General features: G+C 64.3%; 41 protein-coding genes (2 of these 41 only partly in view). 30 read left to right on the forward strand and 11 right to left on the reverse strand.

Going from position 1 to position 57,671, the window contains the following annotated elements:
* The 3 genes from IZU87_RS02005 to IZU87_RS02015 all read right to left on the reverse strand — a co-directional run.
* Positions 1-480 carry the beginning of a solute:sodium symporter family transporter gene (locus IZU87_RS02005; RefSeq protein ID WP_213113517.1) on the reverse strand. 1,113 nt of this gene lie to the left of the window's left edge, so the window shows 480 of its 1,593 coding nt (coding positions 1-480); it begins with the start codon at positions 478-480; its stop codon lies beyond the left edge, outside the window.
* Positions 481-995: 515 nt separating this feature from the next.
* On the reverse strand, positions 996-2,591 hold the full coding sequence (locus IZU87_RS02010; protein ID WP_213113518.1) for a solute:sodium symporter family transporter: 1,596 nt from the start codon (positions 2,589-2,591) through the stop codon (positions 996-998).
* Positions 2,592-2,993: 402 nt separating this feature from the next.
* The gene (locus IZU87_RS02015; protein WP_249330383.1) at positions 2,994-4,706 is read right to left on the reverse strand and encodes an alkaline phosphatase D family protein; all 1,713 of its coding nucleotides are present in this window, start codon (positions 4,704-4,706) and stop codon (positions 2,994-2,996) included.
* 277 nt (positions 4,707-4,983) lie between these two features.
* On the opposite strand from IZU87_RS02015, the gene IZU87_RS02020 reads away from it, so the two are divergent.
* The 4 genes from IZU87_RS02020 (at position 4,984) to IZU87_RS02035 (ending at position 10,487) form a co-directional block, all read left to right on the forward strand.
* Positions 4,984-5,601, forward strand: coding sequence for a DUF924 family protein (locus IZU87_RS02020; RefSeq protein WP_249330384.1), 618 nt, complete (start codon positions 4,984-4,986; stop codon positions 5,599-5,601).
* Positions 5,602-5,699: 98 nt separating this feature from the next.
* Positions 5,700-5,945: a GlsB/YeaQ/YmgE family stress response membrane protein gene (locus IZU87_RS02025; RefSeq protein WP_043333988.1), complete on the forward strand. Its 246-nt coding sequence runs from the start codon at positions 5,700-5,702 to the stop codon at positions 5,943-5,945.
* 318 nt (positions 5,946-6,263) lie between these two features.
* Positions 6,264-8,510 carry a catalase HPII gene (katE, locus tag IZU87_RS02030; RefSeq protein ID WP_213113519.1) on the forward strand — a complete coding sequence of 749 codons (2,247 nt, stop codon included), beginning with the start codon at positions 6,264-6,266 and terminating at the stop codon, positions 8,508-8,510.
* A gap of 450 nt (positions 8,511-8,960) precedes the next feature.
* Complete coding sequence (locus tag IZU87_RS02035; protein ID WP_153635106.1) at positions 8,961-10,487, forward strand: catalase; 1,527 nt, start codon at positions 8,961-8,963, stop codon at positions 10,485-10,487.
* A 163-nt stretch (positions 10,488-10,650) separates the two neighbouring features.
* Here IZU87_RS02035 and IZU87_RS02040 read toward each other — a convergent pair whose 3' ends face one another.
* Positions 10,651-12,771 carry a S9 family peptidase gene (locus IZU87_RS02040; protein ID WP_249330385.1) on the reverse strand — a complete coding sequence of 707 codons (2,121 nt, stop codon included), beginning with the start codon at positions 12,769-12,771 and terminating at the stop codon, positions 10,651-10,653.
* A 267-nt stretch (positions 12,772-13,038) separates the two neighbouring features.
* Here IZU87_RS02040 and IZU87_RS02045 point away from each other — a divergent pair, with 267 nt between their 5' ends.
* From IZU87_RS02045 to IZU87_RS02055, 3 genes are read left to right on the forward strand one after another with little or no spacing between them, the layout of a single operon-like run.
* Entirely contained in the window at positions 13,039-13,563 is a 525-nt protein-coding gene (locus IZU87_RS02045) for a hypothetical protein (RefSeq protein WP_213113521.1), read from the forward strand.
* Between the two features lie 60 nt (positions 13,564-13,623).
* Complete coding sequence (locus IZU87_RS02050) at positions 13,624-15,771, forward strand: VWA domain-containing protein (RefSeq protein ID WP_213113522.1); 2,148 nt, start codon at positions 13,624-13,626, stop codon at positions 15,769-15,771.
* Complete coding sequence (locus IZU87_RS02055) at positions 15,764-16,651, forward strand: class II glutamine amidotransferase (RefSeq protein ID WP_213113523.1); 888 nt, start codon at positions 15,764-15,766, stop codon at positions 16,649-16,651. Before IZU87_RS02050 ends, IZU87_RS02055 begins: the two co-directional genes overlap by 8 nt.
* 110 nt (positions 16,652-16,761) lie before the next feature.
* Here IZU87_RS02055 and cysK read toward each other — a convergent pair whose 3' ends face one another.
* Positions 16,762-17,727: a cysteine synthase A gene (cysK, locus tag IZU87_RS02060; protein ID WP_213113524.1), complete on the reverse strand. Its 966-nt coding sequence runs from the start codon at positions 17,725-17,727 to the stop codon at positions 16,762-16,764.
* A 520-nt stretch (positions 17,728-18,247) separates the two neighbouring features.
* On the opposite strand from cysK, the gene IZU87_RS02065 reads away from it, so the two are divergent.
* The 6 genes from IZU87_RS02065 to IZU87_RS02090 all read left to right on the forward strand — a co-directional run bounded on the left by IZU87_RS02065 (position 18,248) and on the right by IZU87_RS02090 (position 28,669).
* Positions 18,248-20,008, forward strand: a complete 1,761-nt coding sequence (locus tag IZU87_RS02065; protein WP_213113525.1) for an AMP-binding protein — start codon at positions 18,248-18,250, stop codon at positions 20,006-20,008.
* A 232-nt stretch (positions 20,009-20,240) separates the two neighbouring features.
* Entirely contained in the window at positions 20,241-24,407 is a 4,167-nt protein-coding gene (gene hrpA, locus IZU87_RS02070; RefSeq protein WP_213113526.1) for an ATP-dependent RNA helicase HrpA, read from the forward strand.
* A gap of 366 nt (positions 24,408-24,773) precedes the next feature.
* Entirely contained in the window at positions 24,774-25,958 is a 1,185-nt protein-coding gene (locus IZU87_RS02075; RefSeq protein WP_213113552.1) for a beta-ketoacyl-ACP synthase III, read from the forward strand.
* A gap of 135 nt (positions 25,959-26,093) precedes the next feature.
* Positions 26,094-26,855 carry an MlaA family lipoprotein gene (locus IZU87_RS02080; protein ID WP_107335497.1) on the forward strand — a complete coding sequence of 254 codons (762 nt, stop codon included), beginning with the start codon at positions 26,094-26,096 and terminating at the stop codon, positions 26,853-26,855.
* A gap of 115 nt (positions 26,856-26,970) precedes the next feature.
* Positions 26,971-28,122, forward strand: coding sequence for a PP2C family protein-serine/threonine phosphatase (locus tag IZU87_RS02085; RefSeq protein WP_043333982.1), 1,152 nt, complete (start codon positions 26,971-26,973; stop codon positions 28,120-28,122).
* Positions 28,115-28,669: an STAS domain-containing protein gene (locus IZU87_RS02090; protein ID WP_043333981.1), complete on the forward strand. Its 555-nt coding sequence runs from the start codon at positions 28,115-28,117 to the stop codon at positions 28,667-28,669. Before IZU87_RS02085 ends, IZU87_RS02090 begins: the two co-directional genes overlap by 8 nt.
* A gap of 195 nt (positions 28,670-28,864) precedes the next feature.
* Here IZU87_RS02090 and tal read toward each other — a convergent pair whose 3' ends face one another.
* A complete protein-coding gene (gene tal / locus IZU87_RS02095) occupies positions 28,865-29,803 on the reverse strand; it encodes a transaldolase (RefSeq protein ID WP_043333980.1) in 939 nt (312 codons plus the stop codon).
* A gap of 324 nt (positions 29,804-30,127) precedes the next feature.
* Between tal and IZU87_RS02100 the strand changes: the two genes are divergently transcribed.
* The 5 genes from IZU87_RS02100 (at position 30,128) to pstB (ending at position 35,964) form a co-directional block, all read left to right on the forward strand.
* Positions 30,128-31,345 (forward strand): Bcr/CflA family multidrug efflux MFS transporter, encoded by a 1,218-nt coding sequence (locus IZU87_RS02100; RefSeq protein WP_054555389.1) that lies wholly within the window; start codon positions 30,128-30,130, stop codon positions 31,343-31,345.
* A gap of 112 nt (positions 31,346-31,457) precedes the next feature.
* A complete protein-coding gene (locus tag IZU87_RS02105) occupies positions 31,458-32,474 on the forward strand; it encodes a substrate-binding domain-containing protein (RefSeq protein ID WP_043333978.1) in 1,017 nt (338 codons plus the stop codon).
* Positions 32,475-32,602: 128 nt separating this feature from the next.
* Positions 32,603-33,859, forward strand: coding sequence for a phosphate ABC transporter permease subunit PstC (gene pstC, locus IZU87_RS02110; protein ID WP_043333977.1), 1,257 nt, complete (start codon positions 32,603-32,605; stop codon positions 33,857-33,859).
* Between the two features lie 14 nt (positions 33,860-33,873).
* The gene (gene pstA, locus IZU87_RS02115; RefSeq protein ID WP_043333976.1) at positions 33,874-35,040 is read left to right on the forward strand and encodes a phosphate ABC transporter permease PstA; all 1,167 of its coding nucleotides are present in this window, start codon (positions 33,874-33,876) and stop codon (positions 35,038-35,040) included.
* Between the two features lie 81 nt (positions 35,041-35,121).
* On the forward strand, positions 35,122-35,964 hold the full coding sequence (pstB, locus tag IZU87_RS02120; protein ID WP_153635115.1) for a phosphate ABC transporter ATP-binding protein PstB: 843 nt from the start codon (positions 35,122-35,124) through the stop codon (positions 35,962-35,964).
* Positions 35,965-36,109: 145 nt separating this feature from the next.
* Here pstB and IZU87_RS02125 read toward each other — a convergent pair whose 3' ends face one another.
* A complete protein-coding gene (locus IZU87_RS02125; RefSeq protein ID WP_249330386.1) occupies positions 36,110-37,330 on the reverse strand; it encodes an acetyl-CoA C-acyltransferase in 1,221 nt (406 codons plus the stop codon).
* A 117-nt stretch (positions 37,331-37,447) separates the two neighbouring features.
* Between IZU87_RS02125 and IZU87_RS02130 the strand changes: the two genes are divergently transcribed.
* The 5 genes from IZU87_RS02130 (at position 37,448) to IZU87_RS02150 (ending at position 44,819) form a co-directional block, all read left to right on the forward strand.
* Entirely contained in the window at positions 37,448-38,065 is a 618-nt protein-coding gene (locus IZU87_RS02130; RefSeq protein ID WP_213113527.1) for a TetR/AcrR family transcriptional regulator, read from the forward strand.
* A gap of 259 nt (positions 38,066-38,324) precedes the next feature.
* Entirely contained in the window at positions 38,325-39,989 is a 1,665-nt protein-coding gene (locus IZU87_RS02135) for an AMP-binding protein (RefSeq protein WP_213113528.1), read from the forward strand.
* A gap of 127 nt (positions 39,990-40,116) precedes the next feature.
* Entirely contained in the window at positions 40,117-40,881 is a 765-nt protein-coding gene (locus IZU87_RS02140) for an SDR family NAD(P)-dependent oxidoreductase (protein ID WP_213113529.1), read from the forward strand.
* Between the two features lie 472 nt (positions 40,882-41,353).
* A complete protein-coding gene (locus IZU87_RS02145; RefSeq protein WP_213113530.1) occupies positions 41,354-43,165 on the forward strand; it encodes an acyl-CoA dehydrogenase C-terminal domain-containing protein in 1,812 nt (603 codons plus the stop codon).
* Positions 43,166-43,520: 355 nt separating this feature from the next.
* Entirely contained in the window at positions 43,521-44,819 is a 1,299-nt protein-coding gene (locus IZU87_RS02150) for an AI-2E family transporter (protein WP_249330387.1), read from the forward strand.
* 134 nt (positions 44,820-44,953) lie between these two features.
* Here IZU87_RS02150 and trxA read toward each other — a convergent pair whose 3' ends face one another.
* Positions 44,954-45,277 (reverse strand): thioredoxin, encoded by a 324-nt coding sequence (gene trxA / locus IZU87_RS02155; protein WP_043333971.1) that lies wholly within the window; start codon positions 45,275-45,277, stop codon positions 44,954-44,956.
* 250 nt (positions 45,278-45,527) lie between these two features.
* On the reverse strand, positions 45,528-46,304 hold the full coding sequence (locus IZU87_RS02160) for a sulfite exporter TauE/SafE family protein (RefSeq protein ID WP_043333970.1): 777 nt from the start codon (positions 46,302-46,304) through the stop codon (positions 45,528-45,530).
* Between the two features lie 176 nt (positions 46,305-46,480).
* Between IZU87_RS02160 and cysB the strand changes: the two genes are divergently transcribed.
* Positions 46,481-47,452, forward strand: a complete 972-nt coding sequence (gene cysB / locus IZU87_RS02165) for an HTH-type transcriptional regulator CysB (protein WP_043333969.1) — start codon at positions 46,481-46,483, stop codon at positions 47,450-47,452.
* Between the two features lie 121 nt (positions 47,453-47,573).
* Here cysB and IZU87_RS02170 read toward each other — a convergent pair whose 3' ends face one another.
* Positions 47,574-48,200 (reverse strand): phosphoadenosine phosphosulfate reductase domain-containing protein, encoded by a 627-nt coding sequence (locus IZU87_RS02170; RefSeq protein ID WP_213113531.1) that lies wholly within the window; start codon positions 48,198-48,200, stop codon positions 47,574-47,576.
* Between the two features lie 215 nt (positions 48,201-48,415).
* Positions 48,416-49,867 (reverse strand): aminodeoxychorismate synthase component I, encoded by a 1,452-nt coding sequence (gene pabB / locus IZU87_RS02175; RefSeq protein ID WP_213113532.1) that lies wholly within the window; start codon positions 49,865-49,867, stop codon positions 48,416-48,418.
* Positions 49,868-50,110: 243 nt separating this feature from the next.
* Here pabB and IZU87_RS02180 point away from each other — a divergent pair, with 243 nt between their 5' ends.
* The 6 genes from IZU87_RS02180 to prpF all read left to right on the forward strand — a co-directional run.
* Positions 50,111-50,983: an alpha/beta fold hydrolase gene (locus IZU87_RS02180; protein WP_213113533.1), complete on the forward strand. Its 873-nt coding sequence runs from the start codon at positions 50,111-50,113 to the stop codon at positions 50,981-50,983.
* Between the two features lie 370 nt (positions 50,984-51,353).
* Positions 51,354-52,133 carry a GntR family transcriptional regulator gene (locus IZU87_RS02185; protein WP_107335487.1) on the forward strand — a complete coding sequence of 260 codons (780 nt, stop codon included), beginning with the start codon at positions 51,354-51,356 and terminating at the stop codon, positions 52,131-52,133.
* Positions 52,134-52,206: 73 nt separating this feature from the next.
* On the forward strand, positions 52,207-53,118 hold the full coding sequence (prpB, locus tag IZU87_RS02190) for a methylisocitrate lyase (RefSeq protein ID WP_213113534.1): 912 nt from the start codon (positions 52,207-52,209) through the stop codon (positions 53,116-53,118).
* Between the two features lie 182 nt (positions 53,119-53,300).
* On the forward strand, positions 53,301-54,443 hold the full coding sequence (prpC, locus tag IZU87_RS02195; RefSeq protein WP_213113535.1) for a bifunctional 2-methylcitrate synthase/citrate synthase: 1,143 nt from the start codon (positions 53,301-53,303) through the stop codon (positions 54,441-54,443).
* 67 nt (positions 54,444-54,510) lie between these two features.
* On the forward strand, positions 54,511-57,213 hold the full coding sequence (acnD, locus tag IZU87_RS02200; protein ID WP_213113555.1) for a Fe/S-dependent 2-methylisocitrate dehydratase AcnD: 2,703 nt from the start codon (positions 54,511-54,513) through the stop codon (positions 57,211-57,213).
* Positions 57,210-57,671 carry the 5' end (the start) of a 2-methylaconitate cis-trans isomerase PrpF gene (prpF, locus tag IZU87_RS02205; protein WP_213113536.1) on the forward strand. 807 nt of this gene lie beyond the right edge of the window, so only the first 462 of its 1,269 coding nucleotides appear in the window; its start codon is at positions 57,210-57,212; its stop codon lies beyond the right edge, outside the window. The genes acnD and prpF overlap by 4 nt, the downstream gene beginning before the upstream one ends.

A 57,671-nucleotide genomic window follows, 5' to 3' on the forward strand; every position in this document is an offset into this window, starting at 1 on the left:
GGGCGAACTGATGCCGGTCAGCGAGGGCAGATCCAGCATGCCCTGCAGGCCGATGGCACCGGAGTAGAGGATGATCGGCAGCAGGATCACCGCGTAGGCGAACAGGAAGATCAGGTTGGTGATCAGCTCGGTGCTGCGGCCATAGCGCAGGGCCAGCAGCTCGGGCAGGGTGGTGATGCCACTCTTGAGGAAGCGTGGCAGGAAGAACATCGCCATCACCACCATGGCCAGTACCGCCATGACCTCCCAGGCCATCACCGACAGGCCATCGGTGAAGGCGGCGCCATTCAGGCCGACCATCTGTTCGGTGGACAGGTTGGTCATCAACAGGGACCCCGCGATCAGCGGGAAGGTCAGGCTGCGTCCGGCGAGGAAATAACCGGTGGAATGCGAAGTGTCATCGCGGTGTGTCCACCACCAGGTCAAGGCAGCGACCAGGCTGGTAAAGAACACGAAAGAAACAAGTGTCAGGGCATGCATGGGGGAGGATTCCTTTAGGCGTGCGGCGGCGAATCATGAGGCAGTGGGCAGGTGACCCGGGTGGCGATTCGACGCCGATCCAGCCGTGGCGATGCAATGCACACAGCAAGCTGTGTCATCGTCCATGAAGAGACTCACCGGTAACATACACGGCAAGACTGGCGATAGTGTAGGTATCTCCCGATTTCTCGCTATCCGCCATTTGTAGAACATACGTTGGTTTTGAGGTGCAGCTGGCGTCGATTGAGCGTTGAGAATGAACAGGCGGTCATTGCTTCTCAGTCTCTGGTATCAGGCCTTGATCGCAGTGTCGTAAAAAGACGCTTGTCGCGGCTTTCGCCGCGCATTGCGGGTCATCCTTCATGCCCAATCAGAGACGCCAGCGCCCCGCCATCGGTGAAGATGACGGGGCGCTGGCGTGCTCATGTCTTGCACTCATGTCATACGCTCATGTCGTGAGGTCATGGCGATGACAATGACAAGTGGCGTGCAGTCGCGCTGGGCGAGTGGGGCGATCAGCCGGCGAAGGCCAGATAGATCGCCATCACCAGCACCAGCAGAATGATGCTGGCGATACGCGTGCCGGCCCAGGGCGTCATGTCGATGGCACCGACGTCCTGCTGGATCCAGGGTTCGGCGCGCGGTGACAGCTTGCCGATCACCAGCATCATGGCGATCAACAGCACCAGCACGATGGCGATGAAGTGGAAGTTGTGCACCCGATCGACCAGCTCGGAAAGCGTCGGCACGAAGTAGAACAGGCCGATGACCGCGCAGCCGAGCACCAGCGCCAGGTTGGCGGCGATGGCCGGCACGCGCTTGGACATCAGTCCCACCACGATCACCGCCAGCAGCGGGATGTAGTAGATGGAGTTCACCTTCTGCACGTAGACGAACAGGCTTTCCTGGGTCGCCAGCAGCGGCGCGATGGCCATCGCGGCGGCGGCCATGATCCAGCCGGCCCACTTGGAGGCCTTGACCACTTCTTCATCGCTGGCCTGTGGCTTGAGGCGCGCCTTGTAGACATCGAGGCTGAACAGGGTGGCGGTGGAGTTGAGCGCCGAGTTGAAGGACGACAGGATCGCGCCGACCATCGCCGCGGCGAAGAAGCCGGTCAGCGGCGCAGGCAGCACATCGAAGACCAGCCGGCCATAGGCGGCGTCGGCCTTGATGCCGTCACCGGCGTAGAGCTGGAAGGCGATGATGCCCGGCAGCACCAGATACAGCGGGCCCAGCAGCTTGAGGGCACCGGTCAGCAGCACGCCCTTCTGGCCCTCGGCGAGGGTCTTGGCGGCGAAGGTGCGCTGGATGATCTGCTGGTTGGTACACCAGTAGAACATGTTGAGCAGCAGCACCCCGGTGAACAGGGTCGAGACCGGCACTGACTGGCCATCACCGCCCAGCGAATTGAGCTTCTCCGGGTGGGTCTCCTTGAGCGTCTCCCAGCCGGCGAGAATGCCATTGCCGTCGCCGACACGGTCCAGCCCGAAGTAGACGATGATCATGCCGCCGATCAGCAGGCCGATGCCGTTCAGGGTGTCGGAGATGGCGATGGAGCGCAGGCCACCGAAGAGGGCATAGATGGCACCGGCGATGCCGACGGCGATCACGGTGCCGGTCAGCAGCACCATCTGCGAGTCGATGCCGGTCAGGGCGCGCAGGTCGAGCACGCCCATCAGGCCGAGTGCGCCGGAGTAGAGAATGCTGGGCAGCAGAATGATGGCGTAGGCCAGCATGAAGATCAGGTTGGCCAGCAGCTGGGTGGTGCGATCGAAACGCAGTGCCAGCAGTTCCGGCAGGGTGGTGATGCCGCTCTTGAGGAAGCGTGGCAGGAAGAACATGGCCATCGCGACCAGCGAGACCACGGCCACCACTTCCCAGGCCATCACGGAGAGGCCATCGGTGAAGGCGGCGCCGTTGAGGCCCACCATCTGCTCGGTGGACAGATTGGTCATCAGCAGAGAGCCTGCGATGATCGGGAAGGTCAGACTGCGCCCGGCGAGGAAATAGCCGGTGGAATGTTGATGGTCGTCACGACGGGTCAGCCACCAGGTGATCACGGCGACCAGCCCCGTGAAGAACACGAAGGAGCTCAGGGTGAGGGCGTTCATGGCATTATCCTTGTTGAACAACAGGGCTCGGAGGCCTGCTTGCTCAGCTGCCCATCGTCTGCAGACCATGCCTCACCGTTGGCGCGCGGTACCACGAGACACGCTGTCAGCGACCGACATCTAGCGTGCCGATCAGTGTCAAAGAAATGCCGGACCCTCACCATTGACAATTTGTCTGACATTTTTCTGCAATTGTCTGATTCGTGCAGACATAGCCCAGTAGTGGCTGTCGACCTGTCGCCATGACCAGAACGCCCCGCCTCTTGCGTGTCGATCGACAGCAGGAGGCGGGGCGTTGTCGTTGTCAGAAGCTGGTATCGGAAGTCGGTGTCAGAAGTCGATAGTCAGTAGCGAATGCCATATGCCGACATCAGAAGCGAGTGCCAGAAACCGACACCGCTGTCAGACGCTGGCGGCGGGGGTCAGCACCTGCTGGTAGAGCGAGGCGCCGTGGATGTCCTTCAGCGTCACGGTCAGCGCTTCGCTCTCGGGATCGAGATCCACCTGGCCGAAGAACTGGAAGCCCTCGCTGGGCGACATGTTGGCCCGCCCCTCAGGCGGTGCCTTCACGAATTCGAGTCTCGGCCCGAAGGTGTTGTCCAGCTCGCCGGGACCGAAGGTGCCGGCGTGGATCGGGCCGCTGACGAATTCCCAGAACGGCGTGAAGTCTTTGAAGACGGCGCGCTCGGGCGAGTAGTGGTGCGCGGCGGTGTAGTGCACATCGGCGGTCAGCCAGACCAGATTCTGGATGTCGTGATCGCGCACGAACTTGAGCAGTTCGGCAATCTCCTGCTCGCGCCCCAGTGCCTCGCCATCGCCGTTGGCGCCGTTCTCGAAATTGTCGCCGTCACGCACCAGCAGCCCGATGGGCATGTCGGAGGCGATGACCTTCCAGGTGGCCGTGCTGGCCTTGAGCGACTGCTTGAGCCATGCCAGCTGATCGCGACCCAGGAAGTCGGTCTGTGGACCACGCCCCGTCTGGCGGTTGGCGGAATTGGCACCGCGGAAGCTGCGCATGTCGAGCATGAACATCTCGAGCCCCGGCCCGAAGCTGAAGTTGCGGTGGATGCGCTCCGGCGCGGCTGGGCCGGTGCGCAGCGGCATGTTCTCGAGAAAGGCGCGACGCGCATTGGCGGACAGCACGTCGAGATTCTTCTCGGTGTAGCGATCATCCTCGAGAATCTCGCCCGGGTACCAGTTGTTGGTGGTCTCGTGGTCGTCCCACTGGGCGAACATCGGCACTTCGGCATTGAAGCGGCGCAGGTTCTCGTCCATCAGGTTGTAGGCGTACTGGCCACGATACTCGTCCAGCGTTTCTGCCACCTTGGACTTGGCGGGCGTGACGATATTGCGCCACAGGCTGCCATCGTGCTGGGTGACGCTCTCCTCGAGCGGGCCATCGGCGTAGATGGTATCGCCGGAGTGCAGGAAGAAGTCCGGCTTGACCTGGCGCATGGTCTCGTAGAGGCGCAGGCCACCGAAGTCCGGGTTGATGCCCCAGCCCTGGCCGACGGTGTCACCGGACCACACGAAACGCAGCGCACGCGGTGCCTGGGCGCTCGGCGGCAACACCAGGCGACCGGCGGTGGCCTCGCTGATGGCGCGGTGGTCATCCAGCGCCGCGTAGCGCACCCGGCAGAAGACTTCGCCGCTGGCGTTGGCGCGAGTGCCGATGCGGGTCAGGTCGAGCTTGCTGGTCAGGCCGTCCGCCGGCAGAGCCACCGGGCCGCGCATCTGGAAGGCGCCGCGCATCTCGGGATTGTCGGCCAGTTCGATCAGCATGCGTGCCGGCTTGTCGCTCTGGCTCCACAGCATGGCGCGGCTGGCGGTCACGTCGCCGCTCATCACGCCGGAGGGCATGCGCGGGCGGCGTCCTTCGGCCATCACGATGGCGGGAGCGCCGAGCAGGCCCGTGGTCGCCAGCAGTCCGACCCCGGCACCTTGCAGGCCGCGCCCCAGCAGCTGGCGGCGGTCCATCCGTGACGGGGCGCCGTCGGAGGTGACTGGCGCAGCGCCTGGCGAGGCGGGGGAGGTGGGGGAGGTGGGGGTGGTTTGAGCGGCGTGGGACTTGCGAGAGGAACGCAAAGGCAGCAGATCAGACAGACGGCGGGACATGACGGGCTTCCTTGTAACGGTCTGGCGTCAGGTTGAGATAGAGAGTGGCAACTAAGTGGCAACACAAGTGACATCAGTGCACCAGCCAGCGCGGGACATGCCGCAAAGGCTGACAGCGCTGACGGGAGAGGCTACTTTCCACGTTCAAGATGAAGATCCGGTGTCAGAACCATGATCGCCCCGCGCCGCTCAGGCCCGGCACTCGCAGTGCAAGGTAGTGCGCTCAGCCAGGCCTGTCGCGCGGCTTCCTTCCCGACTCCACCCAAGGACACCTTCGATGCCCCCCTCCATGCCCCCCTCAAGCCCCTCGGAATCCCCGCAATCTGACGCCGCCAGGCTGATCGCGGACAGCCATCCCCAGGCACGGCAGGTGCTCGATTACTGGTTCACTCAGCTCACGCCCAAGGACTGGTTTCGCAAGAGCGATGCCCTCGATGGCCAGCTGCGTGAGCGATTCGCCGCGCGGCTTGAGCAGGCGCTCGCCTGTGAGCTGTGGGAGTGGCGAGCGAGCGTCGGTGGGCGGCTGGCGGAAATCCTGCTGCTGGACCAGTTCGCGCGCAATATCCATCGCGATACTCCGCGCGCCTTCAGTGGCGACAACCTGGCACTCGCGCTCTCCCAGCATGCCGTCGCGCTGGGCGACCTGGACCGCCTTCCGCTGGCCTGGCAGCCCTTCGCGATCATGCCGTGGATGCACAGTGAATCGTTGCGCATCCATGAACACGCCGAACAATTGTTCGCACGCCCCGGCCTCGAGCACACCCTGCGCTATGAGCATCTGCATGCGGACATCGTGCGTAGATTCGGCCGCTACCCGCATCGCAATGCGATTCTCGGTCGCGAGTCCACGTCGGAAGAGATCGCCTTCCTGGGCCAGCCCGGCTCCTCATTCTGACGAATGAAAGATCGCCCCCTTTTAATTGTGTGACGTCGTCTCCAAGACTTGTACAGCGGCGCCAAGCGCCTGTACATCAGCAAGGAAGGAGACAGCAGATGGGTATCATTCTCGGGTTGATCATCGGTGGTCTGGCCGGCTGGATCGCAGGCAACATCATGCGCGGCGGCAGCTTCGGCATTCTTGGCAACATCGTCGTCGGTGTCGTCGGCGGCCTGTTGGGCAGCGTCATCTTCAAGCTGCTGGGGCTGGCCTCCACCGGCATCATCGGCTCGCTGGTCGTCTCGGTCGTGGGGGCGGTGGTGTTGCTGTGGATCGTCTCGAAGGTCAAGTCCAAGGCCTGACGGCGCGGTGTCGAGCCCCGTCAGGCGGTTGTCAGCAAGCGCAAGCAGCAAGTGCAGTCGTCAACAGCAAGTGAAGTCCCTCGCGGGTGTCTGGATGGATTCGATGTAGACACCCGCCGCAGCAACGCCTCTTGTCACCCGGGGCACCTGACTGCCCGGTGATCTGTCACGGCGCCGAGAGGTGCCTTGTTCGAGAAGTGCTTTGACCACAAGTGCTTGGACAAGAAGTACGCCGGCAAGAGGCGGCAAGGCCGAATCATCCTTCAGCGCTACAGTAGTGGCGCGTTGCGGATCTAGCGAAAACAGGAGCGTTTGAGCATGGCGAGCAATGAGCACGATTCAGCACCTTCTTCCCAGTCGAATGCCGACAGCGCGAAGTGCCCCTATCACGAGGGCCAGAATCGCTCGGCAGAGGGAGAGAACCCCTATACCCATCCCAACCGCAATGGGCCGCATGACACCAAGCCCAATGCCGGTGATGGCCATGCCAAGGACGAGGCGCTGGAGACCTATCGCGCCGACGCCGAAGGGCATGACCTGCGCACCAACCAGGGGCTGCGCATCGCGGACAACCACAACTCGCTGAAGGCGGGGGAACGCGGTCCGACCCTGATGGAAGATTTCATCTTCCGCGAGAAGATGAACCACTTCGACAATGAACGTATTCCTGAGCGTATCGTTCACGCGCGTGGCGCGGCCGCGCACGGGTATTTTCAGGCCTACGACAATGCCGCCAGGTATTCCAAGGCCGGCGTGTTCAGCGACCCGTCCAAGAAGACGCCGGTGTTCGTGCGCTTCTCGACCGTGCAGGGCTCGCGTGGTTCCAACGACACGGTACGTGACGTGCGTGGCTTCGCGACCAAGTTCTACACCGATGACGGCAACTGGGACCTGGTCGGCAATGACATGCCGGTGTTCTTCATCCAGGACGCGATGAAGTTTCCTGACTTCGTGCACGCCGTGAAGCCGGAGCCGCACAACGAGATTCCCCAGGGCCAGTCAGCCCACGATACCTTCTGGGACTTCGTGTCACTGATGCCGGAAACCACTCACACCGTGCTGTGGACCATGTCGGACCGCGCCTTCCCGCGTCATTACCGCAACATGGAAGGCTTCGGTGTGCATACCTTCCGTCTGATCGACCGTGAAGGTGTGTCGCGCTTCGTCAAGTTCCACTGGAAGCCGGTGGCTGGTACCTGCTCGCTGATCTGGGATGAAGCCCAGAAGCTGTGGGGACGTGACCCGGACTTCAACCGTCGCATGATGTGGGATGACATCAAGAGCGGCGCGCCGCTGGAGTGGGAGCTGGGCATCCAGGTGGTCGAGGAGAAGGACGAGCACAGCTTCGACTTCGATATCCTCGACCCCACCAAGCTGATCCCCGAATCGCTGGTGCCGGTGGTGCCGATCGGCAAGATGGTGCTGGACCGCAATCCGGACAACTACTTCGCCGAGACCGAGCAGGTCGCCTTCAATCCGGCCAACATCGTGCCGGGGATCGACTTCTCCAATGACCCGCTGCTGCAGGGGCGTCTGTTCTCCTATCTGGATACCCAGATGCTGCGTCTGGGTGGGCCGAACTTCCACGAGATTCCCATCAACCAGCCGGTGTGCCCGTTCCACAACAACCAGCGCGATGCCCAGCATCGTCAGACCATCAACACGGGGCAGGCGTCCTACGAGCCGAACTCCATCGATGGTGGCTGGCCGGCCGAGACCCCGCCGTCCCAGGACGCCCATGGCGGTTTCGAGCCGTATCATGAGCGCATCGAGGCGCATAAGGTACGTGCGCGCAGCGCCTCCTTCGGGGATCACTATTCCCAGGCCACCCTGTTCTGGAACAGCCAGACTGACGTGGAGAAGGAGCACATCATCGCGGCCTACACCTTCGAGCTTTCCAAGGTCGAGCGTCCGTGGATCCGTGAGCGGGTGATCACCGAGATCCTGCCCAACATCGATCTGGAGCTGGCACGTCGCGTCGGTGAGAATCACGGCATCGAGACACCGACCAGCAAGCCCGCGCCGGACGGTGAACTGGGCACCAGCCAGGTCGACAGCGACCCGGCACTGAGCCTGATGGCGCGCCTGCCGGACTCCATCGCCACCCGCAAGGTCGCGATCCTGGCTGCCGATGGCGTCGCCATGGAAGATGTTCGCTCGATCAAGGAACAGCTGGCCGCCGAGGGTGCCGAAGGGTTGTTGATCGCCCCGAGCATGGCGCCGATCAAGGCCGGAGACGGCACCATGCTGTCGCCGGATGCGATGCTCAATGGCCTGCCGTCCGTGACGGTGGATGCCGTCGTCGTCGCTGGCGGCGTGGGTAGCGTCGAGGCGCTGAGCGGCTCGGGCCTGGGACTCTATTATGTCCAGGAAGCCTACAAGCACCTGAAGCCCATCGTGGCGATCTGCGAAGGCAAGGAGCTGCTGGCCGCCGCACGCGTGCCGGTCGAGGAGGGCGTCATCCTGGTGGATGATGTGCTCGCCGCCAGCCTGCCGCTGCGTGATGCCCTGATGGCTCACCGTGTGTGGTCGCGTGATGCGCGTGCCAACCAGATGCCGGCATGAGGCGCTGACGCCCCACAAGGTATGATGTCACTCACCAAGCCCCCTGACCTGCAAAGGTCAGGGGGCTTTTTCATGGTCATGATGTGGTCATTTCCGGACGTGAAGATGGGGTAGCGAAGAAAGGTGAAAACAGGGTTGGTGATACCGCCGGGTCGAGGGCCGTCCTGCGGTTCACGCCGCTGAGAGCGGCTGGTAGGCTCAGTGATAGGGGCTGATTATCGAAGGCATGCTGGTAATTGATTATCGCTATAAGCACCAGGTGCGTAAGGTAAGCAGGCATCAAGGGGCCACAAGCCAGCACATGCCGGGCAGGCATCGGCCCCGACCCGATTCGACAATGGGCTGCAGGCTTTCACATCAAGCAGCGCATGAAAATGTGACATCAGCAGCATCTGGCCTTGCCAGTCGAGTTTGATAGCGCTTTTTTCTACCTGACAGGAGAACGTCTACATGTCCCAGACTCCACGCTATACCACAGGTAACGGCGCCCCGGTGCCTCACGATGACATCAGCCAGACAGCGGGCCCGAATGGTTCACTGACCTTCGACAACTGGCGTCTGTTCGAGAAGCTGGCGCACTTCAACCGTGAGCGCATTCCGGAGCGTGTCGTCCACGCCCGTGGCGTCGCCGCCTACGGCACCTTCACCCTGACCCGTGACCTGTCTGACCTGACCATCGCCCGCTTCCTGCAGGGTGTCGGCAAGCAGACCCCGTTGCTGGCGCGTTTCTCCACCGTGGCCGGTGGCCAGGACAGCGGCGACAACACTCGCGACGTGCGCGGCTTCTCCTTGAAGTTCTACACCGAGGATGGCAACTGGGACATGGTCGGCAACAACACGCCGGTGTTCTTCATCCGCGAGCCGTCCAAGTTCCCTGACTTCATCCATACCCAGAAGAAAGACCCGCGCACCAACATGGTCGACTGGCAGAACCGTTGGGAATTCTGGGCCAACCATCCGCAGGCGCTGCATCAGGTCACCATCCTGATGTCCGACCGCGGTATCCCGAAGTCGCTGACCACCATGAACGGCTACAGCTCGCACACGCTGAGCCTGTGGAACGACAAGGGCGAGCGTGTCTGGGTCAAGTGGCACTTCAAGACTGACCAGGGCCACGAGACGCTGACCGACGATCAAGCGGCGCAGGTCGCCCCGGACTTCCACCAGCACGACATGTTCACCCGCCTCGAGCGTGGCGAGCGTCCGAGCTGGACCGTCAACCTGCAGGTGATGACCGAAGCCCAGGCACGTGACTACCACATCAACCCGTTCGATCTGACCAAGGTGTGGCCGCACGGTGACTTCCCGCTGATGGAAGTCGGCAAGATGGAGCTCAACCGCAACCCGGAGAACTACTTCGCGGAAGTCGAGCAGTCCGTCTTCTCGCCGTCCAACTTCGTGCCGGGTATCGGCGCCTCCCCGGACCGCGTGCTGCAGGCTCGTCTGTGGGCCTACGCCGATGCACACCGCTACCGTGTCGGTGCCAACGCCGAGCAGCTGCCGGTCAACCGTCCGGTCTGCCCGGTCAACCACTACCAGCGTGATGGCGTGATGGCGGGCATGTGCCCGGTCACCGGTCACGGTGGCGGCCCGCTGGGCGGCCAGGTCGGTCAGGGCGTGCCGGGAGAAACGAAGGAAGGTGGCCAGTACTCACGCACCAACTTCTACCCCAACGAGCGTGCCGATCAGGGCGCCCCGGTGCCGGACGCTACCGTCGCCGAGCCGGCGATGCCGCTGGAGCAGAACGCCTGGATGGGCTATCACGACAACAGCGATGAGGATAACTACAGCCAGGCCGGCAACCTCTATCGTCTGTTCGATGAAGGCCAGAAGACGCGCATCACCGACGTCATCGCCGGCACCATGGTAGGCGTCAGCCACGTGGTCCAGGACAAGATGATCGCGCACTTCCGTCAGGCGGATGCCGATTATGGTGATCGTATCGCCACCAAGCTGGCCAAGCTCGATCCGCGCTGAGTCAGTCATGCTGCACCCTTCGTCAGGTCAAAAGTGACCCTTTGAGCTGACGAAAACATCAAGGCCCCCGCCGGTTACCCGGCGGGGGCCTTGTCGTAAGCGGCTGTCAGGGTGCTATCCGACAGTCACAGCGCTGTGCGAAAGACACGCAAGTACAGGCACCTCAGTCGTTGTCGCGCGTGGCCTCATTGCCGTCGGCTTTCTCGCACACGCCCAGCGCCCACAGCAGGAAGGCGTCCTGGCGCGCATTGTCACGCCACGCCTTGAAGCGACCTGAGGCACCGCCGTGGCCGGAGCTCATGTCGGTGCGCAACAGGACCGGATGCGGCGTGCAGTCCATCTGGCGCAGACGCGCATACAGCTTGGCCGGCTCCCAGTAGGGCACGCGGGTGTCATGCCAGCTGCCCTGCAGGAACAGCGGCGGATAGGGCGCGGCACTCAGGTTGTCCAGCGGCGAATAGGCGCGGATGCGACGCCGCGCCTCGTTCTCGTGCGGGTTGCCCCACTCGGTGTATTCCGCGGTGGTCAGCGGCAGCTCCGGGTTTTCCATGGTGCGCAGCACATCGACGAAGGGCACATCGAGCACCGCGGCGCAGAAGGCCTCGGGACGCTTGTTGAGGCTGGCGCCGACCAGCAGACCACCGGCGCTGGCACCGTAGGCGGCAATGCGATCCGCGGCCCCGACGCCCTGCTCGACCAGCGCATCACGCGCGGCGAGGAAGTCATTGAAGCTGTTTTCCTTGTGCTCCAGCTTGCCGGCCAGATACCAGGGCTCGCCACGGTCCCCGCCGCCACGCACGTGGGCGACCGCGAAGGCGACGCCGCGCGTCAGCAGTTCCAGGCGGGCGATCGAGAACCAGGGGTCCAGCGTCTCGCCGTAGGCGCCATAGCCGTAGAGCAATACCGGCAGCGGAGCGTGGGGGCGGCCTGCGTCATCACACAGGTCGCGCCGCATGACCACCGAGACCGGCACCTGCTCGCCATCGTCGGAGGTCGCCCACAGGCGGCGGCTGATCAGCTGCTCGGGCGCGAGATCGCCATGCACGGTCTGACGCTTGAGCAGGCGGCGCTCCCCCGTGTCGAGGTCGAGCTCGATCCAGCTCGGCGGCGTGGTGAAGCTTTCCTCGCGGATGCGCAGGCGGCGAGCGTCGAAATGCGGGCAGTCGCCCAGCCCCTGGCTCAGCGGTTGCTCCGGCATCGCCAGGCGCTCGTCGCGGCAGATCGTCTGTGTCGGTGCCGTGCCCTCGAATTCGATCACGCGCATCCAGGCCTGGGCCTGACGGTGATCGCGTTCATCGACCATCAGCCCCCAGCTGAAGGCCTCGACGCCTTCCAGCGTCACCTCATCGCGGGTGGCGATCAGCGGCTGCCAGTCGCCGGGCGCATGCTCGGAGGCGATATCGAGCTGGAAGTGCGGCGCTTGCCTGTTGTGCAGCACATAGAAGTGGCCGGGGCGGTGATCGACGCCGTACTCGACGCCGGTCTCGCGGGCGCGCACCAGGCGCATCTCACCCAGCGGGGCGTCGGCCTTGAGCAACCAGGTCTCGCTGGTGTCCTTGGAGGCGGTCTCCAGAATCAGCCAGGCGCGTGAGCGGGTCTTGCCCATGCCGACCCAGAATTCGCTGTCTTCCTCGCGATAGAGCAGCGTCTCGGCGCGGCTCGCGACATTCAGACACCAGATCTCGAAGGGGCGCTGAGTGCTGTCATAGCGCGTGAACAGCAGGTGCTGGCCGTCCTCGGCCCACACCAGATCCGGCCCGATATCCTCCAGCAGGCACTCGTCATCGTGGCCGGCGTTGCGTGAGTCGCCATTCGCCGCGTTCAGTGTTGCAAGACGCAGGCTGAACACCTCGTCGCCGCTGGTGTCCAGAGTCCATGCCAGTTGCTGTTCATCCGGGGAGATGGCCATATCGCCCAGCTCGACGAAATCGTGATGGCGCGACAGGCTCTGCAGGTCCAGCAGGCATTCGTGCTGGCGGGTATCGGCGGGGTCGGCGCCGATCGCATGGCGCCACCAGACCGGATAGTCGGCGTCGGCGGCGGTCTCGCTCCAATAGACGTAGTGATCCAGTGCCTCGGCCAGGCTTGAGACGGCCAGTTCGCGGCGCGCAAGATGGCCGTGATAGAGGGCGTCGCTCAGCGGCGCGAGCGGGGCGAACCAGCGATCACTCTCGGCGTTGGCCGCCGTGAGAAAGGTGGTGACCTCTGGCGTGTCGCGTTCTTCAAGCCAGTGCCATTCGGGGTCATCGGCACGATAATGGCGCTGGACGGGGCTATCGGGCATGGCTACCTCTTGAAAGTGGGGTGCTCGAGTGTGTCGGGCGGGCATGGAGTGTAACATTGAGCCTGTCCCACAGCGTGCGCAAGCCCTTGCCTCATGGGAGGCATCGCCGCCGTGAGAGATGAATGCGCAGCCTCTGGTGCCACGCAACGTGTGGCCCCGATGATGGGATGACTCGATGGCTGAACTGAGGTGCCGGCTGCTTCTGCACAGGACAGGTACCCCTCAGAATGTCAGTCTCGACAGGATGTTATGACAGGAGTGAAGGGCATGATGATTTCCGATTCGCTGCCGCAGATGTGGCTGATCTATTTTGGTCTGGCGGCGGTAGTGCTGTTTACCGGCTATATGGCGGTGCGAATACTGCCGCGTTTCCTGCGCTGGATCCTGGTCGGCGGCATCGCCGGCATGATCGCCGTGCCGACCAGTTTTCACGTCACGGCCAGCGTCGCGGAAGATGCCTATACCGGCCTTGCACCGGCCATCGTGGCCTTTGCCGTCAGCGTGGTGCAGAAGGATGGTGGTGGCATGGCCTCGGCCTTCGGCATGCTGGTACTGGGCATCGGGGCCGGCGTGGTGCTGGGCCTGGTGATCTGGTGGCTGGGACGCGGACGTGAACAGCGTCGCCGCGCCGCCCAGCAGCGCCGCCAGCCTCATGGCCACGAGCAGGAGGATGAGGAAGTGCGCGAGGGCCACGCCGCTGGCGCCAGCTTGCGTAGCGAGAAACGTGGCACCCCGGCTCGTGCGTCGGCGCGTACCCGCGCAGGCCGTGACCGTCAGGAACCGTCGCTCTGATCGAGCGTCGTTCGATCAGCGCCAGCCGTGCATTGTCCGAGCGTGGACTAAGGATCTGTCATGCCCCGTGATGTAGCTGTCACTTCGTCTCTTGAGCCAGTCCGTTCACCAGGGCTTGCGTCCGGCTCTTCATCCGGCCCTCTAGCGAAGGTTGCGGGGGCGCGCTGGCTGGCGGCCCTGATGCTGGCGGGCATCAGCCTCGCGTCGCCCTCGGTCTTCGCCGAGCAGGCATCGCCAGCGGCCAACGCCTCGACCAGCGAGTCGGTCAGTGAGTCGGTGAGTGAGCCGGCAAATGAGTCGGCCAGCGAACAGGCTGAGCAGATGCCGTTCGTGGCCCGGGATGTCGCGAGTGACGTGAATGCACGCAGTGGCTCGGCACGCGACATTGCGCCTGACCTGCGCATGGCGATCGATGTCTCCGGCAGCATGAAGCACAACGACCCGACCAATCTGCGCGCCAGTGCGCTGGACCTGCTGGTCACCTTGCTGCCGGAGCGCTCGCGAGCGGGGCTGTGGGGCTTCGGTGAGCAGGTGCAGCCCTTGCTGGCGCTGGGCGCGGTCGATGCGGGCTGGAAGCAGGCGGCCCGCGGGCTGGAAGGGCGGCTGGACGATTACGAGCAGTACACCGATCTCGAGGCGGGCCTGCGTGCCGCCGCCGAAGGCGCCGATGCGAGCATCGATGGCCAGGGGCCGCGTCAGGTCATCCTGCTCTCCGATGGCATGGTCGACCTGCGTGAGCCAAGCAGCGAGAAGGCCGCCTCGGACAGCGCCTCGCGCCAACGCATCACCGATGAGCTGACGCCACAGCTGGCGGCGCACAACATCACGGTGCATACCGTCGCGCTGTCGCGCAATGCCGATATCGACCTGCTGCAGCAGGTCGCCGATGGCACCGGCGGGCTGGCGACGGTCGCCGAGACCCCGGAAGACCTGCTGCGTGCCTTCCTCGGGGCGCTCGACCGTATCGTGCCCGGCGAGCTGGTGCCGCTCGAGGACAAGCGCTTCACCATCGATGGCAGTGTCGAGGAATTCACGGCGCTGGTCTTCCATGGCCCCGATGACAGCGCGCCGGTATTGATCGCGCCGGATGGTCAGCGCTATTCGCTGGCCGACAAGGCGTCGTTGCCCGAGGGCGTGCGCTGGGAACATCAGCCGCGCTATGACCTGATCACCGTGACCGACCCCGAGGCCGGGCAGTGGCGTATCGAAGGGCGGGTGGGCGTCGACAGCCGCATCACCGTGGTATCAGACCTGGCGCTGGTGTCGCGCCCGCTGCCGGCCACGCTGTATCGCGGCTTTGGCTATTCCCTCTCAGCCTCGCTGGTCGACGGCGCACGTGATGTCGACGAGCAGGACTTCCTGGCGACGCTTGACGGCAATGCGCGTCTGGTGCCGGAAGACGAGGGTGGCATGTCAGCAGAAATGGCAGCCGTGACCAGCGCCCAGCAGCGCGGTCTTGAGCGTGACGGCGCGCAGTTCAGCGTCAACATGCCGCCGCCGCCGCAACCGGGTGGCGCTCGCCTGACGCTGACCATCGAGGGCCAGCGCGATGGCGCGCCCTTTGCACGTCAGTTGAGCCAGCGCACCAGCGTGGTCGACCCGCTGCTGGTCGAGCCGATCGGTGGCAATGCGCAGAATGCGACGCCGCCGAGCGCGCTGGAGGTCAGCGCGCGTCATCCGCTGCTCAACACCGCCAATACCCAGCTGGACGCGACGCTGCAGGGCGAGCCGTTGAGCGTGGCGGAAGCAGGCGAGAGTCGCTGGCGTATCGAACTGCCGCCGCTGGAACGTGACGTCAGTGCCGATGTGCAGATCAGCGCGCGCATCGCACTGGGCGGGAGTTCGCGGGTGATCGATCTGGCGCCCTATACCCTCAACGAGAATGCGGCGCGGCGCGCTGCCAATCTGGACCGCTCGCCCATCGAGGGTGAGTCCTTCGGTGAGATTCAGGGCCTGGATCAGGCGGTAGAGGAGAAGGAAGACCTCAATGATCTGCTGATGAAGGGCCGCCTGCCCATCGACAAGGTGCCTGCGTTGATCAGTCAGTGGTTCGAAGGAGCTTCGGACTTTGCCCAGCGTGAGGCAGAATCACCGCAAAGCCGCATGATCGCTTACGCCGTGGCCGGTGTGATCGGCCTGCTGGTAGTGATCATGTTGGTGCGTCGCATGACGCGCAAGCCGACTCAGCGGGAGGAACCCCATGTGTGAACTGCTCGGCATGAGTGCCAATGTGCCGACCGATATCTGCTTCAGCTTCGCCGGTTTTCTGCAGCGAGGCGGGGGTACTGGTCCGCACCGCGATGGTTGGGGAATCGCCTTCTATGAAGAGGGCGGTTATCGCGAATTCCGTGACCCGCATCCGTCGGTGGATTCACCCATCGCGCGCATGATTCTCGACTATCCGATCAAGTCGCAGATGGTCATCAGCCATATTCGCCAGGCCAATGTCGGCCAGGTGACACTGGCCAATACCCATCCGTTCACGCGTGAGCTGTGGGGCCGTCAGTGGTGCTATGCCCACAACGGTCAGCTGGCGGACTGGCAGGCATTGCCCCTGCCGTACTATCGCCCGGTGGGCAGTACGGACAGCGAGCACGCTGCCTGCTTTCTGCTCGGCGAGATCCGGCGCGCCTTCCCGAATCCGCCGGCGCGGTGCGAAGACCTGTGGCGGCATCTGCACGCCCAGTGCGAGCGTCTGCGCGGGCTTGGCGTCTTCAATCTGCTGCTCTCCGACGGCGTGCATCTCTACGCCTACTGCTCCACCAAGCTGGCGCACATCACGCGCCGTGCGCCCTTCGGGCAGGCGAGCCTCACCGACTTCGAGATGAGCGTCGACTTCCAGCAGCACACCACCGATGCCGATGTGGTCTCGGTGATCGCCACCGATCCGCTGACCGACAATGAGCAATGGCAGCGCCTGCTGCCGGGGCAGCTGGTGGTGTTCCGCGAAGGCGAGCTGGTCGCCAGTCTCGGTGGCGAGTTGCCGCTGAGCCAGGACGAGCAGGAGCAGGCCGAGAGCGGGGCGGTCGATCGCACCGCCACCGCGCGCCGCAAGCCGGATTGGCTGGCTTCTGACTTGAGCTGCTGACGCTTGGTGATCCGCTGAGCGACGCAGAAAGAGCGTGAATGCCTGACACACGAAGGGCCGCAATCGCGGCCCTTCGTGTTTGCGGCTTTTGCCTGGTCAACGCGTGAGGCTCAGCCTTCGACGTCGTCGAACATGCCGGCGAACATCGGCGAGGACAGGTAGCGCTCGCCGCTGTCCGGCAGGATGACGACGATGGACTTGTCGGCGTAGGCCGGGTCTTCCGCCAGACGCAGCGCCGCGGTCATCGCCGCACCGCAGGAGATGCCGCACATGATGCCTTCTTCCTGCATGATGCGACGCGCCATGGCCATGGCGTCTTCACTGGCGACGGGCTCGACGCGGTCGATCAGCGCCAGGTCCAGGTTGTCGGGAATGAAGTTGGCACCGATGCCCTGGATCTTGTGCGGGGCCGGCGTGATCGACTCGCCCTGCATGCGCTGGGTGATGATGGCGGATTCCGCCGGCTCCACCGCCACGGCTTCGAGTGACTGGCCGCGCACTGTCTTGAAGTAGCGGGCGATACCGCTGATGGTGCCGCCGGTACCGACGCCCGCCACCAGCACGTCCATCTCGCCATCCAGCGCGTCCCACAGCTCCGGGCCGGTGGTTTCTTCGTGGATGCGTGGGTTGGCCGGATTGGAGAACTGCTGCGGCAGGAAATAGCGTTCCGGCTCGGCCTTCTTGAGCTCACAGGCCTTGTCGATGGCGCCCTGCATGCCCTTGGCGGGGTCGGTCAGCACCAGGTTGGCGCCGAGGGATTTCAGCACCTTGCGGCGCTCCATGCTCATGGAGGAGGGCATGGTCAGCGTGACGGGGTAGCCACGCGCCGCACCGACGAAGGCCAGGGCGATGCCGGTGTTGCCGGAGGTCGGCTCGACGATCTCCATGCCCGGCTTGAGCTCGCCACGTTCTTCGGCGTCCCACACCATGCTGGCCCCGATACGACACTTGACCGAGAAGGCCGGATTGCGGGCTTCCACCTTGGCGTACAGGCGTGGGTGACTGCTGAGGCGGTTGATCTTGACCAGCGGGGTGTTGCCGATGGCCTGTGAGTTGTCCTGATAGATCTTGCCCATGCGAGGTCCTCTGGGTATCTGGCGGCTAGACAGCGAGCATGTCCGCTGCTTGAGTGAAGTGATGATGCTCAGCAACGGCTGTCGCGACTGTATGAGCATAAGGTTAAGGGCTAGCCGAGCGCGACTCAAAGGCCTGAAGCGCATAACGACATGGCAAGGTTGGCAGTCGCGGCTAGTCTCTGACCAAGGTCGTACAAGAGTAGTGATCTGATTCAACGAGACTTTTTCGGATGTGAACGATGGTTTCAATCGGTCGTTTTACATCATTGGCGTGACTGGTTAAGGTGAAGCGCGGCGGCCCTGGAGGTTCTTGCCGGGGTGTCGTCGGTGTATTGCCGGCACCTGCGCGCGCGTTGTCGCGCCGTCCTTTTCCCCATCACGCCGTCATTCATGTCATTGTTCACATGTGGGCGTGACGCCCTGATAACAACAAGTGCTGAATTCTCGCCTGTGGCTGCCAGTGAAAGACTCCGCGCCCGGCCACGATCCAGCAGACGAATGCAGTCATGGAGCCCAAGCCATGCATGATGCCAATCCTGCCAACGCCTCGGCAGACCCGGAAGCCGACAAGGCGTCTGATCACGCTGGCCCCGTGACCGGGGACGCCAACCTGATCGTCAGCGGTGAGCCGTTGTCCGGTCTCGAGGATTACCCCTCGATTCTCGAGGTCTTCGAGGCCAGCTGCGCCAACTATGCCGAGCGTCCGGCCTTCAGCTGCATGGACAAGACGCTCAGCTACGCCGATGTGGACCGCCTGTCGCGCAATTTCGCCGCCTGGCTGGAACACGAGACCGGCCTTGAGCCCGGTGATCGCATCGCCATCCAGCTGCCGAATCTGCTGCAGTTCCCGGTGGCGGTATTCGGCGCGTTGCGCGCCGGTCTGGTGGTGGTCAACACCAACCCGCTTTACACCGAGCGCGAGATGCAGCACCAGTTCCATGACTCCGGCGCTCGCGCCATCGTGATTCTGGCCAACATGGCGGACAAGCTTGAGAAGGTGCTCAAGCGCACGTCCATCGAGGAGGTCATCATCACCGAGATCGGTGACCTGCATGACTTCCCCAAGCGTCCACTGATCAATCTGGCGGTGCGCTACGTCAAGAAGATGGTGCCGAAGTACCACCTGCCCGAGGCACACGGCCTGCGTGACGTGCTCAAGCGCGGGGCGGGGCTCTCGCACACGCGTGTCACGCGCCAGCCCGAGGACATCGCCGCGCTGCAGTACACCGGCGGCACCACCGGGGTTGCCAAGGGCACCATGCTGACCCACCGCAATCTGGTCGCCAACATGCTGCAGGCGCGCGGCGTGATCAGTGATGTGCTCAATGAAGGCCAGGAGGTGCTGATCGCGCCGCTGCCGGTCTATCACATCTATACCTTCACGGTGAATTGCCTCTACAGCATGGAAAGCGGCAACCACAGCGTGCTGATCACCAATCCGCGCGATATCGATGGCTTCATCAAGACACTGGCCAGGACACCGTTCACCGCCTTCGTCGGCCTCAACACGCTGTTCTCGGCGCTGTGTCAGCGTGATGACTTCAAGGCGCTGGACTTCTCGAGTCTCAAGCTGACCATCTCCGGCGGCATGGCGCTGACGCGCAGCGCGGCCGAACGCTGGGAAGCCGTCACCGGCTGCCCGATCGCCGAGGGCTACGGCATGACCGAGACCTCGCCCATCGTCAGCTTCAATCCGCCGCGTGAGCTGCAGCTGGGCACCATCGGCAAGCCGGTGCCGGGCACCGAGCTCAAGGTGGTGGACGCCGATGGCGTGACGCTGGGGCGCGATGCGCCGGGCGAGCTGTGCGTGCGCGGCCCCCAGGTGATGAAGGGTTACTGGCAGCGTGACGACGCCACGCGTGAGGCGATGGATGACGAGGGCTTCATCCGCACCGGCGATATCGCGGTCATCCAGCAAGATGATTTCGTGCGCATCGTCGATCGCAAGAAGGACATGATCATCGTCTCCGGCTTCAATGTATTCCCCAACGAGATCGAGGACGTGGTCAGCGGCCATCCGGATATCGTCGAGGCGGCGGCAGTGGGCGTGCCGGACGAGCAGAGCGGCGAGGCGATCAAGCTGTTCGTGGTCTCAAGCAACCCGGATCTGGATCGCGACAGCCTGCGCAGCTGGTGCAAGGAGCAGCTGACCGGCTACAAGGTGCCGCGTTTCGTCGAATTCCGCGATGAACTGCCCAAGACCAACGTCGGCAAGGTGCTGCGTCGTGAGCTGCGCGACAGCGAAGAGAGCGGTGGCAATACGCCGCTACGCGAGCACTGAGAGAAGCGCTGAGAGAAGCGCTGAGCCGGCGGCGTGGCAGGGAACAAGCGCCGCCAAGGTTGGGCGCGGCTACGCGCAGGGCTACAATGGACGGCCCGTCACTTGTTGACGGGCCGTTTTGTCATTCAGGCGTCATGGCTTGCTGCCTCGTGCAGGCGAGCGTGAAGCTGAATTCCCGAGAGTTTCCGGCTGCGCGCGTGGCGTGTGGTCGCTGGTTGAGAAGAGGCAGTCCTTGAGCGACACCGCTACCGCACCGTCCGAACATGCGCGTCTTGAAGCCCTCGCGGCTCGCCTTGAACGCGCCCTGAGCCGTGATCAGCGCGAGCTGGGCAAGCGCCTGGCTGGCCTGCGGCGGCGTCTCAAGGAAGGCAAGCCGGTCGATCGTGCCATCAACGACATCGAGAGCCGCCTGGAGGCGAGCATCGCCCAGCGCGCCGCGCGCGAGACGGCACTGGCACGCTGGCAGACACCCGCCGCGCTCAACTATCCGCCGGAACTGCCGGTGGTGGAGCGTCGCGAAGACATCCTCGCCGCGCTTGCCGAGCATCAGATCGTGGTGGTCGCCGGTGAGACCGGCTCGGGCAAGACCACCCAGCTGCCCAAGCTGTGTCTGGAGATGGGGCTGGGGCGCAATGGCCTGATCGGTCACACCCAGCCACGCCGTCTGGCGGCGCGCTCGGTGGCGGCGCGTCTGGCCGAGGAGCTCGAGACGACGCTCGGCGAGACGGTCGGCTATCAGGTGCGCTTCAACGACACTACCGGCCCGTCGACGCTGATCAAGCTGATGACCGACGGTATCCTCCTGGCGGAAACCCAGCATGATCCGGACCTGAGCCGCTACGAGGCGATCATCATCGATGAGGCCCACGAGCGCAGTCTGAACATCGACTTCCTGCTCGGTTATCTCAAGCGTCTCACCGCGCGCCGTCCGGACCTCAAGATCATCATCACCTCGGCGACCATCGACGTGGAGCGCTTCAGTCAGCACTTCGCGGCCCAGGATGGCACGCCGGCGCCCATCGTCTCGGTCAGCGGGCGCAACTTCCCGGTCGAGACCCAGTACCTGCCGCTGGTGCGCGATGCCGAGGATGAGGAAGATCTCAGCCTGCAGGAAGGTATCCTGCGCGCAGTGGAAGAGCTGTCGGTGATCGAGCGCGAGAAGGGCTGGATGCAGGGCCCGCGTGACGTGCTGATCTTCCTGCCCGGCGAGCGTGAGATCCGCGCCACCGCGGACACTCTGCGTCGCGCCCAGCTGCGTGATACCGAGGTACTGCCGCTGTACGCGCGCCTCTCGAACGAAGAGCAGAACCGCGTCTTCCAGCCGCATCGTGGCCGCCGCATCGTGCTGGCCACCAATGTCGCCGAGACTTCGCTGACCGTGCCGGGCATCCGCTACGTGATCGACCCGGGCCTGGTGCGCATCAGCCGCTACAGTTATCGCTCCAAGATCCAGCGTCTGCCGGTGGAACCGATCAGCCAGGCCAGCGCCAACCAGCGCAAGGGCCGCTGCGGGCGTATCGCCGAAGGCCTGTGCATCCGCCTCTACAGCGAGGAGGACTTCCTCGCGCGCCCGGAATACACCGAGCCGGAAATCCAGCGCACCAACCTGGCCTCGGTGATCCTGTCGATGCTGTCGCTCAAGCTGGGCGATATCGAGAAGTTTCCCTTCGTCGATGCGCCGGATTCGCGCTTCGTCACCGATGGCTTCCGCCTGCTGCGCGAGCTGGGCGCGGTGGATGAACACAACCGTCTGAGCCGTGATGGCCGCACCCTGGCGCGTCTGCCCATCGACCCGCGTCTGGCGCGCATGGTGCTTGAGGGCGCCTCGCGCGGCTGCCTGCGTGAAGTGCTGATCATCGTCAGCGCGCTGTCGATCCAGGACCCGCGCGAGCGTCCCGCCGACAAGCGCCAGCAGGCCGATCAGATCCACCACGAGTGGGATGATGACAACTCCGACTTCGTCAGCTGGCTGAATCTGTGGGAAGGCTTCGAACTGGCGCGGGATGCGCTGGGTGCCAACCCGCTGCGCCGCTGGTGCAAGGCGCGTTTCCTCAACTATCTGCGCCTGCGCGAGTGGCATGACACCTTCCGTCAGCTCAAGCAGCTGACGCGCGACCTGGGGCTGGAGATGACCAGCGCCCAGCACGAGCGCGACGCCGAGGCGCAGGCCGAGGTCACCGCGCGGGTACTGGCCTCACCGGGACAGGGCCGCCGCCCGTCGGTGGCCATCGATCACGAATCACTGCATCGCGCGCTGTTGACCGGGCTGCTCTCCAATCTTGGCCTCAAGCAGGAAAACCGCGAGTATCTCGGCGCGCGCAACCGACGCTTCTTCGTCCACCCGGGCTCCGGTGTGGCCAAGAAGTCGCCCAAGTGGGTGATGGCGGCCGAGATGGTCGAGACCACCAAGCTCTACGCGCGTCAGGTCGCGGCGATCAAGCCCGAGTGGGTCGAGCCGCTGGCCGAGCATCTGGTCAAGCGCAGCTACAGCGAGCCGCACTGGGAGATGAAGCGTGCCCAGGTGGTCGCCAGTGAGCAGGTGACCCTGTTCGGGCTGCCCATCGTCACCGCGCGCAAGGTGCATTACGGCCCGCTGGCGCCGGAAGAGTCTCGCGAGCTGTTCATTCGCCGTGCGCTGGTCGAGGGCGAATTCCAGACCCGTGCGCCGTTCTTCGCCCACAATCGCGGCCTGATGGATGAGGTCGGTGAGCTTGAGGACCGTGCGCGCAAGCGTGACATCCTCGTCGACGAAGAGACGCTGTTCGCCTTCTATGCCGAGCGCATTCCGGAAGGCATCTACAACGGGCGCAGCTTCGACAAGTGGCGCAAGGAGGCCGAGCGCGACAACCCCGATGTCCTGCATCTGAATCTCGACGACCTGATGGCGCGCGACGCCGAGGAAGTCACCGTCGCGCGCTACCCCGAACAGCTGCACCACAACAGCGTCGCCTACCCGCTGAGCTATCACTTCGCGCCCGGTGCGGTGGATGACGGCGTGACGATGATCGTGCCGGCGGCGATGCTGTCGCAGCTGCCGCGCTATCGCATCGAATGGCTGGTACCGGGGCTGTTGCGCGACAAGGCCATCGCGTTGATGAAGTCGCTGCCCAAGCAGTACCGCAAGCAGGTGGTGCCGATTCCCAACTGGGTCGATGCCGCACTTGAGGCGCTGACCCCGGACGACGTGCCGCTGACCGATGCGCTGGCCGAGTTCATGCGCGTCAAGACTGGCCTGCGCCTGCCGCAGGATGCCTGGGCGCCCGAAACGCTGGAACCGCACCTGAAGATGAACCTGCGCATCGTCGATCAGGATGGCAAGGTGCTGGGCGAAGGGCGGGACCTCGAAGCGCTGGAAGCGCGCTTCAAGGACTCGGCCGCGGCCGCCGCGCGGGCGATGGCCAACCGCAGTCGTGAAGCCGACAGCGAAGTGCTGGAAGATCTGCCGGAAACGCCGATCGCCACCTCGCACAGCACCACCCAGGCGGGCATCCGCGTCGAGGCCTATCCGGCGCTGGTGGTGAAGGCGGCGGCCCCCGCCGACAGCGGCATGAGTGCCAAGCAGCGCAAGCTGGCGCGCAAGACCGGCAAGAACAGCGCGCCGTCCAGTCATGCGCCTGCCAGCGCGACGGCTCAGGTCGAGCAGAATCTGAGCGTGGAGCTGTTCGATCATCCGGCCAAGGCCGCCGCCGCGCACCGTGATGGCATCACGCGCCTGGCGATGGCACGCCTGCCCGACCAGGTGCGCTATCTGGACCGTGACCTCAAGGCGCTGGAGCGCTGTGCGCTGCTGTTCGCCAAGGTCGGCACGCGTCGCCAGCTGGCGGATGACTTCATCTACAGCGTCTTCGAGCAGGTGATGGCCGTCGAGCCGCTGCCGCGTTCGCGCAGCGAACTGCAGGCGCGTCTCGATGACAAGCGGGCCGAGCTGGTGCCGCACGCCGAGGCGCTGCTCAAGCCGCTGGAAGCCGCGCTCAAGCAGCATCTGGAGCTATCCAAGCGCCTCAAGGGCAAGATCGACTTCTCGATGGCGCTGGTGGTGGCTGACCTCAAGGCCCAGCAGGCACGCCTGATCACGCCGGGCTTCATCCAGGCCTCCGGTGAATGGCTGCATCAGCTGCCGCGCTATGTGGAGGCGATGCTGATCCGTCTCGACAAGGCGCCGCGTGAGCGCATGCGCGACCAGCGTGACATGGAGGAGGTCAAGGGCTTCGAATCCCGTCTTGATGCCCGCCTGAGCAAGGCGCGCGAGCAGGGGCTGCCGGATGCGGAGCTGGAAGAGTTCGGCTGGTGGCTGCAGGAACTGCGCGTCTCGCTGTTTGCCCAGCAGCTCGGCACCCTGGAGACCGTCTCCGCCAAGCGCCTCGAGAAGCGCTGGCAGGAGCTGATGGCGCGCCGCTGATGTCCTGAGGCTGAGCTCTGCCCTGGCTGAAGCTCTGCCTTGTCGGGGGCCATTCCAGGGCGCTGTGCGTGGCATCAGGGGCTTGCGTGACCGGTACGTGGAGGCGTGCCGCGGCGGGATGGCCCAAGCTGCAGACAGGAATTGCTGTTTAAGCATTCACTGTGATCGCCCGACAAATGCTGACTCGGGCGTCTGGAATCGCCGAGACAGCGTACACTGAACATGGGGCATGACGACGCGGCGCCGGGTCGTGCCCCGCTCAATTCTGGTGATATCCCGCGGGATAGCACTGTCAGGAGTGGATGCATGCCAAACAATGACAATGATCACGCTGCCGATACGCAACACGCCAACGCCGGTCAGTCCATGAGCGCCAGCGGCAATCATCGCGTACTGATCACCGGCAGCGGACTCTACACGCCGCCCAATGCCATCAGCAACGAGGCATTGGTGGCGTCCTTCAATGCCTGGGTGGCGGCGGACAATGCCGCCAATTCCGACGCCATCGCACGTGGTGAGCGTGAGGCGCGCACCGAGTCCAGCGCCGAATTCATCGTCAAGGCCTCGGGTATCCACAGCCGCTACGTGCTGGATGCCGAGGGCATTCTCGACCCGGAGCGCATGCGCCCACGCCTGCCGGCGCGCGCCAATGACCAGCCCTCGGTGCAGTGCGAGATGGGCGTTGCGGCCGCGCGTGAAGCGCTGGCGGCGGCGGGCGTCAACGCCGCGGACCTGGATCTGGTCATCGTGGCCTGTTCCAACCTCGAGCGCCCCTATCCGGCGGTGGCGGTGGAACTGCAGGCCGCGCTCGAGGCCGGTGGCTATGCCTTCGACATGAACGTGGCGTGCAGCTCCGCCACCTTCGGTATCGAGACCGCTGCCAACGCGATTCGCAGCGGCAGTGCCAGGCGTGTGCTGATGGTCAATCCGGAGATCTGCAGTGCGCATCTCAACTTCCGCGACCGTGACAGCCACTTCATCTTCGGGGATGCTTGCACGGCCGTGGTGCTGGAAGCGGCGGATGTCGCCACGCGCACCGATGGCTTCGAGGTGCTCGGCACGCGTCTGGTGACGCGCTACTCCAACGCGATACGCAACAATTTCGGCTTCCTCAATCGCACGGCGGTGCTTGAGGACGACGTGGCATCCGCGATGACACTTGACAGCGCAAGCCATCGTGTAAAGGCCGATGACAAGCTGTTCATCCAGGAAGGGCGGCGCGTCTTCCGCGAGGTCTGCCCGATGGTGGCCGAGCTGATCACCACCCATCTGGGCGAGATCGAGGCAGACGGCGGTGATCTTGATCGCATGTGGCTGCACCAGGCCAACCGCCACATGAACGACATGATCGCGCGGCGCGTGCTCGGGCGTGACCCGTCGAGCGAGGAAGCGCCGATCATTCTCGATCGCTACGCCAATACCAGCTCCGCGGGCTCGGTGATCGCCTTCCACCTCCATCACGCTGATCTGGCGCCGGGGAGCCTGGGGGTATTGTGTTCTTTCGGGGCAGGCTACAGTGCCGGCAGCGTGCTGCTGAAACGCTGCGGTTGAAGCAGGACATTGCGCGAATCCACGTGGCCTGTGCTGGCTCTTGGCGGGCGCGGAACGTATAAAGAAGACCGGACCTGACAGCCAGGGATGTGGCAAGGACCGCTGCAGGAATCCAATAGACTTACAGGTGACGAGATGCACACGATCAAGACTTCCCTGCCGGCACTGCTGGCCATGTCCCTGCTGGCGGGTTGCGCCAGTACCGGAGACAGCGAGCCGAACCCTCAGGACCCCTGGGAGGGCTTCAACCGTAACGTCTATACCTTCAATGACACCCTGGACCGCTATGCCCTCAAGCCGGTCGCGCAGGGCTATGACTATGTGACGCCGGAGCTGGTACAGGATGGCGTGGGCAACTTCTTCTCCAATCTGGGAGAGGTCCGCACCATGTTCAACTCGGTGCTGCAGTGGAAGTGGGCCAATGCCGGTGTCTCCACCGGCCGTCTGCTGCTCAACTCCACCGTCGGCATCGGCGGCCTGTTCGATCCGGCCAGCGAACTTGGCTGGACAGTGGACGAGGAAGACTTCGGTCAGACCCTCGCCGTCTGGGGCGCAGGGCAGGGGCCGTATCTGGTGCTGCCGCTGTTCGGTCCGAGTACCGTGCGTGATACCGCGGGCATGCCGGTGGATTACTTCGCTGATCCCGTCAACTACGTCGAAGACGACAAGGTGCGTTACGGCCTGAAGGCGCTGGATCTGGTCGATACCCGTGCCGGTCTGCTCGAGCAGGAGAAGCTGATCCAGGGCGATCGTTACAGCTTCATTCGTGATGCCTACCTGCAGCGCCGCAACTTCGAGATCAACGATGGCAAGCTGGGTGATGATCCCTTCGCCAGCGACAGCTTCGATGATGCCGATCTCGACGGTGCCTTCGCACCGGAAGACGACAGCCAGTAACGCGTCACCCGCAGCAGGCGACCGGTACCGTGAATGGTCAGTGGTGCCGGTCGCGAGGGCAAGCAGCATCAAGACTGCGAGTGGATGGCAGTAAGGACGGGAATGAGGGGTTGGCATGGCGGATGAGCAAGGCAAGCGTCTGTTGATCGGTCTGATTGATCTTCCCGGCTCGCGGCGTGATGCGCTGGCGAACCTGTTGACGGATGAACGCTGTGCGGTGGCGGCCTGTGATGGCATCGCGACACTGCCCAGCGGAGTGGCGGTGGTGGTCGCGCATGTCGAGGCCGTTTCCAGTCATGAGTGGGCGCGTCTGGCCGAGCGCCTGCCGACGGTGGTGGTGGCCGAGAGCCGTGGCGATGAATGCCTGTTGCCGGCGGTGGAGGCCGGGCTGGTCGATTACCTCATCTCGCCGCGCGAGCATGGCTCGGTACTGCGCAGTCTGCTCAAGCGGGCGGCGGAGCATCACCAGCTGGCCCATGAGCACGCCAAGGCACGCGCGCGCCTCGAGGAGCTCAACGAGCACCTGGAGACGCATCTGGCGCTGCTGCGTCAGGACCAGCAGGCCGGTGGCCAGATCCAGCAGCGTCTGCTGCCTCAGAGCGGGCAGCACATCAATGGCGTCAGTTATGAATACTGCCTGTCGCCGTCGCTGTATCTGTCGGGTGACTTCCTCGAGTATCAGGCGATCGACGAACGCTTCAGCCTGTTCTACTTTGCGGATGTCTCCGGGCATGGCGCCTCGTCGGCCTTCGTGACCGTGCTGCTCAAGCTGCTGTTCGCACGCGCGATCCGCCACTGGGAGGAACATACGCCGGAAACCTTCGGCCCCGAGTGGCTGGCACTGCTCAACCGTGAACTGATCGACAGTGGTATCGGCAAGCATGCCACGGTGATGTGTGGTGTGATGGACCGTGACACGCGCACGCTGCATTACACCCTGGGCGCCCAGCTGCCGATGCCGGTACTGGTCACGCCCGATGGCGAGCTGCGTGAGCTGGAAGGCAGCGGTCGGCCGGTGGGGCTCTTCCCAGACACCCGCTATCCAGCGTATCGTGTGGCGCTTCCTGAGCGCTTCCGTCTGTGGCTGGCCAGTGATGGTGTACTGGAATGCCTGCCGGGCGAGGCGCTGGAGGACAGGACTCGAGCACTGCATCAACGGATTCTGAGCAGTGAGGATGTGCAAGGATTGCGTCGTGGACTGGCGCTGGATGGCGAGCTGCCGGATGACCTTACCTTGATGACGCTGACAGGATTCCATGATGGATGAAGGACGTATCCAGGCCGTGTTCGAAGACGGCCTGTTCGTGCTCAAGCTATCCGGTGATGTACGCCTGACGCTGTGTGCCACGCTGGATCAGCAGGTACAGCGCGTGGCTGCGGTTGAGGGACTGGAAAGCGTGATCATCGATCTGCGCGAAGCGACCAATGTCGATTCCACCGCACTGGGCTTTCTGGCCAAGCTGGCGCTGGCGGTCCGCGACCGGCTGGTGATGCCGGCGCAGGTGGTGGCTGCCCATCCCGACGTGCTGACCATGCTCAAGGTGATGGGGTTCGACGAGGTGGCCAGTGTCGTGGACGCCGGCAGCCTGCCGGAGGCGGACCAGGCCGATCTGGACGGGGCTTCCTGCTGCAACGCGCCAGCGCTGAACGAGTCTCAGGATGACGCCGATGCCTCGCCCCAGCAGGAGCAGGAGCTGCGCGGGCGCATTCTCGAGGCTCACCGGCTGTTGATGTGCCTGAACGGCCACAACCGCCTGGAGTTCCAGCCGCTGATCGAGCTGCTGGAAAGCGAGGAGCATCGCCAGCCGCACTGAAGGCGCGCGCTGGGGCTTTTAGCCTGACAGCACGCTGCTGAAAGCACGAACCTGACAGCGCGATTCAGACAGCACGTTTCTGAAAGCACAAAAAAAGCGCCTGCCGTGAAACACGGCAGGCGCTTTTTGTTGCCTTGGCCATTCAATGAGCTCTTGCTTAACAAGAGCTCATCATCGGCGCTATGCTCGGTTGGCTCAGTGGCTGCGCAGTTCGGCCAGCAGAGTCTCGAGCTTGCGCTGATCGGCCATGAACTTGCGGATACCTTCGCCCATCTTCTCGGTGGCCATGGCGTCTTCGTTCATGTCCCAGCGGAAGTTGGACTCGGTCAGCACTTCCGGCACGTTCTGCTCGGCATCGGCGGCCAGCAGGCGACGTTCCAGCGGGCCGGTGCTCTCGGCCAGCTCACCCAGCAGTGCCGGCGAGATGGTCAGGCGGTCACAGCCGGCCAGCGCTTCGATCTCGCCGGTGTTGCGGAAGCTGGCGCCCATCACGATGGTCTTGTAGCCGTGGCCCTTGTAGTGCTCGTAGATGGCCTTGACCGACTTCACGCCCGGGTCGTTGTCGCCGCTGAAGTCGGCGTCCGGCTGATTGGCCTTGTGCCAGTCGAGGATACGACCGACGAAGGGCGAGATCAGCGTCACGCCGGCATCGGCACAGGCCTGGGCCTGGGCGAAGCTGAACAGCAGCGTCAGGTTGGTGCGGATGCCTTCGCGCTCGAGCTTCTCGGCGGCGCGAATGCCTTCCCAGGTGGAGGCGGTCTTGATCAGGATGCGTTCCTGACCGACGCCATTGGCGGCGTAGCGCTCGATGATGCGATGCGCGCGACGGATGGTCTCGTCGGCATCGAAGGACAGGCGGGCGCTGACCTCGGTGGAGACATAGCCCGGCACCAGGCCGGCGATCTCGGTACCGATATCCACGGCCACGGCATCGACGGCATCATCGATGTCGGTGGCCTTGCGCGCGACTTCGGTCAGGCGCTCGCGACGTGACGGGTCCTGAGCGGCCTGCAGGATCAGTGACGGGTTGGTGGTAGCATCAGTGGGCGCGAAGCGACGAATGGCCTCGAGGTCACCGGTGTCGGCGACGACGGTGGTCATTTCCTTGAGTTGGGAGAGCTTGTCCTGTGCCATGCAAGAGTTTCCTGTACTGAGCGTGAGCCACCCGAAGGGGTGAGTGGCCCTCATGAATAAGGCAAGAGGTGAAGGGCAGGGGCCGCCGGAGCGAGCGCTGCCACCGAGTGTGCACCCACGCCTGCCGGCTGTGAAGGCATCTCGGGCCGATCGCCCCAAGTGAATGATCCGCGGGGATTTCATCAGCGTGATGTGACATTCGTCACCTGTGTAGGTCAACTGTATCAATTGTGCGGCGGCGCGCCCACTGTCGTCATCTGACGGCAAGGGCGTGGCGTTTTCGGCACGTGGACATACCATCGACAAACGATTGCAGGAGGGGATGTGGACAAGCGTCAAACCCGTCAGCTGGCCTTGCTGGTCGCGGCCAATACGGCCCTGGCTCCATTGGCCATCGATGCCTATCTGCCGGCATTGCCGGCCATGGCAGAAGACCTGGCGACCACGGTGCACCATACGGAGCTGTCGCTGTCGGTCTTCCTGCTCGGCTTCTCGCTGGGGCAGCTGATCTTCGGCCCGCTGTCAGACCGTATCGGGCGCAAGCCGGTCCTGCTGTCAGGCATCTTCGTCTTCCTGCTGGCGAGTCTGGCCATCACCCAGGTCGAGAGCCTCGAGGGGCTCTATGCGCTGCGCTTCCTGCAGGCGCTGGGCGGCGGCGCCTCGGTGGTCAATTCCTCGGCGATCGTGCGCGACTGCTTCAGTGGCCGCGAGGCGGCCAAGGTGCTGTCCACCGTCGCGGTGATCATGATGCTGGCGCCCTTGATCGCGCCTGCCATCGGCAGTCTGCTGCTGGGCATGGCGGGCTGGTGGCTGATCTTCGCCTTCCTGGCCGCCTATGCCGCCTTCCTGCTGGTGGTGTTGCCGCTGCGCTTGCCCGAGACCCGACGCAAGCGCGAGGCGGACGAGCCGCCGGCCAGCCTCCTGCAGGTCGCGCGTGACTATGCCAGCGTGCTGCGCCACGGGCCGGCGATGGGCTATGCGCTGACGCAGGCGATGGGCTTCGGTGGCATGTTCGCCTTCATCACCGCGTCGCCCTACGTCTATATGCAGCATTTCGGAGTGACGGCGGCCTGGTACCCGGTGCTGTTCGGCGCCAACATCCTGTTCATGTTCACCGCCAACCGTCTCAACGTGCGCCTGCTGTCACGCCTGTCGCCGCCGCGCCTGCTGCGCATCGGCATCGGTATCCAGCTGTCTGCGGCCATCCTGCTGGTATCGGCGTTGGCGCTGGGGCTGGACCTGCTCTACGTCATCGCACCGCTGCTGATGGTGTTCGTCGGGGCCAACGGCATGGTGGCGCCCAACGCGATCTCCTCGGCGCTGGAGTATTTCCCGCGCATCAGCGCCACGGCCAATGCGCTGATCGGCAGCATGCAGTTTGCCAGTGGCGCCGTGATCGGCATGTTGATCGCAGGTCTGGCGATGGACAGCCTGTGGCCGATGATTCTCGGCATGCTGGGCACGGCGCTGGTCAGCAATATTCTGCTGCGGGTGCTGGCAGGGCGTCGCGCCCTGGCGCGCCATGAGACGCCGTCCGACTGAGAAAGGCTTGAGCCGGCGACTGTCACACAGTTGTCATGAATGCTTGGCAAGGTACTCCCTGTAGACAAGAAGCCACCTCACTGGCTCATTCCTATCGCAAGGAGTTTCAGGCATGAAGGCGTTCCTCAAGTCCGGTCTCGCAGTGGCTGTCATCGCTGCATCAGTTGGTGCTGCAGAAGCCCGTGAACAGCTGCGCATCGTGGGTTCTTCCACGGTCTATCCGTTCTCCAGCTACGTCGCTGAAGAGCTGGGTGCCACCAGCGATTTCCCGACTCCGGTCATCGAATCCACCGGTTCCGGCGGCGGCATGAAGCTGTTCTGTGAAGGTGTCGGTGACAGCACTCCGGACATCACCAACGCCTCTCGTCGCATGAAGACGTCTGAATTCGAGCGCTGTGAAGAGAACGGTGTGACCGATATCACCGAAGCCATGATCGGCTTCGACGGTATCGCCTTCGCCCAGTCTGTCCGCGATGGCAGCATCGACCTGACCCGTGAGCAGATCACCCTGGCGGTCGCCGCTCAGGTGCCGGTCGACGGCAAGCTGGTCGACAACCCCTACACCAAGTGGTCCGAGATCGACTCCTCCCTGCCGGACCGCAAGATCACCGTCTACGGGCCGCCTTCCACTTCCGGTACCCGTGACGCCTTCGAAGAGCTGGTGATGGAAGTTTCCACCGAAGAGATGGAAGGCTACGGCGGTGAGGGTTACACCAACATCCGTCAGGACGGTCACTACATCGCTGCCGGCGAGAATGACAACCTGATCATCCAGAAGCTGGTCGAGAACACCGAAGCCTTCGGTATCTTCGGCTACTCCTTCCTCGAAGAGAATGCTGACAAGGTCGTCGGTGCTTCCATCGATGGCGTGCAGCCGGAAGCCGATGCCATCTCCTCTGGCGAGTACCCGGTCTCCCGCTCCCTGTTCTACTACGTGAAGAACCAGCACAAGGATGACGTGCCGGCTCAGCAGGCCTACAACGACCTGTTCATGAGCGAGAAGATGATCGGTGAGCTGGGCTACCTGAAGGGCATCGGTCTGATCCCGCTGCCGAAGGAAGAGCGCGCCACGCTTCGCGAGCAGGTCGCTGAGCGCACCAAGCTGACTCTGGCCGATCTCCAGAAGTAAGCAACGCAGCTGACCCTCTGACGCGGCCGGTTGCCCTTGGCAGCCGGCCCGTTTGCTTGACTGGTCGCAGGGTTTCGCAAGGCATGAAGCCTTCCCCCTGTGAACAACGCGACTCCGGGACCCGAAAGATGCAGACTCAGCAGATCTTTCTCTTCTTCATAGGCATCGTGGCGCTGGCTGGCCTGGTGGCCTTCTTCAGCGGCCGCAGCAAGGCACAGCGTGTGCGTGCCAGCGGTGCTGAAATGTACGCCCAGCCGGATCAGTACGGCTGGTTCACGGCAATCTCCAGCGCAGGGCCTGCTCTGCTGGTCGGTCTGGCAGCCGTCGTTGCGATTGCCACCGCAGATATCGATATCGAAGGCATGCAGCTGCTGATCGCCAGTCTGGTCGTCGCAGCCGTCGGCCTGGTCATCGGCCTCGCCCTGGTGAAGCCTGATTTCCATGCGCGCAATGCCATCGAGACCCTCATTCGTTATGTGTTGATCGGCGCGGCGATGATCTCCATCGTCACGACGTTCGGCATTCTGGTCTCCATCATCTTCGAGGCCATCCGCTTCTTCCAGATGGAAAGCTTCTGGACCTTCATCACCGGCACCACCTGGGATCCGGGCAACAGCTTCCAGATGGCCGCCGGCCGTGGTGAAGGCGTCGAGAGCACCGCCAACTTCGGTGCCGTACCGCTGTTCGCCGGTACCTTCATGATTACCCTGATCGCGATGCTGGTGGCCATTCCCATCGGCCTGCTCGCCGCGGTCTACATGGCAGAGTTCGCCCCCGAGAGCGTGCGTACCGTCGCCAAGCCGGTGCTGGAAGTGCTCGCCGGTATCCCGACCGTGGTCTACGGCTTCTTCGCCGCCATCACCGTCGCGCCGCTGATCGTCGACATCTTCTCGCCGCTGGGCATCGAGGCGTCCTACAACAACGCGCTGGCGCCGGGTCTGGTCATGGGCATCATGATCATTCCGTTCATCTCCTCACTGTCCGATGACGTCATCACCTCCGTGCCGGACACCATGCGTCAGGGCTCTCTGGCGCTGGGCATGACCCACGGCGAGACCATCCGCAACGTCATCCTGCCGGCCGCGCTGCCGGGCATCATCTCCGCGTCTCTGCTGGCCATGTCACGCGCCCTCGGCGAGACGATGATCGTGGTGATGGCGGCGGGCATGCGTCCGAACCTGACCGCCAACCCGCTGGAAGACATGACCACCGTCACGGTGCGCATCGTTGCCGCGTTGACCGGCGACCAGGAATTCGCGAGTGCCGAGACTCTGTCGGCCTTCGCGCTGGGTCTGGTGCTGTTCGTTGTCACTCTGCTGCTGAACATGGTCTCGGTGGTCCTGATCCGCCGCTTCCGTGAGAAGTACAGCGCCAACAACCTCTGAGGCCGAGACTAGACATGAGCCATTCATTCGACGATATCTCGGCCCAGCTGAAGGGCCGTCATCGCCGCACCAAGCGCCTGAAATTCATGTCCATGGGCGCACTCGCCCTGGCCGCCACCTTCCTGGTGGTCTTCATCGGCGACATGGTCATGCGCGGCTATCCGGCCTTCCAGCAGGCAGAACTGCACGTACCGGTCACCTACAGCGAGCAGTCGCAGGAAATCCCGCTGGCAGCGGTGGAAGAAGACGTGCGTGATCTGGTCAGCCGCGGCTGGCTGCGCCAGCTGCCGCGCGACATGGCCGCTGACGCCAGCCTGATGGGGCAGACGATCGACCGTTGGGTAATCGCCGATGATCAGGTCGACCAGTACCTCAAGGGCCACAAGTCACACCTGAAGCCCAAGCAGACCGCCGTGCTGGACCGCATGATCGAGAACGGCACGGCCGAGCTCAAGTTCAACATCAACTTCTTCACCACCGGTGATTCGAAGCTGCCGGAATACGCCGGTATCTGGTCGGCCGCGATGGGCACGATCCTGACGCTGCTGGTCACGCTGGCCTTCGCCTTCCCGGTCGGCGTGCTGACGGCGGTCTATCTGGAGGAGTTCGCTCCGGACAACCGCTTCACCCAGGCCATCGAGATCAACATCAACAACCTGGCGGCGGTGCCGTCGATCCTGTTCGGTCTGCTGGGTCTGGCGATCTTCATCAACTTCTTCGGCATGCCGCGTTCCTCCCCGCTGGTCGGTGGTCTGACGCTGGGTCTGATGACCTTGCCGGTGATCATCATCACCACGCGCTCGGCGCTGCGCAGCGTACCGGACACCATTCGTCAGGCCGCCTTCGGCGTCGGCTGCTCCCGCTGGCAGGTGGTGCGTGACCATGTATTGCCGCTGTCGCTGCCGGGGATCCTGACCGGTTCCATCATCGGCCTGGCACAGGCGATGGGCGAGACCGCGCCGTTGATCATCGTCGGCATGGTGGCCTTCATTCCGGATGCGCCGACCGCCATCACCCAGGCTGCCACCGTGCTGCCGGCCCAGATATTCACCTGGGCGGGCGAGCCGGAGCAGGCCTATGTTGAACGTACTGCGGCGGGCATCCTGGTGCTGCTGTCAGTGCTGATCCTACTCAATGCCGCAGCCGTGATGCTGCGCAAGAAATTCGAGCGTCGCTGGTAGGCAGTTGCGAGGCGGCCCGCCGATTGGCCGGTCGCCTTCCACCCTTAGCCCTGGCCCACGACTCATCAAGGAATACGAGACATGAACAGCACCGTCGCCACTCCCGCCAAGCCTGCCGCCGCCACTCGTCCCGGTAGCCCGGTCGTCATCAACGAAGATGCCAACCACGAGCTGGCCATTCGCGTGGAAGACCTCAACCTGTGGTACGGCGAGAAGCAGGCGTTGAAGAACATCAACATCGATGTCTTCCAGAAGAACGTCACCGCCCTGATCGGCCCGTCCGGTTGTGGCAAGTCGACCTTCCTGCGCTGCCTGAACCGCATGAATGACTTGATCCGCAGCGTGCGCATCGAAGGTCTGGTCGAGATGGATGGCCGTGACGTCAACGCGCGCAACATGGATGAAGTGGCATTGCGTCGTCGCGTCGGCATGGTGTTCCAGAAGCCGAACCCGTTCCCCAAGTCCATCTACGACAACATCGCCTACGCGCCGACCATGCACGACCTGGTCAGCCGTCGCGCCGACAAGGATGATCTGGTCGAGAGCGCGCTGCGTGATGCGGGTCTGTGGGAAGAAGTGAAGGACATTCTCGATCAGCCGGGCACCTCGCTGTCCGGTGGTCAGCAGCAGCGTCTGTGCATCGCGCGTGCCATCGCGGTCAAGCCGGACGTCATCCTGATGGATGAGCCGACCTCGGCACTCGACCCGATCTCCACCGCGACCATCGAAGACCTGATGGACAAGCTGAAGACCCAGTTCTCCATCGTCACCGTGACGCACAACATGCAGCAGGCGGCACGTGTCGCCGATTACACCGCCTTCTTCCACATGGGTGAGCTGGTGGAGTACAACGACACCAAGACCATGTTCTCCAACCCGAATACCAAGAAGGCCGAGGACTACATCACCGGTCGCTATGGCTAAGCGGCGCCAGCGTCAGGGCTCGGAAGGCTGAGCCCCTGATCGCTGCCTGAGAGCATCGCAGGTCGCACGACGACACGAGGCCCGGATCATTGATCCGGGCCTCGTGTCGTTTCAGAGCAATGCTTTGTCTGTCGCCTGTCTCGTATCAGTCTTCCAGTTCGACGGCGATCGCGGTGGCCTCGCCGCCGCCGATGCACAGCGCCGCGATGCCGCGCTTCTTGCCGCGGCGTTCCAGCGCGTTGATCAGGGTGACGATGATGCGCGAGCCGGTGGAGCCCACCGGATGCCCCTGGGCGCAGGCGCCGCCGAAGACATTGACCTTGTCGTGCGGGATGTCGTGGGCGTCCATCGCCAGCAGGGTGACCACCGCGAAGGCCTCGTTGATCTCGAACAGGTCGACGTCTTCCGTGGTCCACTCCAGGCGCTTCATCAGCGTGTCGATGGCGCCGATGGGCGCCAGCGTGAATTCGCTGGGGTGCTGGGAGTGGGTGCTGTGTCCGAGGATACGCGCCTTGACGGTCAGCCCGCGTCGTTCGGCTTCATCACGGCGCGTCAGCACCAGCGCCGAGGCGCCGTCGGAGATGGAGCTGGCGTTGGCGGCGGTGATGGTGCCGTCCTTGGCGAAGGCCGGACGCAGGGTGGGAATCTTGTCGAGATTGGCCTGGAAGGGCTGCTCGTCCTGCTCGACCACGCTCTCGCCCTTGCGGCTCTTGACCGTGACGGCGGCGATTTCCGGTGCGATATCCCCCGATTCGGTGGCTGTCATGGCACGTCTGAGCGATTCGATGGCGAAGTCGTCCATGCGCTGGCGGTCATAGCCGCGGGCATCGGCCACTTCCTGGGCGAACACGCCCATCAGCTTGCCGGTCTCGGCGTCTTCCAGCCCATCGAAGAACATGTGGTCCTTCAGCTCGCCATGGCCGAGGCGATAGCCGCCCCGCGCCTGGGTGAGCAGATGCGGGGCGTTGGACATCGATTCCATCCCGCCGGCCAGCATGATGCGGTTGGTGCCTGCGCGAATCAGGTCATGCGCCAGCATGGTAGCCTTCATGCCGGAACCGCACAGCTTGTTGATGGTGGTGGCGCCGATGCTGTCCGGCACGCCGGCCTGACGCATGGCCTGCCGCGCCGGGCCCTGCTTGACGCCGGCGGGCAGCACGCAGCCGAAGATGCCCTCGTCGACATCGGCAGGCGTGAGGCCAGCGCGTTCGATGGCTGCCTTGATGGCCACGGCGGCGAGCTGTGGTGCGCTCAGCGTCGAGAGTGAGCCCTTGAGGCCCCCCATCGGCGTGCGGGCGCCGGCGAGAATCACGATGTCATCGGCGCTGGCGGCGGGGCTTGGCATGGTGCGGGAAGCGGTCGTCATGACGGTCTCCTGTGTCTTGTTATTGGAAGATCGAGTCGTGCAGTCGGCGTTGTGATCACTGCGTGGCTATGCTTTGATCCATTCAATCCCATAAACCAAGCAAGCGCTAGTTATACGATGAATGTAGCCACCGCCTCACCCCGTCGCAAGGAGCTGGTCCGTATCGCTGCCCGCCTGTTCGTCGAGGAGGGTTTCGATCGCACCACCGTCCGCATGCTGGCCCAGGAAATGGGCATCAAGTCCGGCAGTCTCTTCCATCACTTCGCCGACAAGCAGGAAATTCTGTGCGCCGTGATCGAAGAGGGCATGTTCAGTGCGCTGGCCATCGCCCGTGAGCATCTGGCGCGCTGCGAGCCGTACCAGGCAAGCGAAGTGACCGCCTCGGCGGCATCGCAGCAGCAGGCGCGTGAGCGACTGCTGGCCCTGGCGCGTGCACATCTGGACACGCTGCTCACGGATCGCAATGCCCATGTGGTCGCGCTCTATGAGTGGCGGCGGCTGGAGGGCCCGGCGCGCGAGCATCTCGTCCAGCTGCGCGATGACTACGAGGATCTGTGGCGTGACGCCATCGCCTCCGCCGTGGCCGCAGGGCTGCTCAAGGGCGACGCCGCGCTGCTGCGCCAGTTCATGCTCGGCGCGCTCAACTGGACGGTACGCTGGTATCGCCCCGATGGAGAGCGCTCCCCCGATGAGCTGGCCGAGGCGCTGGTCGACAGCCTGTGTCGTCTGCCCTGAGCGAGTGTCTGCTGCACGGCGTCCGTTACACCGCCTCTGCAACTTTTGGTCAGTCGAGCGTCACAATGCTTGCCGCCCGACAGGCTTGTCGCTAACTTGACGTTTACGTTAACTGTAGATGGCTGGCGCCCAGTCATCTCACATCGCCCCGGAGCACCACTCAGGAGCCAGTCACGCCATGACGCCAAGCGATACAACAACAAACCGCACGTCACGCGCCGCCTCTGCTGCATCTGTCGCACCTGCGAATTCACACGCCATGCAACCCGCCGCCAGCCAGACGCTGAGCGATTATCTGGCCGCCTTCGATATCCAGGCGCTGCGCGATGAATTGTTCACCACGCCGCTCGACGGCGAGGGCGAGCTCGGCAATGCCTATGAGGCGTGTGTCGGGCGTCATCTGCGCGCCGGGCAGGGCGATCGTATCGCGCTGGTCCATGAAGACGAACAGGGCCGGGTGCGTGAGCTGAGTTACGCACAGCTCGATGAGCAGAGCGCGCGGATGGCGGCTGCCTTGAAGGCTCAGGGTGTGATGGCGGGGCAGCGGGTCGCCTGCATGCTGTCGCGCACGCCGGAGCTGATGATCGCGCTGGCCGCGACCTGGCGGCTGGGCGCCGTCTATCAGCCGCTGTTCACCGCCTTCGGCACCGATGCGCTCGACTATCGCCTGTCGCGCGCCGAGACGCAGATCGTGATCACCGAGACGAGCCAGCGCAGCAAGTTCACTGAGCTTGCCCGCCATCCCGTGATCATCTGCGTGCGCGGTGAGGGAGACGCACTGGAGGCGGGCGATCTCGACTGGCAGACATTGATGCAGAGCGAGCCACTGACCGAGCCGCCGGTGTGGCTTCCGGCGGAGGCGCCCTTCCTGCAGATGTTCACCTCCGGCACGGTCGGCAAGCCCAAGGGTGTGGCAGTGGCGCTGAACGCGCTGCCTGCCTTCTGGCTCTATCAACGCCTGGCGGTGGACCTGCGCCCCGGCGAGCGCTTCTGGAACATGGCCGACCCCGGCTGGGCATACGGCCTCTACTACGCCATCACCGGCCCGCTGCTGCTGGGTGCCACCACCTACTTCATGCAGGCGCCGTTCAGTGCAGAAGGCGGGCTGGCGTTCATGGAGCGTCATCGCATCGACAACTTCGCGGCCGCGCCCACGGCCTATCGCATACTCAAGGCCTCCGGGCTCGGTGAAGGTGCCTTCGAGCGCCTGAACCTGCGGGTCGCAAGCTCCGCCGGTGAGCCCCTCAACACTGAGGTGGTGGGCTGGGTCGCGCGGGAGCTGGGCTGTGCGGTGATGGACCATTACGGTCAGACCGAGACCGGCATGACCTGCTGCAATCATCACGCGCTGGCCCATGAGGTCGTGGTCGGCAGTGTCGGCTTCCCGCTGCCCGGCTATCGTCTGGCCGTGCTCGACGCCGAGTATCGTGAACTGCCGCCGGGCGAGCCGGGTGTGCTGGCGGTGGATATCGCCCGCTCGCCCGCGCACTTCTTCGCCGGCTACACCTGGCAGGAGAAGCAGCCCTGCGTCGAGGGCTATTACCTGACCGGAGACGTGGTGGTGGCAGAGCCCGATGGCCGCTTCACCTTTGCCGGGCGTGATGACGACATCATCACCACCGCGGGCTATCGCGTCGGCCCGGCGGATGTCGAGAACGCTGTGCTGGTGCATCCGGCGGTGGCGGAATCGGCGGCGGTCGGCAAGCCGGATGCGCTGCGTGGCGAGATCATCAAGGCCTATGTGGTGCTGCGCGATGGCCATGTCGGCAGTGACGAGCTGGCGGAGGAAATTCGCGCCAGCGTGCGTCAGCGACTCTCGGCGCACAGCTATCCGCGCGAGATCGACTTCGTCGACAGCCTGCCCAAGACGCCATCGGGCAAGATCCAGCGTTTCCTGCTGCGGGCACAGGCGCGCGCGAGCTGAACACCGAGCCATACATACGGCTCTCAGGCATGGTCGGCTATCCGGCGGGGCTTGTGTGTTACCACGCGCCTGTCACCACCGGCCTCTCATCACCTTTCCTGCCATCACCTTTCGGGAGACTCGTTTCATGAAGATCGCCGACCACTGCTTTCTGATCACCGGCGCAGCATCCGGCCTCGGGGCCGCCACGGCCTCACGTATCGTCGCGGCCGGCGGCCAGGTGGTGCTGGCGGACCTTACCGAGGCCGCACGTGAACAGGCCGAGGCGCTGGGGGAGGCGGCACGCTTCTGCCACTGCGATATCACCGACAGCGCCAGTGTCGAGGCCGCGCTGGATGTCGCGGAGCAGACCTTCGGTGCCATTCATGGCGTGATCCACTGCGCCGGCGTGGTGAGCGTCGCCAAGCTGGTGGACCGTGATGGCGAGCCTGCTCCGCTGGAGGGCTTCGAGAAGACGCTAGCGATCAATCTGAGCGGCACCTTCAACGTGGCGCGCCTGACGGCGGCACGCATGGCGCGCAATGCCGCCGAGGGCGAGGACGGTGAGCGGGGCATCATTCTCAATACCGCCTCGGTCGCGGCCTTCGACGGCCAGGTAGGGCAGTGTGCCTATAGCGCCTCCAAGGCCGGGGTCGCCGGCATGACGCTGCCGATGGCGCGCGAGCTGGCACGCCATGGCATTCGCGTGATGGCGATCGCGCCCGGCGTGTTCGAGACACCGATGATGGCCGGCATCCCGGAGCCGGCTCGCGAAGCGCTGTGCGAGGCGGTGCCGTTTCCCAAGCGTCTGGGCAAGCCCGATGAGTTCGCGCGTCTGGCCGAGCACATCATCACCAACAGCATGCTCAACGGGGAAGTGATCCGCCTCGATGGCAGCATTCGCATGGCCTGAGGCTGGCGGGCAAGGCCTTTATCGTCTGGATCGGGCTCTCTGGATCAGCTTTCTGGAGAGAGCACGGTACACAAGGAATCTTGCAGGACAGGTTATCTCTGGGGGAGATATTGCTCGACCGCGGCTGCGGTCGGGCTTTTTTGTGTCTGTTTTTGGTGTGTGTCTGTTTTTGGTGTGTGTCTTTTTATGTCTGTCGTGCGCGCGGCGCGGCCTGAAGACAGGACTTGCCATTGATGAAACAGGGCTTGCCACCAATGTCGCAGGCCAGAAATCAAACGACCGCTTGACGGTATGGCGAAAGAGGCGTTAATTTCAAACACATGTTTGATAGTGTTGCGTCAGACCTGTTCGCCGCCAGCGACTCGCTTCTTCATTGCTCGAGTGAGTGTTGCGCCGCCTGACAAGCGTCCTGCCGCCACCTGTCGTTGTTCAGGTCAGCGCCGCCGCGTCGCGACGGCTCAAGGAGTAAAGCATGCCGGACTATCAGGCGCCGTTGCGCGACATCCGCTTCGTGATGAATGAGCTGCTCGACTATCCCGCGCACTATGCCAGCCTGCCGGGTGGCGATGAGGCCAGCGACGATATCGTGACCGCCATCCTCGAGGAGGGCGCACGCTTCGCTCATGAGGTGCTGACGCCGCTGAACCAGTCGGGCGACCGCGAGGGCTGTACCTTCGAGGGCGGCGAGGTCAAGGCGCCGAGCGGCTTCAAGGCTGCCTATCAGCAGTATGTCGAGGGCGGCTGGCCGAGTCTGGCTGCCTCACCGGAACATGGCGGTCAGGGTCTGCCGCCGTCACTGGCGATGGTGCTCTCGGAAATGGTCGCCTCCGCCAACCTGTCGTGGGGCATGTATCCGGGCCTGTCGCATGGCGCGATGAATGCACTCGAGCATCACGGCAGCGAGGTGCTCAAGCAGACCTATCTGACCAAGCTGGTCGAAGGCAGCTGGACCGGCACCATGTGCCTGACCGAGCCGCATTGCGGCACGGACCTGGGGCTGATCAAGACCCGCGCCGTGCCGCTGGATGACAGCGATGGCAGCAAGGGCTACCGCATCAGCGGCACCAAGATCTTCATCTCGGCCGGTGAGCACGATCTTTCCGAGAACATCGTGCACCTGGTGCTGGCCAAGCTGCCGGATGCTCCGGAAGGCTCGCGTGGCATCTCGCTGTTCGTGGTGCCCAAGTTCCTGCCCGACGCCAATGGCGAGGCCGGTGAGCGCAACGGCGTCAGCTGTGGCTCCATCGAGCACAAGATGGGCATTCACGGCAACGCGACCTGCGTGATGAACTTCGATTCCGCCACAGGCTATCTGGTCGGTCCGCCGCACAAGGGGCTGGCCTGCATGTTCACCATGATGAATGCCGCGCGTCTCGGGGTAGGGATCCAGGGCGTGGCGCTGGCCGAGGCCAGCTTCCAGAATGCGCTGAGCTATGCGCGTGACCGTCTGCAGATGCGTGCCCTGTCCGGCGCCAAGGCGCCGGAGAAGGCGGCCGACCCGATCATCGTGCATCCGGACGTGCGCCGCATGCTGCTGACCCAGAAGGCCATCGCCGAGGGCGGGCGCATGCTGGTGATGTATGCCGCCCAGTTCAATGACATCGTCGAGAACGCCCCGGACAGTGAAGACAAGGCGCGTGCCGATACCTTGCTCGGCCTGCTGACGCCCATCGTCAAGGCCTTCCTGACCGAGACCGGCTTCGAGGCGACCAATCACGGCGTGCAGGTCTATGGCGGCCACGGCTTCATTCAGGAGTGGGGCATGGAGCAGTTCGTGCGCGATGCGCGCATCACTCTGCTCTATGAAGGCACCACCGGTATCCAGGCGCTGGACCTTCTGGGCCGCAAGATCCTGATGAGCCAGGGCGAATCGCTCAAGGTCTTCACCAAGGAGATTCACAAGTTCTGTCAGGCCAGCGAAGGCAGCGAGTTCGCCAATCCGCTCGCCGAGCTCAACCGTGAATGGGGCGAGCTGACCATGGCGGTGGGCATGGGCGCGATGCAGGACCGCGAAGCGGTCGGCGCGGCCAGTGTCGATTACCTGATGTATGCCGGCTACGTCACGCTGGGCTACCTGTGGGCGCGGGCCGGTGAGACGGCCAGGGCCGCGCTGGCGGCCGGCGAAGGGGACGCTGCCTTCTATCAGGCCAAGCTGGATACCGCGCGCTTCTACTTCCAGCGCATCCTGCCGCGCACGCAAGGCCATGCCGCGATGATTCGTGCCGGTGGCGAGACGCTGATGGCGCCGATGGTGGAAGGCTTCGGCAGCGGCTTCGAGATCTGATGACGGTTTCAAGCCTGACAGCAGTTTCAAGCCTGACAGCAGTTTCAAGCCTTACAGCAGCTTCAAGACTCAGCAGTTCGATGTATCGGCAACAGTCGTGTCTTATGCCTCCAGTCAGTGCGCTCTGACTCGGTACCCTTGGGGAGACTTCGGTCTCCCCATTTTTTGTGCGTCTTGAGGGAGGCGCGGGTTTTCCCCGACACGAGCAATCAATCTCGTTTCAGTCTTGGCTTGTGACAGGCATGCGCCCAAGATAGGCGCATCGAAGGCTGTCCCGAGGAACCCGCGGGGCAGCGACGCGCAAGTACTTATGGCAAGTACTGATGGCAAGCACTGACAGGATAGGTGGCGCAGGATGCACGCGAACGATACGCCTGACGAAAGATCGCGACACGAGGAAGTGCCGCCCGAGGCGCAGATGGCCGAGGCGCAGATGGCCGATGCGCAAGCGCCTGACGATAGCGTTGGCGAGCCACGCAGCGTCAGTGAGGGCACTTCCATCGAGGAGACCGTGACACGCATGCAGGTGCCACGCGACGAGCGTCAGCAGGAGGCGCTCGAACGCTCCGGACGTTCTCGCCACGCGCCCAACGTGCGCCGCGCGCTGGAGATTCACCCCTTGCTGGTCGGCATGGCCGCAGTGGTCATCATCATCGGCGGCCTCAAGCTGGCGGCGGACCTGGTGGTGCCGCTGCTGCTGGCGGTGTTCGTCGCTGCGGTCTGCGATGCGCCGGTGCGCTGGCTGGCCCGTCACGGCATCGGGCAACGCTTCGGGGTGCCGATCGTCATCCTGACGGTCTGCGTGCTGTTCTCGTCACTGACGGCGCTGCTGGTCTCGCGCTTCACCCTGTTCAGCGATGAGATGCCCAAGCTTGAGGAGAGCTTGCGCGAACAGTATCAGAGCATGCTGGAATGGCTGGCGGACAGCGGCGTATCCATCGCGCCGGCCCGTTTCAGCGAGCTGGTCGATCCGGCCTCGTTGACCCAGTGGGTGCCGAACCTGCTGACCGGACTTGGGGGGTTATTGTCCTCGAGCGTGATCATCGTGCTGACGGCCACCTTCCTGCTCTATGAGGCATTGTCACTGCGCGACAAGCTGGTCAGCACGCTGCGCAGCCCGCATGTCAGTCTGCGCCGCTTCACGCTGTTCTCGCTGACGCTGCGCCGCTATCTGGCGGTCAAGACCTTGATCAGCCTCGTGACCGGGGGACTGGTCGCGATCAGCTGTCTGGTGCTCGATGTGGAGTTCGCCTTCCTGTGGGCCACGCTGGCCTTCTGCCTCAACTACATCCCCAACATCGGCTCGGCGCTGGCCGCGGTGCCTGCGGTGTTGCTGACGCTGGTGATGCCGGAAGGCGGCGTGGTCAAGGCGCTGATGCTGGGCGGCTGTTATCTGGCGATCAACTTCATTCTCGGCAACTTGATCGAACCGCGCGTGATGGGGCGCACCCTGGGACTGTCGACGCTGGCCGCCTTCCTGTCGCTGGTGGTGTGGGGCTGGGTGTTCGGGCCGGTGGGCATGCTGTTGTCAGTGCCGATCACCATGACGCTCAAGATCGCCTTCGACTCGCACCCGGGCACGCGCTGGGCGGCGCGTCTGCTGGGCCCCTCCGTGCGCCGGATTCGCCGTCGTCGACGCTTGGCGGAGGAATGACCCGCGAGCCAGCTCTGCGTGGATGACCCGCTGCCTGAATGCCAAAGGCCCCGTCACGCATAGCGTGACGGGGCCTTTGGTTATCGAATCAGTGCGCAGTGACTGGCGGGGCAGTCACCTGTCAGCAAGTCGACTCAGAGGTTCTGCTCGATGAACTGGCTCAGTTGACCCTTGGACTGGGCACCGACCAGAGAGGCGACCTTGGCGCCGGACTTGAACAGGATCACGGTCGGCACGCCACGCACGCCTTGCTCGGCGGCGATTTCCGGCGCGTCATCGACATTGACGTTGACGATCTTCAGGCCTTCGCCTTTCTCGTTGGCGACTTCTTCGACGACCGGCGCCATCATCTTGCACGGACCACACCACGGGGCCCAGAACTTCAGCAGGACCGGGGCTTCAGCGTTGAGAACTTCCTGTTCGAAGTTGGCGCCGGTGACATCGACGTGATTGGACATCTTGTTTCTCCAGGGGATTCGTTTCGCTGTCTGCGGCATTGCCGGACATGCAGGCTGCGTCCGATGGTAGCGCCACTTTGCATCACTGACAAATGGGCATTGTCCATCGGCTCAATAGCACGGGGTTATGATCGCTAGTGTTTTTATAGCTGTTTTATTGGTTTGAGGGAATAGCAACGGGGCAGGCAATGTGGATTGCCCGCCCCGACTTTGGTATTGCCTGTGCGAAGGATCCCGCAGCTAGGAGAGCTCAGAAGAAGGCGTAACGGATGCCCAGTCCCAGCAGCAGGGTCGTCAGCAGGCCCTGCAGCAGGCCGCTGGGCATGTGGCGTGTCAGGCGTGCGCCCAGGCTGATGGCGGGCAGTGAGCCGACCAGCAATGCGCCGAGCAACAGGAAGTCGACATTGCCCAGCCACAGGTGGCCCAGTCCCGCGACCAGTGTCAGCGGTACCGCGTGAGCGATATCGGTGCCGACGATGCGCGCGGTGCTCAACAGCGGGAACAGCATGATCAGCACGGCAGCACCGAAGGCGCCGGCCCCCACGGAGGACAGGGTGACGCACACACCGAGCACGATGCCTGACAGTACGGTCAGCGGTGCCGCGTGGCGTACGATGAAGCTTTCCGGGCTGATCAGCCCCAGCAGGCGCTTCTTGAACAGCAGCACGCCGGCGGTGAGGATCAACATCACGCCCAGCATGCCCTTGATCAGGCCCGCGTAGGCGGTGGGGTCAGTGAAGAAGGTATGCAGGACCGCAATCGTCAACAGCGCCGCCGGCAGCGAGCCGATGGCCAGGCGTCGGGCGATGGTCCAGTCCACATGGCCCTGGCGATGGTGCGCGAAGGCGCCGCCCGCCTTGGTAATGGAGGCATAGAGCAGGTCGGTGCCCACGGCGATGTGCGGCGGGAAGCCGAACATCAACAATAGGGGCGTCATCAGCGAGCCGCCGCCCACGCCAGTGACACCGACCGCGAAACCCACTCCGGCGCCTGCCAGCACGTATAGCAGCAGTTGTGTGACTTCCATCCCTACCTACCCCCTTGTCAGGTTACTGTCGCCAATCTACTCTTGAGCGTATATTCCCGAAAGGAATCATTATTCATGATTTTATCGCCCGATCATCTTAGCAAGGTGACCGGCCATGTCCGGGCCACTGTCACGCCGCGTCGCGTCGATGGTGCTTCTCAGGAGAGTGAAGCCGCATGAAACTCCAGCAGTTGCGTTATATCTGGGAAGTCACCCGCCACAACCTGAACGTGTCCGCCACCGCGCAAAGTCTGTATACCTCCCAGCCGGGCATTTCCAAGCAGATTCGTCTGCTGGAAGATGAACTTGGCGTCGAAATCTTCGCACGCAGTGGCAAGCACCTGACGCGGGTGACCCCGGCCGGCGAGTCCATCGTCGAGCTGGCAAGCCAGGTGCTGCGCACGGTGGAGAACATCAAGCACGTCGCCCAGGAGCACAGTGACGACCGTCGCGGCAGCCTGTCGATCGCCACCACGCACACCCAGGCGCGTTATGCCTTGCCGCCGGTGATCGCCGATTTCACGCGCAAGTACCCGGATGTCGCGCTGCACATGCAGCAGGGCACGCCGAAGCAGATCGCCAACATGGTCAGTGAAGGGCAGGCCGACTTCGCTATCTGCACCGAGTCGCTGGAGCTGTTCAACGACCTCATCCTGCTGCCGTGCTATCGCTGGAACCGCTGCGTGCTGGTGCCCAAGGATCATCCGCTGGCCAATGGCGAGGAGCTGACCCTCGAGTCGCTGGCCAGTTATGCGCTGGTCACCTACACCTACGGCTTCACCGGCCGCAGTCAGCTGGACGATGCCTTCAAGTCCCACGGCCTGGCGCCCAACGTGGTGCTGACCGCCTCGGACGCCGATGTCATCAAGACCTATGTGCGTCTCGGCATGGGCATCGGCATCGTCGCGCACATGGCGGTGGACGAGGTGGCCGACGAGGACCTGGTCGCGCTGGACGCCACGCATCTGTTCGAGAGCTCCACGACCAAGATCGGCATCCGTCGCGGCACCTTCATGCGCAGCTACATGTTCGAATTCGTCGAGCGCTTCGCGCCGCACCTGACGCGGGAGCGCGTCGAAGCGGCACTGGCCGCCGGCCCGCGCCACGAGCACGAGATCTTCCACGACATCGAGCTGCCGGTGCGCTGAGTGCCGGTGGACTGAGTCCCGCTCGCCTGATCTGCCACAGCGCAGATGAAAAAGCCCGCCTCCTGAGAGGCGGGCTTTTTGCTGGCTGGGCGGTGTGAGCGCACAGCGTCAACCACTAGGCTCAGTGTGCCAGGTGCAGGCCACACTCGCGGTTGTCTTCCGCCTTGGTCGGGTCGACGTAGTCGAACTCGTTGGGCAGGTCGTGGGCGACCAGATACTCGTGCATCTGCTTGGATGACCAGTTGAGTACCGGGGCGACCTTGATCAGGCCATCGCCGTTCAGCGAGACCGGCTGCATGCCGGCACGGAAGGCGGTGTCACTGGCGCGCACGGCGGTGAACCACATCTCGGGGTTCAGTTCGCGCAGCGCACGTTCGAAGGGTTCGAGCTTCACTTCACGGGTGAAGGCTTCGTGGCGCGGGTCATCGATATGCGGCGTGAGGCCATCGACGGCTTCACGGTGGGCACGCGTGCGCTGCGGCAGATAGATGATGCGGTTCAGGTTCAGCTTGCGCGTCACCTCATCGGCGAAGCGATAGGTGGCATCGGTGTTGTAGCCGTTGTCCATCCACACGATCGGGATGTCAGGACGGAAGCGCGTCACCATGTGCAGGATCACCGCCTCGAAGGGACGGAAGTTGGTGGTGCAGATGGCGTGCTTGTCCAGCGACAGAGCCCAGCGGGTCAGGGCTTCCGGGTCGTTGCCGAATTCGGCATTGATGTGGGCGAGATCGAAGGTATCGGACATGAAAAGTCTCCAGAACTAGGGCACGTCCGATGGAGCGGGGCGCAGGGCTGATCAATGGCCAGGGAAGGTCATCAGCAGAGGCGGATAGCGCTCAAGGAGACGTGCAGGAATGCGCCTACCCTATCAAAGGCAGGCACTGCTTCCCCAATACGAATTCGTTCGAACGTTATATGCCATCGAGTTATGGCGCTCATGACGCCTTATAACGCCGCCTGTCAGCCAAGCGCTTCCATCAGGCGCTGGATCTTGGCCAGGCTCTCGCGGTATTCGGCCTCTTCCTCGGAATCGGCGACCAGACCGCCGCCGCCCCACAGATGCACCTGGCCCTCGGCGATCACCGCCGTGCGGATCGCGATGGAGGTATCCATGTGGCCGCGGATATCCAGATAGCCGAGGCTGCCGCAATAGGCGCTGCGGCGCACCGGCTCCAGCTCCTCGATGATCTGCATGGCACGGATCTTGGGCGCGCCGGTGATGGAGCCGCCGGGAAAGGCGGCGCCGAGCAGATCCAGCGCATCGCGCCCTTCATCCAGGGTGCTGGTGATGGTACTGACGGAATGGTGCACGTTGGCGTAGCTCTCCAGCGCGCACAGTGAGGGCACCTTGACGCTGCCGGGCGCGGAGACGCGGCCCAGGTCGTTGCGCAGCAGGTCGACGATCATCACGTTCTCGGCGCGGTCCTTGGGGCTTTCCAGCAGCTCGGCGGCAAGCCGGGCGTCCTCTTCCGGCGTCGCGCCACGTGCGCGGGTGCCCTTGATCGGCTTGGTCTCGACCGCGCGATGATTGACCTCGACGAAGCGCTCCGGCGAGACGGAGACGATCGCCATCTCCTCGCCCTTGGCGTCCTGCCAGCTCAGATAGCCGGCGTAGGGTGTCGGCGTGGCCTGACGCAGGCGCAGGTAGGCATCCCAGCTGTCGCCACTGCAGTCGGCGGAGAAGCGCTGGGTCAGGTTGATCTGATAGCAGTCACCGGCGTGCAGATACTCCATCACCTGACGGAAGCGTTCGCCGTAGCCCGCGCGATCCAGCAGTGGCGCGAAGGGGGTGTCGAGGGCGAAGTCGGCGCTGCTCGGCGCCGGTTGCTCCAGCCACTCAAGCACCTGCCGGCACCGTTGGGGCGAGGCGATCAGCCAGCTCTGCTGGCGCTGATGGTCACTGATCAATGCCCAGTCATAGAGACCCAGACGCGCCCAGGGCAGCGCGATATCGTCCTCGGTCGTGGCGGGCAAGTCTTCCAGCGCGCGCCCGAAGTCGTAGCTCCAGTAGCCCAGCAGGCCGGCGATGAACGGCAGGTCCTCGGCGCTCAGGTCATGCCGGGCGAGCTCTTCGCCTGCCAGCGTCTGCGGCAGCAGAGTCAGCAGTTGGCGCTGGGCCTCGATCACCGGCAGGCGGGCGAGGCGCTCCAGCGCTTCACGGAACTGGCTCAGGTCACGCATCGACTCCGGCAGCGGGCCAGTGAGCTTGCCGCCGTGTGGGCCTTGCTCCAGCACGGCCAGCGGGTCGCTGCTGATGATGTCGAAGCGGCCACCGGCCAGCGACGGCTGGCCGCTGTCGAGCAGCACGGCGTCGGGACGTGAGCGCAGGCGTGCGAAGCGCGACAGCGTGGAGGCTTCATCCTCGGCGGCGAGGGCGTAGGGCAGGGCGTTGATTTCGAGCGAGATGGTCATGACAGCTTCCGTTGGCGGACAGGGCATTCTAGGCATCCGAAGGCGTTTTGTCCGCCCATGCGTGCGGATTCCGGTGAGGGGCTGGCCTTGTTGGCTTGCCGTTCTCTCGTGCGCTGATTAAGGTGCCTGCCTCTGAACGCCCTGCGCCGTCATCGATGACTGCCATGACGCGCGTGCTGACGTTCGCCCAGCCCTCTTGCCCAGTCTCTTGCCCAGCCCCTGGCACCCCACCGGAGCCCCTGCATGCATCCCGAGTTCGAACATGGCCAACATCTGCTGTCACGTCCCGATCAGAACATCTTCTGGCAGCGTCTCAAGCGGCATGACGCCCAGGGCGGGCGTCGACTGCTGATGCTGCACGGCGCGGGTGTGGCCGGCACGCTGACCTGGGCACCGCTGGTCGGGCATCTCACGGCCCATGATGAGTTGATCATCCCGGACCTGCGTGGCATGGGGCAGACGCTGGCGCCGCAGGGTGGCGAGCCTCCTTTCACTCTCGAGCAGGTGATCGAGGATGTGATGGCGTTGATCGAGACGCAGCGCATCACGCATTTCGACCTGATCGGCTACAGCTTCGGCGGGCTGGTCGCCATGCGTCTCGTCCAGCGTCTGCGCGCCGAGCGCCCGGAGGTGAAGGTCGGCGACATCAGTCTGCTGGAGCCGGCGCTGCTGGAGCGCGAATGCCACGCCACCATGCTCAAGGTGCGTGACGGCTACGCCGAGGCGGCGCGCGCCATGCGCGAAGCCTCAAGCCCCGAGGCGGGCATCACCGCCTTCCTCGATCTCATCTCGCCGCATCGTACGCGCAACCCGCGCGCCGAGCGCATGATGGTGGCGCGACTGGCACATCGCCATCTGGGCTTCGCCAATGCGCTGGACTGTGTCACGCATGCCGTGCGCGAGATCGACCGCGAGGCGCTGCTGGCCGACGTGCTGGCCTCAGGCAGCGAGGTGCGTAGCCTGGTCGGCGGCAAGAGCCCCCAGACCCTGCGCGACTATCACAGCCTGCTGGCCGAACGTCATGCGGGTTGGCAATCGCTGGAAATCCCCGGCACCGATCACTCGCTGCCTTTCCAGAAACCCCGCCGCATCGGCGCGGAGCTCAGCTTCACATAAATCGCGTGATTGTCGACAAGCCGACCGATGAGCGGTCTGGCATTGAGACTCAAGACGCCTCGTCAGCCTGTGCTGGCGGGGCGTCTTTCGTCTCGGCCGTTACCGGCTGGAGTGCCTCTGGCCTGGCGACGCGGGAAGGGCGGCATGGCGGCGTCTCAGGCGGTTCGTCCTTGTTCTGGCAGCCGTTTATCCAGCGCATGCCAGCTCTCTTACGCCAAAGGTGTAGAGGATTTGGCGGATTGCATCTTGACCCACTCAGGCTCGCTGGCTAGTCTGGCAGTCATTGAATGATTGTCGACAATGGTGCTGAAAGTCCCTCATCGCCATTGTCCTGTCTCAGCCCCTTGTCCAGCCGGATTGCCTGACCGCCATGACCACCGATGCCTTTCACAATGCCACCACCGCTCGAAGCCTCGCACGCGGCGCCACTGCCGAGCAGGCAGGCCACACCGCCTCCGCGAGTGCTCCGGCACCTGAGGTGCGCACCCTGGCCGAGCGCGTCTTCCACCAGCTGCAGGACGCCATCGTGCGCGGCGAGCTGGCACCGGGCAGCAAGATCACCGAGCCGGGGCTGGCGCAGGCCTATGGCATCTCGCGCGGCCCGCTGCGTGAGGCGATGCGTCGTCTCGAGGTCCATCGCCTGATCGAGCGCGTGCCCCACGTCGGCGCGCGGGTGGTCAAGCTCTCGATGACCGAGCTGCTGGAGCTGTTCGACGTGCGTGAGGCGCTGGAGAGCATGGCCGCGCGTCTGGCGGCGCGGCACATGACGCAGGAGGAGGTCACGCGGCTGCGCAGCGTGCTCAAGACCCACGAGCAGCAGTCGGACCTCAAGACCGGCACCGCCTACTTCCAGAAGGAAGGCGATCTCGACTTCCACTACCAGATCGTCCTCGGCAGCCATAACCACATGCTGATGACGATTCTCTGCGACGACCTCTACTACCTGGTGCGCATGTATCGCACCCAGTTCAGCGCCAGTGGCTCGCGTCCGCAGAAGGCCTTCGTCGAGCACCACCGTATCGTCGATGCCATCGAGGCTGGCGACGAGGAGCTGGCGGAGCTGCTGATGCGGCGCCACGTCAGCGCCTCGCGGGAGAACGTCGCCCGCCGCTATGCCGCCACGCTCAAGGAAGAGCAGGGCGAGGAGTGAACTGCCACACCGCTTGCGACCGGATCACCCCCAACAATTCCAACCCCGTCATGGGCCCAGCCCGGGAGATGTCATGTCACGCCATCTGAGTTCCACCGCCTTGCCAAGCCCCGGCGCCCGCTTCCGCGCGGCGCTGGAAGCCAATCGTCCGCTGCCCATCGTCGGCACCATCAATGCCTATACCGCCATCATGGCCGAGCGCGTCGGGCATCAGGCGATCTACCTGTCCGGTGGCGGCGTGGCCAACGCCTCCTACGGCCTGCCGGACCTGGGCATGACCAGCATGAATGACGTGCTAGAAGATGCGCGTCGCATCACCGCCGCCAGCGAGCTTCCGCTGCTGGTGGACATCGACACCGGCTGGGGCGGCGCCTTCAACATCGCGCGCACCATCCAGGAGATGGAGCGCGCCGGTGTGGCGGCCGTGCATCTGGAAGACCAGGTCGCCCAGAAACGCTGCGGACATCGCCCCAACAAGGCCATCGTCTCCAGTCAGGAGATGGTCGACCGCATCAAGGCGGCCGCCGATGCCCGCCGTGATGACGACTTCTATCTGATCGCGCGTACCGATGCCTTCCAGAAGGAAGGGCTCGAGGCCGCCGTGGCGCGTGCCAATGCCTGTGTCGAGGGCGGAGCGGACGCCATCTTCGCCGAGGCGGTGCATACCCTCGAGGACTACCGTGCCTTCTGCGAGGGCGTCGACGCGCCGATTCTGGCCAACATCACCGAATTCGGCGCCACGCCGCTGTTCAATCAGCGCGAGCTGGGCGACGTTGGCTGCCGGATGGTGCTCTATCCGCTGTCCGCCTTCCGCGCCATGAACGCCGCCGCCCTCAAGGTCTACCAGAACATCCACGACAAGGGAGACCAGAAGGACGTGGTCGACGACATGCAGACCCGCATGGAGCTCTACGACTTCCTCGATTACCACACCTTCGAGCAGAAGCTGGACACCCTGTTCGAGGCCGAAAGCCGCAAGGATTGATGCCAGACGCTCGAGACGGACGCCATGTCTCGCATCAGGAGGCCACTGGCTTCACGGGCCGGCACTTCCGGCCCGACCGTTTCTCCCTCGCTGGCAAACGCCTGGCCGGCGAGGGGCTTGACGCTTTATGCCCTACAAGAAAAAGAACAACTCAATGACGTCACTGCCAAGGAGATCGCGCCATGTCAGATACCACCGCTACCCCGAGCCCTAGTGCCTCCAGCGGCCTGCGCGGCCAGAGTGCCGGCGAGACCGCCCTGTGCACCGTCGGCCAGACCGGCTCCGGCCTGCGCTATCGCGGCTACGATCTGGAGGATCTCGCCGCCCACGCAAGCTTTGAAGAAGTCGCCTATCTGCTGCTCAAGGGCAAGCTGCCCAATCGTTCGGAGCTGGACGCCTACATCATGCGCCTCAAGGGGTTGCGTGGTCTGCCGGATGCTCTGAAGGCGGTACTGGAGCAGATTCCGGCCAGTGCCCACCCGATGGACGTGATGCGCACCGGTTGCTCGATGCTCGGCAATCTGGAAACCGAAGAGAGCTTCGATGAGCAGTCCGACCAGGCCGACCGCATGCTGGCCGTGTTCCCGTCGATCATCAATTACTGGTATCGCTTCAGCCATGATGGTGTGCGCATCGACACCGAGACCGATGACGACTCCATCGGCGCGCACTTCCTGCACCTTTTGCACGGCGAGGCCCCCAGCGAGCTGCATGCCGCGGTGATGAATACCTCGCTGATCCTCTACGCCGAGCACGAATTCAATGCCTCGACCTTCACCGCGCGTGTCTGCGCCTCGACGCTCTCCGATCTGCACTCCTGCGTGACCGGGGCCATCGGCTCGCTGCGCGGACCGCTGCATGGCGGTGCCAACGAGGCGGCGATGGCGATGATCGAGCACTGGCGCTCACCGGAGGAAGCCGAGCGCGAGATTCTCGGCATGCTGGAACGTCGCGAGAAGATCATGGGCTTCGGCCACGCCATCTACCGTGAACGTGACCCGCGCAACGCCATCATCAAGGAGTGGTCACGCAAGCTGTCCGAGGATGTGGGCGATACTCAGCTCTACGCCGTCTCCGAGCGCGTCGAAGCCGTGATGTGGCGCGAGAAGAAGCTGTTCTGCAATGCCGACTTCTTTCACGCCAGCGCCTATCACTTCATGGGCATTCCCACCAAGTTGTTCACGCCGATCTTCGTCTGTTCACGCCTGACCGGCTGGGCGGCGCATGTCTTCGAGCAACGCGCCAACAATCGCATCATCCGCCCGAGCGCCGATTATACCGGCCCGGAGCATTGCGACTGGCTGCCCATCGAGCAGCGCGACTGACCCTTTCCTCGGCCAGTCAGCGTGCTGGCCGATCGTTTTCTTGACCGCCTGATGAGTCCGGATGCCCATGAATACCGAGTATCGCAAACCCCTGCCTGGCACGGCGTCACCGGGTACCCCGGTCGACTACTTCGATGCGCGTGCCGCCGTGGAAGACATCGCCCCCGGCGCCTACGCCGGTCTGCCCTATACCTCACGCGTACTGGCCGAGAACCTGGTGCGTCGCTGCCCGCCGGATCAACTGCGTGACAGCCTCGTGCAATTGATCGAGCGTCGGCGTGATCTCGATTTCCCCTGGTACCCCGCGCGCGTCGTGTGCCATGACATCCTCGGTCAGACCGCGCTGGTCGACCTGGCCGGTCTGCGCGATGCCATTGCCGAGCGCGGCGGAGACCCGGCCAAGGTCAATCCGGTGGTGCCGACCCAGTTGATCGTCGACCACTCGCTGGCGGTGGAGCACGCCGGCTTCGACAAGGACGCCTTCGCCAAGAATCGCGCCATCGAGGAGCGGCGCAACGAGGACCGCTTCCACTTCATCGACTGGACGCGTCAGGCCTTCGAGAACATCGACGTGATTCCGCCGGGCAACGGCATCATGCACCAGATCAATCTGGAGCGGATGTCGCCGGTGATCGAGTCGCGCGCCGATGAGAAGGGTCATCAGGTCGCCTTCCCGGATACCCTGGTGGGCACCGACAGCCACACGCCGCATGTCGATGCGCTGGGCGTGATCGCCGTCGGCGTCGGTGGGCTCGAGGCCGAGAGCGTGATGCTGGGGCGTGCCTCCTACATGCGTCTGCCCGACATCATCGGCGTGCGCCTCACCGGGCGTCCGCAGCCGGGCATCACCGCCACCGACATCGTGCTGGCGTTGACCGAATTCCTGCGCGCCGAGAAGGTCGTCTCCTCCTATCTGGAATTCTTCGGCGAAGGGGCGGCCAGCCTGACCCTGGGCGATCGCGCCACCATCTCCAACATGACGCCGGAGTACGGCGCCACGGCGGCGATGTTCTACATCGACCAGCAGACGCTGGACTACCTGACCCTGACCGGGCGTGAGCCGGAGAACATCGCGCTGGTCGAGCGCTACGCGCGTGAGACTGGGCTTTGGGCCGACGAGAGCGGCCATATCGAAGGCGCGGTGGAATATGAGCGCGAGCTGACCTTCGACCTGTCCTCGGTGGTGCGCACCCTGGCGGGCCCCTCCAACCCTCACAGTCGCGTGCCGACCAGTGAACTGGCCGCACGCGGCATCTCCGGGGTGATCGAGCATGAGCAGGACGAGGACGGGCGCGACCTGATGCCGGATGGCGCGGTGATCATCGCCGCCATCACCAGCTGTACCAATACCTCGAATCCGCGCAATGTCATCGCCGCCGGCCTGCTGGCCAGACGCGCCAATGCGCTGGGGCTGACGCGCAAGCCGTGGGTCAAGACCTCGCTGGCGCCGGGCTCCAAGGCCGTGCAGCTGTATCTGGAAGAGGCGGAACTGCTGCCGGAACTCGAACAGCTCGGCTTTGGCATCGTCGGCTTCGCTTGCACCACCTGCAATGGCATGAGCGGTGCGCTGGACCCGGCGATCCAGCAGGAAATCGTCGAGCGTGATCTCTATTCCACCGCGGTTCTGTCCGGCAACCGCAACTTCGATGGTCGTATCCACCCCTACGCCAAGCAGGCCTTCCTGGCCTCGCCGCCGCTGGTGGTCGCCTACGCCATCGCCGGCACCATCCGCTTCGACATCGAGAAGGACGTTCTCGGGCATGCGCCGGACGGCTCGCCGATCATGCTCAAGGACCTGTGGCCGAGTGACGAGGAGATCGATGCCATCGTCGGCTCCAGCGTCAAGCCGGACCACTTCCGACAGGTCTACATCCCGATGTTCGAGGCCCGTCAGGATCGCGACGACACGACCAGCCCGCTCTACGACTGGCGCGAGATGAGCACCTACATCCGTCGTCCGCCGTACTGGGAAGGCGGCCTGGCCAGCGCACCGACGCTCAAGGGCATGCGGGCACTGGCGGTGCTGGGGGACAACATCACCACCGATCACCTGTCGCCCTCCAATGCCATCATGGCCAGCAGTGCGGCGGGTGAGTATCTGGCCGCGATGGGCCTGCCGGAGGAGGACTTCAATTCCTACGCCACTCACCGCGGCGATCATCTCACCGCGCAGCGGGCCACCTTCGCCAATCCCAAGCTGATCAACGAGATGGCCGTGGTGGAAGGGGCGGACGGCAAGCGCGAGGTCAAGCAGGGCTCGCTCACGCGCCTGGAGCCGGAAGGCAAGGTGGTACGCATGTGGGAGGCCATCGAGGCCTACATGCAGCGCAAGCAGCCGTTGATCATCATCGCGGGCGCGGATTACGGCCAGGGCTCGTCGCGTGACTGGGCGGCCAAGGGCGTGCGGCTGGCGGGTGTCGAGGCCATCGTCGCGGAAGGTTTCGAGCGTATCCACCGCACCAATCTGGTCGGCATGGGCGTGATGCCGCTGCAGTTCGCCGCCGGTACCACGCGCAAGACGCTGGCGCTGGATGGCAGCGAGATCTACGCCGTCGAGGGCGAGCCGGCGCCGGGGGCAGAGCTCACGCTGGTGATCGAGCGCACCGCCGGTGACAAGGCAGGTCAGCTCGAGCGCGTACCGGTCACCTGCCGTCTCGATACCCGTGAGGAAGTCTCCATCTACTCGGCGGGCGGCGTGCTGCAGCGCTTCGCCGAAGACTTCTTGAGCTCCCAGACACCGGGCGAGACGGCGGCGGAGGTATCGGCATGAGCCAGCAGGCACAGCTCAGGATTCCCGCCACCTATCTGCGTGGCGGCACCAGCAAGGGCGTGTTCTTCCTGCGCGATGAGCTGCCGGAAGCGGCGCAGGTGCCGGGCCCGGCGCGTGATGCCCTGCTGCTGCGCGTGATCGGCAGCCCCGACCCCTACGCCAAGCAGATCGACGGCATGGGGGGCGCGACCTCCAGCACCAGCAAGACGGTGATCATCAGTCGCAGCGAACAGCCAGACCACGACGTCGACTATCTGTTCGGTCAGGTCTCCATCGACTCGCCCTTCGTCGACTGGAGCGGCAACTGCGGCAATCTCTCGGCGGCGGTCGGGCCCTTCGCCATCGAGAAGGGCCTGGTGCCGACCGAGCGCCTGCCGCGTGATGGCATCGCCGAGGTGCGTATCTGGCAGGCCAACATCGCCAAGACCATCATCGCGCGGGTGCCGATGTGCGAGGGG

Source organism: Cobetia sp. MC34, from assembly GCF_018340035.1.
GTDB lineage: Bacteria > Pseudomonadota > Gammaproteobacteria > Pseudomonadales > Halomonadaceae > Cobetia > Cobetia amphilecti.

Bases quoted from the DNA above. Each gene is read 5' to 3' on its own strand.
- IZU87_RS02010 (WP_213113518.1), bottom strand. From the start codon at position 2,591: ATGAACGCCCTCACCCTGAGCTCCTTCGTGTTCTTCACGGGGCTGGTC.
- IZU87_RS02015 (WP_249330383.1), bottom strand. From the start codon at position 4,706: ATGTCCCGCCGTCTGTCTGATCTGCTGCCTTTGCGTTCCTCTCGCAAG.
- IZU87_RS02020 (WP_249330384.1), top strand. From the start codon at position 4,984: ATGCCCCCCTCCATGCCCCCCTCAAGCCCCTCGGAATCCCCGCAATCT.
- IZU87_RS02025 (WP_043333988.1), top strand. From the start codon at position 5,700: ATGGGTATCATTCTCGGGTTGATCATCGGTGGTCTGGCCGGCTGGATC.
- katE (WP_213113519.1), top strand. From the start codon at position 6,264: ATGGCGAGCAATGAGCACGATTCAGCACCTTCTTCCCAGTCGAATGCC.
- IZU87_RS02035 (WP_153635106.1), top strand. From the start codon at position 8,961: ATGTCCCAGACTCCACGCTATACCACAGGTAACGGCGCCCCGGTGCCT.
- IZU87_RS02040 (WP_249330385.1), bottom strand. From the start codon at position 12,771: ATGCCCGATAGCCCCGTCCAGCGCCATTATCGTGCCGATGACCCCGAA.
- IZU87_RS02045 (WP_213113521.1), top strand. From the start codon at position 13,039: ATGATGATTTCCGATTCGCTGCCGCAGATGTGGCTGATCTATTTTGGT.
- IZU87_RS02050 (WP_213113522.1), top strand. From the start codon at position 13,624: ATGCCCCGTGATGTAGCTGTCACTTCGTCTCTTGAGCCAGTCCGTTCA.
- IZU87_RS02055 (WP_213113523.1), top strand. From the start codon at position 15,764: ATGTGTGAACTGCTCGGCATGAGTGCCAATGTGCCGACCGATATCTGC.
- cysK (WP_213113524.1), bottom strand. From the start codon at position 17,727: ATGGGCAAGATCTATCAGGACAACTCACAGGCCATCGGCAACACCCCG.
- IZU87_RS02065 (WP_213113525.1), top strand. From the start codon at position 18,248: ATGCATGATGCCAATCCTGCCAACGCCTCGGCAGACCCGGAAGCCGAC.
- IZU87_RS02075 (WP_213113552.1), top strand. From the start codon at position 24,774: ATGAGCGCCAGCGGCAATCATCGCGTACTGATCACCGGCAGCGGACTC.
- IZU87_RS02080 (WP_107335497.1), top strand. From the start codon at position 26,094: ATGCACACGATCAAGACTTCCCTGCCGGCACTGCTGGCCATGTCCCTG.
- IZU87_RS02085 (WP_043333982.1), top strand. From the start codon at position 26,971: ATGGCGGATGAGCAAGGCAAGCGTCTGTTGATCGGTCTGATTGATCTT.
- IZU87_RS02090 (WP_043333981.1), top strand. From the start codon at position 28,115: ATGGATGAAGGACGTATCCAGGCCGTGTTCGAAGACGGCCTGTTCGTG.
- tal (WP_043333980.1), bottom strand. From the start codon at position 29,803: ATGGCACAGGACAAGCTCTCCCAACTCAAGGAAATGACCACCGTCGTC.
- IZU87_RS02105 (WP_043333978.1), top strand. From the start codon at position 31,458: ATGAAGGCGTTCCTCAAGTCCGGTCTCGCAGTGGCTGTCATCGCTGCA.
- pstC (WP_043333977.1), top strand. From the start codon at position 32,603: ATGCAGACTCAGCAGATCTTTCTCTTCTTCATAGGCATCGTGGCGCTG.
- pstA (WP_043333976.1), top strand. From the start codon at position 33,874: ATGAGCCATTCATTCGACGATATCTCGGCCCAGCTGAAGGGCCGTCAT.
- pstB (WP_153635115.1), top strand. From the start codon at position 35,122: ATGAACAGCACCGTCGCCACTCCCGCCAAGCCTGCCGCCGCCACTCGT.
- IZU87_RS02125 (WP_249330386.1), bottom strand. From the start codon at position 37,330: ATGACGACCGCTTCCCGCACCATGCCAAGCCCCGCCGCCAGCGCCGAT.
- IZU87_RS02130 (WP_213113527.1), top strand. From the start codon at position 37,448: ATGAATGTAGCCACCGCCTCACCCCGTCGCAAGGAGCTGGTCCGTATC.
- IZU87_RS02135 (WP_213113528.1), top strand. From the start codon at position 38,325: ATGCAACCCGCCGCCAGCCAGACGCTGAGCGATTATCTGGCCGCCTTC.
- IZU87_RS02140 (WP_213113529.1), top strand. From the start codon at position 40,117: ATGAAGATCGCCGACCACTGCTTTCTGATCACCGGCGCAGCATCCGGC.
- IZU87_RS02145 (WP_213113530.1), top strand. From the start codon at position 41,354: ATGCCGGACTATCAGGCGCCGTTGCGCGACATCCGCTTCGTGATGAAT.
- IZU87_RS02150 (WP_249330387.1), top strand. From the start codon at position 43,521: ATGCACGCGAACGATACGCCTGACGAAAGATCGCGACACGAGGAAGTG.
- trxA (WP_043333971.1), bottom strand. From the start codon at position 45,277: ATGTCCAATCACGTCGATGTCACCGGCGCCAACTTCGAACAGGAAGTT.
- IZU87_RS02160 (WP_043333970.1), bottom strand. From the start codon at position 46,304: ATGGAAGTCACACAACTGCTGCTATACGTGCTGGCAGGCGCCGGAGTG.
- cysB (WP_043333969.1), top strand. From the start codon at position 46,481: ATGAAACTCCAGCAGTTGCGTTATATCTGGGAAGTCACCCGCCACAAC.
- IZU87_RS02170 (WP_213113531.1), bottom strand. From the start codon at position 48,200: ATGTCCGATACCTTCGATCTCGCCCACATCAATGCCGAATTCGGCAAC.
- pabB (WP_213113532.1), bottom strand. From the start codon at position 49,867: ATGACCATCTCGCTCGAAATCAACGCCCTGCCCTACGCCCTCGCCGCC.
- IZU87_RS02180 (WP_213113533.1), top strand. From the start codon at position 50,111: ATGCATCCCGAGTTCGAACATGGCCAACATCTGCTGTCACGTCCCGAT.
- IZU87_RS02185 (WP_107335487.1), top strand. From the start codon at position 51,354: ATGACCACCGATGCCTTTCACAATGCCACCACCGCTCGAAGCCTCGCA.
- prpB (WP_213113534.1), top strand. From the start codon at position 52,207: ATGTCACGCCATCTGAGTTCCACCGCCTTGCCAAGCCCCGGCGCCCGC.
- prpC (WP_213113535.1), top strand. From the start codon at position 53,301: ATGTCAGATACCACCGCTACCCCGAGCCCTAGTGCCTCCAGCGGCCTG.
- acnD (WP_213113555.1), top strand. From the start codon at position 54,511: ATGAATACCGAGTATCGCAAACCCCTGCCTGGCACGGCGTCACCGGGT.